This window comes from Streptomyces neyagawaensis (assembly GCF_023516595.1).
GTDB classification, from domain to species: Bacteria; Actinomycetota; Actinomycetes; order Streptomycetales; family Streptomycetaceae; genus Streptomyces; species Streptomyces neyagawaensis.
In genome coordinates this window covers 115344-171814 of the sequence record NZ_JAMGBG010000043.1, presented here as the reverse complement: position 1 = coordinate 171814, position 56471 = coordinate 115344, and the positions used below count along the sequence as shown (strand labels likewise).

General features: G+C 72.2%; 51 protein-coding genes (1 of these 51 only partly in view). 26 read left to right on the top strand and 25 right to left on the bottom strand.

Translation table 11 applies throughout. The features are described from left to right. Positions 1-33 carry the beginning of a pectate lyase gene (locus M8J73_RS20235; protein ID WP_055541652.1) on the bottom strand. The gene continues 750 nt to the left of window position 1, outside the view, so only the first 33 of its 783 coding nucleotides appear in the window; its start codon is at positions 31-33; its stop codon lies off the left edge, out of view. 36 nt (positions 34-69) lie between these two features. After that, positions 70-978: a pectate lyase family protein gene (locus M8J73_RS20230; RefSeq protein WP_055541653.1), complete on the bottom strand. Its 909-nt coding sequence runs from the start codon at positions 976-978 to the stop codon at positions 70-72. A 462-nt stretch (positions 979-1440) separates the two neighbouring features. Here M8J73_RS20230 and M8J73_RS20225 point away from each other — a divergent pair, with 462 nt between their 5' ends. From M8J73_RS20225 to M8J73_RS20210, 4 genes are all read left to right on the top strand, one after another. Beyond that, the gene (locus tag M8J73_RS20225; protein ID WP_372503982.1) at positions 1441-2484 is read left to right on the top strand and encodes an extracellular catalytic domain type 1 short-chain-length polyhydroxyalkanoate depolymerase; all 1044 of its coding nucleotides are present in this window, start codon (positions 1441-1443) and stop codon (positions 2482-2484) included. Positions 2485-2578: 94 nt separating this feature from the next. Further along, positions 2579-2791, top strand: coding sequence for a hypothetical protein (locus M8J73_RS20220; RefSeq protein WP_249828895.1), 213 nt, complete (start codon positions 2579-2581; stop codon positions 2789-2791). A 352-nt stretch (positions 2792-3143) separates the two neighbouring features. After that, the gene (locus M8J73_RS20215) at positions 3144-4463 is read left to right on the top strand and encodes an SGNH/GDSL hydrolase family protein (RefSeq protein ID WP_079055303.1); all 1320 of its coding nucleotides are present in this window, start codon (positions 3144-3146) and stop codon (positions 4461-4463) included. A 199-nt stretch (positions 4464-4662) separates the two neighbouring features. Further along, positions 4663-9291: a cation-translocating P-type ATPase gene (locus M8J73_RS20210; protein WP_249828894.1), complete on the top strand. Its 4629-nt coding sequence runs from the start codon at positions 4663-4665 to the stop codon at positions 9289-9291. 71 nt (positions 9292-9362) lie between these two features. Here the strand turns inward: M8J73_RS20210 and M8J73_RS20205 are convergent, their stop codons facing one another. After that, positions 9363-10442 carry an NADH:flavin oxidoreductase/NADH oxidase gene (locus M8J73_RS20205; protein WP_055540520.1) on the bottom strand — a complete coding sequence of 360 codons (1080 nt, stop codon included), beginning with the start codon at positions 10440-10442 and terminating at the stop codon, positions 9363-9365. 145 nt (positions 10443-10587) lie between these two features. Between M8J73_RS20205 and M8J73_RS20200 the strand changes: the two genes are divergently transcribed. Beyond that, positions 10588-10950, top strand: coding sequence for an ArsR/SmtB family transcription factor (locus M8J73_RS20200; RefSeq protein WP_249828893.1), 363 nt, complete (start codon positions 10588-10590; stop codon positions 10948-10950). Here the strand turns inward: M8J73_RS20200 and M8J73_RS20195 are convergent. After that, positions 10861-12258: a nucleobase:cation symporter-2 family protein gene (locus M8J73_RS20195; RefSeq protein ID WP_249828892.1), complete on the bottom strand. Its 1398-nt coding sequence runs from the start codon at positions 12256-12258 to the stop codon at positions 10861-10863. The genes M8J73_RS20200 and M8J73_RS20195 overlap by 90 nt on opposite strands. Positions 12259-12384: 126 nt before the next feature. After that, positions 12385-13731, bottom strand: a complete 1347-nt coding sequence (locus M8J73_RS20190) for an FAD-dependent oxidoreductase (protein ID WP_249828891.1) — start codon at positions 13729-13731, stop codon at positions 12385-12387. A gap of 124 nt (positions 13732-13855) precedes the next feature. Here M8J73_RS20190 and M8J73_RS20185 point away from each other — a divergent pair, with 124 nt between their 5' ends. Further along, entirely contained in the window at positions 13856-14389 is a 534-nt protein-coding gene (locus M8J73_RS20185) for a DUF6214 family protein (RefSeq protein ID WP_055541615.1), read from the top strand. A gap of 85 nt (positions 14390-14474) precedes the next feature. Here the strand turns inward: M8J73_RS20185 and M8J73_RS20180 are convergent, their stop codons facing one another. Continuing rightward, positions 14475-15140 carry a DUF305 domain-containing protein gene (locus M8J73_RS20180; protein WP_055541614.1) on the bottom strand — a complete coding sequence of 222 codons (666 nt, stop codon included), beginning with the start codon at positions 15138-15140 and terminating at the stop codon, positions 14475-14477. 193 nt (positions 15141-15333) lie between these two features. Here M8J73_RS20180 and M8J73_RS20175 point away from each other — a divergent pair, with 193 nt between their 5' ends. Next, positions 15334-16845, top strand: a complete 1512-nt coding sequence (locus M8J73_RS20175) for an LVIVD repeat-containing protein (protein ID WP_055541613.1) — start codon at positions 15334-15336, stop codon at positions 16843-16845. A gap of 18 nt (positions 16846-16863) precedes the next feature. Here the strand turns inward: M8J73_RS20175 and M8J73_RS20170 are convergent, their stop codons facing one another. From M8J73_RS20170 to M8J73_RS20150, 5 genes are all read right to left on the bottom strand, one after another. Beyond that, complete coding sequence (locus tag M8J73_RS20170) at positions 16864-17514, bottom strand: TetR/AcrR family transcriptional regulator (RefSeq protein ID WP_055541612.1); 651 nt, start codon at positions 17512-17514, stop codon at positions 16864-16866. 191 nt (positions 17515-17705) lie between these two features. After that, positions 17706-18404 carry an HAD family hydrolase gene (locus M8J73_RS20165; RefSeq protein WP_055541611.1) on the bottom strand — a complete coding sequence of 233 codons (699 nt, stop codon included), beginning with the start codon at positions 18402-18404 and terminating at the stop codon, positions 17706-17708. 32 nt (positions 18405-18436) lie between these two features. Then, the gene (locus tag M8J73_RS20160; RefSeq protein WP_055541610.1) at positions 18437-19120 is read right to left on the bottom strand and encodes a phosphatase PAP2 family protein; all 684 of its coding nucleotides are present in this window, start codon (positions 19118-19120) and stop codon (positions 18437-18439) included. A 140-nt stretch (positions 19121-19260) separates the two neighbouring features. After that, positions 19261-20196, bottom strand: a complete 936-nt coding sequence (locus tag M8J73_RS20155) for a M56 family metallopeptidase (protein ID WP_055541609.1) — start codon at positions 20194-20196, stop codon at positions 19261-19263. A 75-nt stretch (positions 20197-20271) separates the two neighbouring features. Continuing rightward, positions 20272-20820 carry a DUF5134 domain-containing protein gene (locus tag M8J73_RS20150; protein ID WP_055541608.1) on the bottom strand — a complete coding sequence of 183 codons (549 nt, stop codon included), beginning with the start codon at positions 20818-20820 and terminating at the stop codon, positions 20272-20274. Between the two features lie 319 nt (positions 20821-21139). Here M8J73_RS20150 and M8J73_RS20145 point away from each other — a divergent pair, with 319 nt between their 5' ends. Beyond that, entirely contained in the window at positions 21140-21688 is a 549-nt protein-coding gene (locus M8J73_RS20145; protein WP_055541607.1) for a MarR family winged helix-turn-helix transcriptional regulator, read from the top strand. A 36-nt stretch (positions 21689-21724) separates the two neighbouring features. Here M8J73_RS20145 and M8J73_RS20140 read toward each other — a convergent pair whose 3' ends face one another. Together M8J73_RS20140 and M8J73_RS20135 are read right to left on the bottom strand one after the other, a co-directional pair. After that, positions 21725-22489 (bottom strand): VOC family protein, encoded by a 765-nt coding sequence (locus tag M8J73_RS20140; protein WP_055541606.1) that lies wholly within the window; start codon positions 22487-22489, stop codon positions 21725-21727. Positions 22490-22642: 153 nt separating this feature from the next. Continuing rightward, the gene (locus M8J73_RS20135; RefSeq protein WP_055541605.1) at positions 22643-23035 is read right to left on the bottom strand and encodes a VOC family protein; all 393 of its coding nucleotides are present in this window, start codon (positions 23033-23035) and stop codon (positions 22643-22645) included. A gap of 74 nt (positions 23036-23109) precedes the next feature. On the opposite strand from M8J73_RS20135, the gene M8J73_RS20130 reads away from it, so the two are divergent. Beyond that, positions 23110-23661 carry a GNAT family N-acetyltransferase gene (locus tag M8J73_RS20130; protein ID WP_055541604.1) on the top strand — a complete coding sequence of 184 codons (552 nt, stop codon included), beginning with the start codon at positions 23110-23112 and terminating at the stop codon, positions 23659-23661. Here M8J73_RS20130 and M8J73_RS20125 read toward each other — a convergent pair. Beyond that, positions 23651-24334 carry a glycerophosphodiester phosphodiesterase gene (locus M8J73_RS20125; protein ID WP_079055131.1) on the bottom strand — a complete coding sequence of 228 codons (684 nt, stop codon included), beginning with the start codon at positions 24332-24334 and terminating at the stop codon, positions 23651-23653. The genes M8J73_RS20130 and M8J73_RS20125 overlap by 11 nt on opposite strands. A 409-nt stretch (positions 24335-24743) precedes the next feature. Between M8J73_RS20125 and M8J73_RS20120 the strand changes: the two genes are divergently transcribed. The 4 genes from M8J73_RS20120 (at position 24744) to M8J73_RS20105 (ending at position 28699) form a co-directional block, all read left to right on the top strand. Next, complete coding sequence (locus M8J73_RS20120) at positions 24744-26141, top strand: DUF6421 family protein (RefSeq protein WP_055541602.1); 1398 nt, start codon at positions 24744-24746, stop codon at positions 26139-26141. Between the two features lie 47 nt (positions 26142-26188). Next, positions 26189-26941 carry an SDR family NAD(P)-dependent oxidoreductase gene (locus M8J73_RS20115; RefSeq protein ID WP_249828890.1) on the top strand — a complete coding sequence of 251 codons (753 nt, stop codon included), beginning with the start codon at positions 26189-26191 and terminating at the stop codon, positions 26939-26941. Next, positions 26938-28008, top strand: coding sequence for a threonine aldolase family protein (locus M8J73_RS20110; RefSeq protein ID WP_055541349.1), 1071 nt, complete (start codon positions 26938-26940; stop codon positions 28006-28008). The genes M8J73_RS20115 and M8J73_RS20110 overlap by 4 nt, the downstream gene beginning before the upstream one ends. Before the next feature lie 97 nt (positions 28009-28105). Next, on the top strand, positions 28106-28699 hold the full coding sequence (locus M8J73_RS20105; RefSeq protein ID WP_055541348.1) for a transglutaminase-like domain-containing protein: 594 nt from the start codon (positions 28106-28108) through the stop codon (positions 28697-28699). A gap of 6 nt (positions 28700-28705) precedes the next feature. On the opposite strand, the gene M8J73_RS20100 is transcribed toward M8J73_RS20105, so the two are convergent. Both M8J73_RS20100 and M8J73_RS20095 read right to left on the bottom strand, forming a co-directional pair. Beyond that, the gene (locus M8J73_RS20100; protein WP_055541347.1) at positions 28706-29434 is read right to left on the bottom strand and encodes a lysophospholipid acyltransferase family protein; all 729 of its coding nucleotides are present in this window, start codon (positions 29432-29434) and stop codon (positions 28706-28708) included. A 187-nt stretch (positions 29435-29621) separates the two neighbouring features. Continuing rightward, on the bottom strand, positions 29622-30041 hold the full coding sequence (locus tag M8J73_RS20095) for a DUF4395 domain-containing protein (RefSeq protein ID WP_249828889.1): 420 nt from the start codon (positions 30039-30041) through the stop codon (positions 29622-29624). A gap of 75 nt (positions 30042-30116) precedes the next feature. On the opposite strand from M8J73_RS20095, the gene M8J73_RS20090 reads away from it, so the two are divergent. The 4 genes from M8J73_RS20090 (at position 30117) to M8J73_RS20075 (ending at position 33333) form a co-directional block, all read left to right on the top strand. Beyond that, on the top strand, positions 30117-30530 hold the full coding sequence (locus M8J73_RS20090; protein WP_079055275.1) for a TlpA family protein disulfide reductase: 414 nt from the start codon (positions 30117-30119) through the stop codon (positions 30528-30530). A gap of 205 nt (positions 30531-30735) precedes the next feature. Further along, positions 30736-31245: a flavin reductase family protein gene (locus M8J73_RS20085; protein WP_055543032.1), complete on the top strand. Its 510-nt coding sequence runs from the start codon at positions 30736-30738 to the stop codon at positions 31243-31245. 243 nt (positions 31246-31488) lie between these two features. Then, positions 31489-32274, top strand: coding sequence for an electron transfer flavoprotein subunit beta/FixA family protein (locus M8J73_RS20080; protein ID WP_055543033.1), 786 nt, complete (start codon positions 31489-31491; stop codon positions 32272-32274). Positions 32275-32370: 96 nt separating this feature from the next. Further along, positions 32371-33333, top strand: a complete 963-nt coding sequence (locus tag M8J73_RS20075; RefSeq protein WP_055543034.1) for an electron transfer flavoprotein subunit alpha/FixB family protein — start codon at positions 32371-32373, stop codon at positions 33331-33333. Between the two features lie 55 nt (positions 33334-33388). Here the strand turns inward: M8J73_RS20075 and M8J73_RS20070 are convergent, their stop codons facing one another. Next, positions 33389-34294, bottom strand: a complete 906-nt coding sequence (locus tag M8J73_RS20070; protein ID WP_055543035.1) for an endonuclease/exonuclease/phosphatase family protein — start codon at positions 34292-34294, stop codon at positions 33389-33391. A 188-nt stretch (positions 34295-34482) separates the two neighbouring features. Between M8J73_RS20070 and M8J73_RS20065 the strand changes: the two genes are divergently transcribed. Together M8J73_RS20065 and M8J73_RS20060 are read left to right on the top strand one after the other, a co-directional pair. Continuing rightward, positions 34483-35787: a DUF6986 family protein gene (locus M8J73_RS20065; RefSeq protein WP_055543036.1), complete on the top strand. Its 1305-nt coding sequence runs from the start codon at positions 34483-34485 to the stop codon at positions 35785-35787. Between the two features lie 114 nt (positions 35788-35901). Next, positions 35902-37773, top strand: coding sequence for a serine/threonine-protein kinase (locus M8J73_RS20060; RefSeq protein WP_249828888.1), 1872 nt, complete (start codon positions 35902-35904; stop codon positions 37771-37773). Here the strand turns inward: M8J73_RS20060 and M8J73_RS20055 are convergent. Both M8J73_RS20055 and M8J73_RS20050 read right to left on the bottom strand, forming a co-directional pair. Continuing rightward, positions 37719-38555, bottom strand: a complete 837-nt coding sequence (locus M8J73_RS20055) for a hypothetical protein (protein ID WP_055543287.1) — start codon at positions 38553-38555, stop codon at positions 37719-37721. The genes M8J73_RS20060 and M8J73_RS20055 overlap by 55 nt on opposite strands. A gap of 3 nt (positions 38556-38558) precedes the next feature. Next, positions 38559-39608 carry a LacI family DNA-binding transcriptional regulator gene (locus M8J73_RS20050; protein WP_055543286.1) on the bottom strand — a complete coding sequence of 350 codons (1050 nt, stop codon included), beginning with the start codon at positions 39606-39608 and terminating at the stop codon, positions 38559-38561. Positions 39609-40079: 471 nt separating this feature from the next. Between M8J73_RS20050 and M8J73_RS20045 the strand changes: the two genes are divergently transcribed. From M8J73_RS20045 to M8J73_RS20035, 3 genes are all read left to right on the top strand, one after another. Further along, the gene (locus M8J73_RS20045; RefSeq protein WP_249828887.1) at positions 40080-41012 is read left to right on the top strand and encodes an ROK family protein; all 933 of its coding nucleotides are present in this window, start codon (positions 40080-40082) and stop codon (positions 41010-41012) included. Positions 41013-41482: 470 nt separating this feature from the next. After that, positions 41483-41728 carry a hypothetical protein gene (locus M8J73_RS20040; protein WP_055542562.1) on the top strand — a complete coding sequence of 82 codons (246 nt, stop codon included), beginning with the start codon at positions 41483-41485 and terminating at the stop codon, positions 41726-41728. A 167-nt stretch (positions 41729-41895) separates the two neighbouring features. Beyond that, on the top strand, positions 41896-42933 hold the full coding sequence (locus M8J73_RS20035; RefSeq protein WP_055542563.1) for an NUDIX hydrolase: 1038 nt from the start codon (positions 41896-41898) through the stop codon (positions 42931-42933). A gap of 88 nt (positions 42934-43021) precedes the next feature. On the opposite strand, the gene M8J73_RS20030 is transcribed toward M8J73_RS20035, so the two are convergent. Beyond that, complete coding sequence (locus M8J73_RS20030) at positions 43022-44377, bottom strand: dipeptidase (RefSeq protein WP_055542564.1); 1356 nt, start codon at positions 44375-44377, stop codon at positions 43022-43024. Positions 44378-44560: 183 nt separating this feature from the next. On the opposite strand from M8J73_RS20030, the gene M8J73_RS20025 reads away from it, so the two are divergent. Next, positions 44561-45766, top strand: a complete 1206-nt coding sequence (locus M8J73_RS20025; RefSeq protein WP_249828886.1) for a geranylgeranyl reductase family protein — start codon at positions 44561-44563, stop codon at positions 45764-45766. A gap of 197 nt (positions 45767-45963) precedes the next feature. On the opposite strand, the gene M8J73_RS20020 is transcribed toward M8J73_RS20025, so the two are convergent. After that, complete coding sequence (locus tag M8J73_RS20020; protein ID WP_055522754.1) at positions 45964-46413, bottom strand: nitroreductase family deazaflavin-dependent oxidoreductase; 450 nt, start codon at positions 46411-46413, stop codon at positions 45964-45966. Between the two features lie 218 nt (positions 46414-46631). Between M8J73_RS20020 and M8J73_RS20015 the strand changes: the two genes are divergently transcribed. Then, positions 46632-47345: a TetR/AcrR family transcriptional regulator gene (locus M8J73_RS20015; protein WP_249828885.1), complete on the top strand. Its 714-nt coding sequence runs from the start codon at positions 46632-46634 to the stop codon at positions 47343-47345. Between the two features lie 189 nt (positions 47346-47534). Further along, positions 47535-48536: an ABC transporter permease gene (locus tag M8J73_RS20010; RefSeq protein WP_240501609.1), complete on the top strand. Its 1002-nt coding sequence runs from the start codon at positions 47535-47537 to the stop codon at positions 48534-48536. Positions 48537-48620: 84 nt separating this feature from the next. Here the strand turns inward: M8J73_RS20010 and M8J73_RS20005 are convergent, their stop codons facing one another. The 4 genes from M8J73_RS20005 to M8J73_RS19990 all read right to left on the bottom strand — a co-directional run bounded on the left by M8J73_RS20005 (position 48621) and on the right by M8J73_RS19990 (position 53566). Further along, positions 48621-49439 carry a maleylpyruvate isomerase family mycothiol-dependent enzyme gene (locus M8J73_RS20005; protein ID WP_055541486.1) on the bottom strand — a complete coding sequence of 273 codons (819 nt, stop codon included), beginning with the start codon at positions 49437-49439 and terminating at the stop codon, positions 48621-48623. A 76-nt stretch (positions 49440-49515) separates the two neighbouring features. After that, complete coding sequence (gene tgmB / locus M8J73_RS20000; protein WP_055541485.1) at positions 49516-50499, bottom strand: ATP-grasp ribosomal peptide maturase; 984 nt, start codon at positions 50497-50499, stop codon at positions 49516-49518. Between the two features lie 17 nt (positions 50500-50516). After that, positions 50517-50708, bottom strand: coding sequence for a putative ATP-grasp-modified RiPP (gene tgmA / locus M8J73_RS19995; RefSeq protein ID WP_055517641.1), 192 nt, complete (start codon positions 50706-50708; stop codon positions 50517-50519). Between the two features lie 587 nt (positions 50709-51295). Beyond that, positions 51296-53566 carry a heavy metal translocating P-type ATPase gene (locus M8J73_RS19990; RefSeq protein WP_249828884.1) on the bottom strand — a complete coding sequence of 757 codons (2271 nt, stop codon included), beginning with the start codon at positions 53564-53566 and terminating at the stop codon, positions 51296-51298. A 1636-nt stretch (positions 53567-55202) separates the two neighbouring features. Here M8J73_RS19990 and M8J73_RS19985 point away from each other — a divergent pair. Next, the gene (locus M8J73_RS19985) at positions 55203-56423 is read left to right on the top strand and encodes a DUF1015 family protein (RefSeq protein ID WP_055541167.1); all 1221 of its coding nucleotides are present in this window, start codon (positions 55203-55205) and stop codon (positions 56421-56423) included. The last annotated feature ends 48 nt before the right edge of the window (positions 56424-56471 follow it).

Here is a 56471-nt window from a genome sequence, read left to right as displayed (position 1 = left end):
CGTGCGGGCGCGCGTACGTGCCGCAGAAGTCATGTCCCGATTCCTTCTGTCTCCGAGTGGATGGGGGTTTCAGAGCTTTCCGGTGCCCGCGCCCGACGTCACCGAGGCGACGACGGACGAGGCGGGTTCCGCGGTGTAGTGGTACGGCGGGGAGGCGAACGTCCCCGTCCGGGAGATCTCGGTGGCGGCCCCACCGAGGTCGTTGTCGCGCAGATGGGCGTAGCCGTCCACGTCACTGCTGCGGTTCGTGGTGACGGCGGCCTTCGTGTCGCGGAAGACGTTGTTCTCCACGAGCATCTGGGCGCCCATGCGCGAGTGGCAGGCGGTCTCGGCGCCGTCCACGTAGTTGTTGTAGAAGTGCCCGGTGCCGAAGCGCAGGCTGGGGATGCGCGAGTGGACGTCGCCGAAGTGGTTGTGGTGGTACGTCACCTTCAAGTGGCCGGTGTCCTCGTAGGTGTTGTTGTCGCTGTGGCCGACGAGTGAGCCCTTGAAGTGGTTCTTGAAGGTGTTCCAGGACACCGTCACGTCGTCCGAGCCGTGGTTGATGTCCAGCAGGCCGTCGTAGTGGTCCTTGTCGTGATCGCGGTCGGCGGAGAAGGAGTTGTGGTCGATCCACGCCCTCCTCGACTCCTGGACCGTGATCCCGTCCGAGGGTGCGACGGGCTTGCTGATGTTCAGGTTGCGGACGACGACGTCGGTCTCCTCCTTGATCCGCAGGCCGCCCCCGGTGAAACCGGAGGGCGAACCCACACCCAGGACCGTCGTGTGGGAGCCGATGCCGGCCTGGCCGCTGAGCGGTGTCAGGCCGCTGACGCGGACGACCTTCGCCGTGTCACCGGCGACGGCGCTCTTGAAGGCCGCCAGGGTCGAGACGGTGACCGGCGACGCGCGGCCACCGCCGGTGGTCCCGGCGCCGTAGCCGATCGGCGGGCTCTCCGCGGCCCCCGCCGGCCGCGGCAGGGCGATCACCGCGGCCATCGAGAAGGATCTTCGCGCGTGTGTATGTGGGGGACGGTACGCATGCGGGTGCGTCCCTTCAGCCAGGAACTGATGGGCCATGTATATGAACGTCGTGCGTCATGTTGATCGCCAAGGGCGGCTTGGGTGGTCGAGCTGGGGGACTCGACGCTCCGGGAAATGCTTGGGTGCCGGCAGATGGGGTCCAGGCGCCCCTCGTCCGCTCCAGCCGGGTAATGGCGGCCGGTTCACACTGCTGAACGGAACGTAGGGGGCAAGCGCTTTCTAGTCAACGCTTCGCGCAAAAGACCATGGGGCGTCCCAGGTGAAGCGGGCGTCCTGGTCGGCGGGTCCGGCGCATGCGCTCCGATGGTGCGCAGGGAGCGAATTCTTTCGATGTGTGGGAGCGCTTCCAGGGCGGCCATGTGCATGTCACGATGCTCGGCGGACGCTTCCCTCCCGGCCCGTTGAAGGGACAACGACGTGCCCCGAACCCCCCACCGAACCGCGCGCCGACCGCTCCGCAAAGCCCTCGTCGCGCTGTTCGCCGCCCTGGCGCCGTTACTCGCGGCCACGTTCCTCACCGCCCCGGCGGCCTCGGCCGCGCCGCCCCCCGAGCCGCCGTCGCTCGCGCAGGCCGCTCCGGACGCGGGCGCCGCCCGGGACGCGAAGGCCGAGGCGGCGCCCCGCGCGGCGCTCACCCAGATCACCGGTTTCGGGCAGAACCCGAGCAACCTCCAGATGTACCTGTACGTGCCGAACAACGTCGCCAGGAAACCGGCGGTCGTCGTGGCCGTTCACTACTGCACCGGCTCCGGGCCCGCCATGTACAGCGGCACCGAGTACGCCTCGCTCGCCGACCGCTACGGCTTCATCGTGGTGTACCCGTCCGTCACCCGCAGCAGCAAGTGCTTCGACGTCGCCTCGCCGCAGGCGCTGCGCCGGGGCGGCGGCAGCGACCCCGTCGGCATCAAGTCGATGGTCGACTGGACGGTCCGCACCTACAACGCCGACACCAGCAGGATCTTCGCCACCGGCATCTCCTCCGGCGCGATGATGACCAACGTCCTGCTCGGCGTCTACCCGGACGTGTTCGCCGCGGGTGCCGCCTTCGCGGGTGTCCCGTTCGCCTGTTTCGCCACCACCAACGGCTCGGAGTGGAACAGCGAGTGCGCGGGCGGAAGGATCATCCGGTCCCCGCAGGCGTGGGGCGATCTGGTCCGCGGCGCCTACCCCGGCTACAACGGCCCCCGGCCGCGGATGCAGCTGTGGCACGGCACCCAGGACGACGTGCTGCGGTACCCGAACTTCGGGGAGGAGATCAAGCAGTGGACCAATGTGCGCGGCGTCGGCCAGACACCGAGCTCCACCGACTCACCCCAGAACGGCTGGACCCGCACCCGCTACGGCGGCACCGGTGACCGGGCCCCCGTCGAGGGCATCAGCATGCAGGGCGTCGGCCACAACGTGTACGCCTGGGGCATGGGCCAGCGCGTCCTGACCTTCTTCGGCATCACCGGCCAGTGAATCGTGCCCCCGGCCCTCGACCGGCCGCGGCGGGAGAGGGTTGACCGGCGGACCGTCACCGGCTGGGGCGCCCCGTAGAGCCCCGCGCGGGCGCGTGATCGCGACCGACGCCACCCGCGACCACGCGTCCGCGCGGGGTGCCGGTCACGTGATGGCGCCGGGCGCCGGGGCTGGGCGCGCGCTCGCGCGGGGCGCCGGGGCCGGTCGCGTGATCGAGCCGGGCGTCGACGCCGGCACGCGGGCCGACCGCTCCGGCAACAGTGCCGCACCCACCTGCCGGGCCCTCCACGGGACGAGCCGCGCCTGACCCGCCGACCTGTCTCCCGCCCACCCACCGCCGGGCGCGCACCCACCGCCGGGCGCGCACCCACTGCCGGGCGCGCACCGACCGGGTGCGCGCCCGGACCCCGCGCGCCTTGGCGTCGAGGCCCCTCACGTACGGCGCGGGGCGCAGCCCCGGCCGTTTCAGGGGCGCGGGGAACTGCGCGACAAGCCACAACGCACCCGCAGTCGCCGACGCACCCGCACCCGCCGACGAACCCGCACCCGCACCCTCAGCCGCCGACGATCCCGCACCCCCGAGCCCTTCCAGCAGAGCCCTGTCCCGGAGAAAGGCATCGCCCGTGCAGCCGTCCCAGTCGTCCAAACCGTCGAGCCGTGTGTCGCTCGCCCCTCTCGTCGCCGCCTGCGTCCTCGCGCTGGCCCTCGTCGTGACGTCCTCCGCCGTGGTGGCGCTCGTCAGGAGCCCGCAGGGCACCGCCGGTGCCGCCGCCGGTGACACGGCCACGGCCGCCCGGCACTGGGTCAACACCTGGTCGGCGATGCCGCAGCTCACCGAGGCGCACAACATGCCGCCGGCGCCGTTCACCGGCGACCGGGCGGTGCTCGTCGACACCACCCTCCGCCAGACCGTGCGCGTCACCACCGGCGGCGACCGCGTCCGGCTGCGCTTCTCCAACGCCTTCGGCGGCACCGCGCTGCCGCTGACGGCGGTCACCGTCGCCCTCCCCAAGGGCGGGCAGGCCGGGGTCGGCGCCATCGAGCCCGGCACCACCCGGACGGTGACGTTCGGCGGCCGGGACGCCACGACCGTGCCGATCGGCGCCCAGGTCGTCTCCGACCCGCTGGACTTCACGGTGCGGCCCGGCTCCAACCTCACCGTGACCACGTACCTGGTCGAGGGCCAGGCGTCCCTCGCCCTCACTTCGCACCCCGGCTCCCGCACCACCTCCTACCTCCAGCACGGCGACCGCACCCGCGACGAGGACCTCCCCGGCGCCACCCCCACCAACCACTGGTATCTGCTCAGCGACGTCGAGGTCCTCTCCCGGCCCGCCACCACCGCCGTCGCCGTCCTCGGCGACTCGCTCACCGACGGCCGCGGCTCCACCACCAACGGCAACAACCGCTGGCCCGACCAGCTCTTCGACCGACTTCAGCAGAAGCCCGCCACCCGGGGCATCGCCGTGGTGAACCAGGCCGCCGGCGGCAACCGCGTCCTCAACGACGGCCTCGGCCCCAACGCGCTGGCCCGACTGGACCGCGACATCCTGGCCCACAGCGCTGTCGAACAGCTGATCGTCTTCGAGGGCATCAACGACATCGGAACGGCCGAGGCCACCCCCGCCGCCCAACAGCGCGTCACCGCCGACCTCGTCGCCGCCTACGACCAGATCATCGTCCGCGCCCACGCCCAGGGCATCCGTGTGTACGGCGCGACCCTGCTCCCGTTCGACGGCAACACGCTCTACGACGACGCCGGCGGGCACCGCGAGGACGCACGGCAGGCGGTCAACACCTGGATCCGCACCAGCGGCCGCTTCGACGCCGTCCTCGACTTCGACCGTGTCGTCCGCGACCCGCAGAACCCGAGCCGGCTCCAGCCGACCCTCCACGACGGCGACTGGCTCCACCTGAACCCGGAGGGCTACCGCGTCCTCGCCGATGTGGTCCCGTCCCGGCTGCTCCGGCAGCGGTGAGGCGGACCGTACACGACTCCAGCGCCCCCAGACGCACCCCCGGACGCGCCCCCATACACGTCCGCACGCCATGACCGAGCGCCTCCGCGAGCCCACGCGCCGTACTGCGCCCCATCCACCCCGGAAGCATGGATGACGAGCCGATTCGCGGGAACCCGGCTCCCCCGGAAGGGCGTCACGCGTGAGGTGAGGGAGAGCCATGGCACCTGGTGGCCGGTGGGGTGATGCACAGGCTGAGCGGGGGCGCGCCGGAGGACTCGGACTGCTGACACGTCCGACGGCCGCCGCCACCGGGCTCGCGCTGGCCGGGCCCCGGCTCCTCGCCCGAGGAGCCGGACCCGCGGTCGGTCTGGCCGCGGGAGCGGTGGCCGGAACGGCACGGGCGGGCGTCCGGGGCGCGGACAGCGCCGCGCACGTCGCACGCGTCGCCCGCAGCGCGCTGCCGGGTGGTGCGCGCCCCTGGCGCTCCGGCGCGCGGGCCCATCTCGCGCTGCGGCCCGAGACACCCGAACGGGTTCACCGCGAGGGAGGGATGGAACACGCGGCCCGCAAGGTGGCCGCCGCACTGGCCGAGCGGCCGGACGTGGCGCTCGCCTACTGGGACCGGGGCCTGGCACGTCTCGTGGTGTCCGCCGCCGAGGAGGCCCTCGGCGACACGGTCGTGGACGAGGCGGTCGCACTCGCCGCCCGGCACGGGCTGTCCCTCGCCGACGAGGACGTCGAGGGATACGCCCACCCCGGCGACCCGGCCGGCACCCGGGCCGCCGCGACGGCCCTCGCCGCCGACACCCTCGGCACCGGTGTCGCCCTGGCCGGCTCCTTCCTGCGGCTGCCGCGCTCACCGCGCGTGGTCACGGCGGTGGCGACGCTGCTGCGCGAGAACCCCCGCTTCCGCGCCTTCCTGCGCGACCGGCTCGGCCCGTCCCGTATGGACGTGCTGCTGGCGACGGCCAACGCCGCCGTCCACGCCGCGGGCCAGAGCCCGATCGCCCTGCTGCTCGACGGAGCGCTGCGCACCTGCCAGCTGGGGGACACCCTGGCCCGCGCGACCGCCTTCGACACCGTCCACGACCAGGTCTGCACCCCGCGGCGGGTCGGCCTGCCCCCGCGCCCCTCCGTACGGCCGCCCCTGCGGTCCACCCCCGCCCAGGAGTACGCCTCCCACGCCTCCACCGGGAGTGTGCTGGGCGCCGCGGCGACCCTGCTCGTCAAGCACGACGGCAAGGAGGCCGCGGAGGCCGTCCTCGCGGGCTCGCCCAAGGCCGCCCGCTACGGCCCCGCCGCCTTCCACTACGTCCTCAGCGCGGCCCTCGCCCGCACCGGCGTGCTGGTCCGCGACCCCGAACGGCTGCGGCGGCTGGAAACCGTCGACACCGTCGTACTGCACCCCAGCGCGCTGAGGAGCCCCGGCGCGGGCGCGGACCCCTGGGCCGAGACCGTGCTCGACGCGGCCCGCCGGGCCGGACTCGCCGTCGTCATGGTGGACGACCCGGCGCTGCGCGACTTCACGAACCTCGCCGACCAGGTCGTGACCGGCGACCGCCCCCTGCGCGAGGTGGTGCGGGGCCTGCGCGACGAGGGCGCCACCGTCCTGACCGTCGCCCGCTTCCCCTCCACCGACCCCGAGACGGGCGTCGAGAACACCCACGTACGGGACGACTCCACGAACGCGCGGGACGACGACACCCCGAGCGCGCCCGGCGACGCCCATGTGCCGGACGAGGGCACGGGCGGGCGGGACGACGGGGTCCGCGCACGGGACGAGTACGGCGGCGCCCGGCACACCACGACCCCCGCGCCGGAAGGCATGGCCGTCCTGGACGGTCTGCTCAGTGGGGACGTGGCCGTCGCCCTCGCGGACGGGGACTCCGCCGTCGTCTGGAGCGCGGACGTTCTCGCCCTGGGCGGTCTCGCCGACGTGTGGCGACTGCTGACCGCCGTACCGGCGGCCCGTGCGGTGGGCCAGCGGTCGCAGACCCTCGCCCGGTCCGGCGCCGCCCTGTCCGGGCTGCTCGTGGCCGTCGGCGAGGCCGAGGGGGCGCGCCGACGCGCTCGCCTGCCCGGACTGCGCCACGTCCCCGTGGACGTCGCCGCCGCGACGGCCCTGCTCAGCGGCGTACGTGGCGCCCTCGGCGTGGCCCTGGCCCGGGCGCCGCACCCCCAGCCGCGCACGGCCTGGCACGCGCTGCCCCCGGACGACGTCCTCGACCGGCTCGACCACGCGGCCGACGAGGAGGCGGACACCACGGTGGTCGAGCAGGCCGCCGGGCGGCTGCACGAGGTGGCCGACACGGTGGGCCACACGCCCGCCGCCGCCCCCGTGCGCTGGACCCTGGACCTGGCCCGGGCGGTGCGGGGCGAGCTGGACGATCCGCTCACCCCGGTGCTGGCGGTCGGCTCGGCGGCCTCCGCGATCCTCGGCTCGGTCGTGGACGCCCTCCTCGTCTTCGGCGCGCTCGATCTGAACGCCCTGGTCGGCGGTCTGCAACGGCTGCGCGCCGAGCGGGCGCTGTCGGGACTGCTCGCCGACCAGCAGCGGAAGGCCCGCGTCACGCCCCGGGACCCGGAGGAGCCGACGGGCCCGCCGGCCGAGGACGCTTCGGCGGAGGCCGAGACCGTGGACGCCGCCGTGCTCGACCCCGGCGATGTGATCGAACTGAAGGCGGACGACGTCGTGCCCGCCGACGCCCGGCTGCTGTGGGAGGACGGTCTGGAGGTGGACGAGTCGGCGCTCACCGGGGAGTCCCTGCCGGTGGACAAGCAGACGGCCCCGACACCCCGCGCGCCTGTCGCCGACCGGAGCTGCATGGTCTTCGAGGGCACCACCGTGGTGGCGGGCCAGGCCAGGGCAGTCGTCGTGGGAACCGGTGACCGCACCGAGGCCGCGCGTGCCGTGGCCCTGGCCGCGCGCACACCCCCGTCCGCCGGTGTCCAGGCCAAGATCCATGAACTCACCCGCAAGGCGCTGCCGTTGACCCTCGCCGGCGGCGCCGCGGTGACGGGTCTGTCGCTGCTGCGCGGCACGCCCATCCGGGAGGCGGTGAGCGGCGGCGTCGCGGTGGCCGTGGCCGCCGTCCCCGAGGGGCTGCCACTGGTCGCCACGGTGGCACAGCTGTCGGCGGCCCGTAGGCTGAGCCGCCGCGGCGTCCTCGTGCGCACCCCGCGCACCCTGGAGGCGCTGGGCCGCATGGACACCGTCTGCTTCGACAAGACGGGCACCCTCACCGAGAACCGCCTCCACCTGGTCCGGGTCGGCGAGGCCGACGGCACGGTCCGCACCCTCAAGGACACCGCCGCCGACGGCACGGCCCGCACCCTGCGTGTCGCCGCCCGCGCCTGCCCCCGTCTGAACGGCGGCTCGACCCGCCCGGTGCACGCCACCGACGAGGCGGTGCTGGACGCGGCCGGCCCCGACCCGGAGTGGGAGCAGACCGAGGGCCGGCCCTTCGAGGCGGCCCGCGGCTACGCCGCGGCCGTCGGCACAGCGGCGGACGGCACCCCCGTCCTGGTGGTCAAGGGCGCCCCGGAGACGGTCCTGCCCGCCTGCCCCGGCCTCCCCGACCACGCGTCCGGAACCGCGCAGTCCCTCGCCCGCGACGGTCTGCGCGTCCTCGCGGTCGCCGAACGCCCGCTGCGCGCGGACGAGGAACCGTCCGCCGCCCTCGAAGAACCGCTGGACGACCTGGAGTTCACCGGCCTGCTCGCGCTTGCCGACGTCCCGCGCGAGACGTCCACCGACCTGGTGCGCGGGCTGCGCGAGGCGGGCGTACGACCGGTCATGCTGACCGGCGACCACCCGCAGACCGCCCGGGCGATCGCCGCCGAACTCGGCTGGCCCGAGGACACGACCGTCGTCACGGGCGACGAACTCGCCTCCGCCGACCGGTCCGTACGGTCGAGGATGCTGCGGGACGCGGGTGTCGTGGCGCGGGTCGCTCCCGAGCAGAAGCTCCAGGTCGTGGAGGCGCTGCGGGACGCGGGCCGGGTGGTCGGGATGGTCGGCGACGGCGCCAACGACGCCGCGGCCATCCGCGCCGCCGACATCGGCGTGGGCATCCAGGCCCGCGGCTCCGCCGCCGCCCGGAACGCGGCCGACCTGGTCCTGACCGACGAGGACCTGTCGGTGCTGATCGAGGCGGTCACCGAGGGCCGCTCCCTGTGGCACAGCGTCACCGACGCCATCGCCATCCTGATCGGCGGCAACGCGGGCGAGATCGGCTTCGGCATCCTCGGCACGGTGCTCGCCGGACGGGCCCCGCTCTCCACCCGCCAGATGCTGCTGGTGAACCTGTTCACGGACCTGTTCCCCGCGATGGCGGTGGCGGTCACCCCCAAGGAGGAGCCGGGCGCCACGAACGGCGGCGACACCGAGGGTGCCGCCCCGGGCCCGGAGCCGCTCGGCACCGACCTCCTCGGCGCGCCCCTCATGCGCCAGATCCGCCACCGCGCCCTGACCACCTGCCTGGGCGCCACCCTTGCCTGGCTGGCCGGCCGCTTCACGCCGGGCACCGCGCGCCGCTCCACGACGATGGCCCTGTGCGGAGTGGTCGGCACCCAGCTGGCCCAGACCCTCGCCGACCGCAGGCACAGCCCGCTGGTCCGCACCACGGCCCTCGGCTCCGCCGCGGCCCTCGTCGTCCTCGTCCAGATCCCGGGCGCCAGCCACTTCTTCGGCTGCACCCCGCTCGGCCCGCTCGCCTGGGCGGGCGTCGCCGCCGCGATCGCTCTCGCGGTGGCAGGCCAGCGGACCCTGCCCGACCTGGAGCGGACGGTCCAGCGGTTGTTGCGACCCGGGCTCCGAACCTCGGCCGAGCCGAGCCCCGCCTGATCCCCACCCCGCCGTCCGCCGGGGCGCGCCCCGCCTGACGAGACCATCCGGGGTCCGCCGGGGCGCGGAGGTCAGACCGACCGGTGGTACTGCTCGGGAACGTGCACCTCGCCCCCCAGCTCCCCGGCGGTCTGCCGGGCCCAGGAGGGGTTGCGCAGCAGCTCACGGCCCAGCAGCACGGCGTCGGCCTCCCCATTGGCGAGGATCTTCTCGGCCTGCTCGGCCTCGGTGATCAGACCCACCGCCGCGACGGGCAGCCCCGCCTCGTCCCGGACGCGGGCGGCGAACGGAACCTGGTAGCCGGGGCCGACGGGGATGCGGACACCGGAGGCGTTGCCGCCGGTGGAGACATCGAGGAGGTCCACGCCGTGGGCCTTCAGTTCGGCCGCGAGCCGGACGGTGTCGTCCGCCGTCCAGCCGCCCTCCTCCAACCACTCGGTCGCGGAGACCCGGAAGAACAGCGGCTTGTCCTGCGGCCACACCTCCCGGACGGCGTCCACCACCTCGAGTGCGAAACGGATCCGGTTCTCGTACGAGCCGCCGTAGGCGTCGGTACGGCGGTTGGAGTGCGGGGACAGGAACTCGTTGATCAGGTAGCCGTGGGCGCCGTGGATCTCGACGACCTCGAAACCGGCGGCGAGCGCACGGCGGGCCGCCTCCGCGAACTGCCCGACGACGGCCCGGATCTGCTCGACCGTCAGCTCGTCCGGCACCGGGTGCTTCTCGTCGAACGGCACCGCGCTGGGCGCGACCGGCTGCCAGCCGTGCGCGTCCGGGCCGACCGGGTCGCCGCCCCGCCAGGGCTGGTCGGTGGACGCCTTGCGCCCCGCGTGCGCCAGTTGCACCGCGGGCACCGTCCCCTGCGTCCGCAGGAACCCGGTGATCCGGCGGAACGCCTCCACCTGCGTGTCGTTCCAGAGGCCGAGGTCGTACGGGGAGATCCGGCCCTCGGAGGCCACGGCGGTCGCCTCGACGATGATCAGGCCCGTCCCGCCGGTGGCGCGTGCCGCGTAGTGCGCGAAGTGCCAGTCGCCCGGGGCGCCCGTCCCGGGCCCCTCCGGCGCGGCAGAGTACTGGCACATCGGGGGCATCCACACCCGGTTCGGGATGGTCAGTTCACGCAGGCGGTAGGGCTCGAACAGCGCGCTCACGGCGGACTCCGATCGTCAGGGGATGCCGACACGGGTCGGGTACGACTCGATGCCTTGTACGATAGCCATCGTAGTACGGCGGATGTCAAACTACGATGGTCCTCGTACAATGAACTCCCCGAAGGCCCGACGCAAGGGAGCCGCCGTGACCACGCCCGCCGTCAGCAGTCGCGATCTCCCGCATCCGGAGACCGCTCAGATCCGGCTGGAGTCCGTGCTGCACGCGCTCTCCGACCCCATGCGACTGCGTATCGTGCGAGAGCTCGCCGCCGACGGCGACGAGCTCTCCTGTTCGTACTTCGACCTGCCGGTCACCAAGTCCACGACCACCCACCACTTCCGGGTGCTGCGCGAGAGCGGGGTGATCCGGCAGGTCTACCGGGGCACCGCCAAGATGAACGGCCTGCGCCGGGACGACCTAGACGGCCTCTTCCCGGGGCTTCTCGACGCCCTCCTGGACGCCGCCGACCGGCAGGCCGCCCAGGTCCGGGACCTCGGCGACGGCTGAACCGGCCCTCGACGGTAGGTGGTTGAAGAGCAGGTTCAGCGCGATCGCCGTGAGGCAGCCCGCGCTGATGCCGCTGTTCATCACCGTCTGGAACCAGTCGGGGAACTTCGCGTAGACCGTCGGCACCCCGACCGGCAGCATGCCGACGGCCACCGACACGGCCACCACCGTCAGGTTGTGGTTGTCCTGGAAGCCGACCCGCGCCAGCGTGCGCAGCCCGCTCGCGGCGACCGTACCGAACATCACCAGGCCCGCACCGCCGAGCACCGGCGCCGGGATCGCGGCCACCACCGCACCCAGCTTCGGCAGCAGCCCCAGCAGCACGAGGATCCCGCCGGCGGCCGCGACGACCCAGCGGCTGCGCACCCGGGTCATGCCGACGAGACCCACGTTCTGCGCGTACGCCGTGTACGGGAAGGTGTTGAAGACCCCGCCGAGGACCGTGGAGAACCCGTCGGCCCGCAGCCCGTCGGCGAGGGAGCGCGACTCCACCTTCCGCCCGGTCATCTCGCCGACCGCGATCAGGTCACCGGTCGTCTCGGTCATCGTCACCAGGGCCACCACCAGCATCGACACGATCGCCGGCACCTCGAACGTGGGCGCCCCGAAGTGGAACGGCGTACTGACACCGAGCCAGTCGGCGTCCCCCACCCCGCCGAAGTCGGTGAACCCGAGGGGCACGGCGACGGCGAGGCCGACCATGATGCCGATCAGTACCGCGATCCGACTCAGGAACACCGGGGCGAACCGCTGCACCCCCAGGACCACGAGCAGCACGAACGCGGCGAGGGCCAGATTCCTCGGCGCGCCGAAGTCCTTCGCGCCGACGCCGCCGGCCGCCCAGTTGCCGGCCACCGGCAGCAGGGACAGACCGATGATCAGGATCACCGTTCCCGTGACGAGCGGCGGGAAGAAGCGGAGGAGCCGGCCGAACACCGGCGCCAGCAGCATGATCGCCAGGCCGGCCACGATCACCGAGCCGTAGATGGCGGGGAGCCCGCCCCCCTCCGTGCCGATCAGCACCATCGGGGACACGGCCGCGAACGTACAGCCCTGCATGATCGGCAGCCGTACGCCGAAACGCCAGACGCCCACGCACTGGATGAGCGTCGCGACACCGCACACCAGGAGGTCCGCGGTGATCAGATACGCCAGGTCCGCGGGCGGCAGCCGCATCGCGCCGCCGACGATCAGGGGGACGGCGACGGCGCCGGCGTACATCGCGAGGACATGCTGAAGGCCGAGTGCCGCGAGGTGACGTACGGGAGGGACCGCGTCGACGGGGTGGACGGGCGCGGCGTCGGTCATGGGCGCTCCAGGGTGGGGCCGGGCGGGGGGACGTCTTGAGACCGTAGGAGGTTTGAACAGTTTGTTGATGTCGGCGGTGTTGCCGATCCATGTCGAGGCGGCGGGCCACGGTCCGGCCGCGTGCGTCTAATCCCGGGCCTCACCTTGAGCGGCCGTCAACAGGGACTCCCAGTCCGGGAGTTTCACCACGCCGCGGCCCAGGGAAGCGCCCAGTTCCGCCTCCGCCCGTTCGATCGCCTGCCAGCCCGACCACTCCACGGGGCGGACGCCCTCCGCCCGCAGGGCCGCCAGCGGGTCCGCCGGGACCGCGCGGCGCAGGAGCGCGGGGGCGTCCTCCAGCAGGGAGGTCACCGTCTCCTTCGCACAGGGGCGGTTGGTGCCGATCACCCCGGTCGGGCCCCGCTTGATCCATCCGGCCACGTACTCGCCGGGTGTGGCCACGCCCTCCCGCACGACCCGGCCCGCGACATGGGGGACCGTGCCCCGCGCGGGATCGAAGGGGAGCCCGTCGAGCGCCACGCCGCGGTAGCCGACCGAGCGGAGCACGAGCTGGGCCTCGATCTCCTCGTACCGGCCGGTCCCGACGAGACCGCCCCGGCCGTCCGGCCGGGTGCGCTCCAGCCGGACGCCGCAGACCCGGTCACCGTCGGCGAGGAGCTCGACCGGGCGCAGGAAGAACCGCAGCCGGATACGGTGGCGGCCGCTCGGCGCCGGCGCGTTGGCCCAGCCGCGCAGGACCTCGATGTTCCGGCGCTGCGCGGCGGGCAGGGCCGACGGGTCGACGTAGTCCGGGTCCATCTCCAGCTCCACCGGGTTGACGGTGACCTGGGTGTCCGGGAGGGTGCCCAGCTCGCGCAGCTCCTTGGTGGTGAAGCGCGCCACGGAGGGACCGCGGCGGCCCACCATGTGGATGCGGGAGACCTGGCTGGAGGCGAGCGAGGCGAGGGCGGACTGCGGCATGTCGGTCGGGCTCAGTTCGGCCGCGCCGCGCGCCAGCATGCGGGTCACGTCCACGGCCACGTTCCCGACGCCGATGACCACCGCGGTACGGGCACCGAGGACGAAACCGTCGGCCACGGCGTCCGGGTGCGCGCTGTACCAGGACACGAACTCGGTCGCCGACCAGCTGCCCCGCAGTTCCTCGCCCGGGATGCCGAGCCGGCGGTCGGTGGCGGCGCCCACGCAGTACACCACCGCGTGGTACAGCTCCCGCAGCCGCGCCACCGGCACACCCCGGGGCCCCACCTGGACCCCGCCGAGGAAGCGCACCCGCTCGTCCTCCAGCACGGTGCGCAGGTTGTTCTGGAGCGACTTGATCTTCTCGTGGTCCGGCGCCACCCCGTACCGGACCAGTCCGTAGGGGCAGGGCAGCCGGTCGAGGACATCGACCAGGACGTCGGGATCCCGCTGGACGAGGCTCTGGGCGGTGTAGCACCCGCTCGGCCCCGAACCCACGACGGCGACATGGAGCACGGCGGAACTCCTTACGCGAGGAGATCGCTGATGCCTCCAGGATCGCACTGTGGGGGCCGCCGGGGGAGGGGGCGCTCGGCGTGGCTGTGCCGAACGATTGTGATCACTCCCTTACGTTGCGTGTGTGCTCGAAGCTTCCTTTCTCAACCTTTCTGATCGGCATTGGCAGGACGGTGCGGTCTCGGTGTGGCCCGCGTGGGAGGTGCAGGAAGGCGGGGGAGCCACCGTCTGGTTCAACGCCCGGCTGAGCTTCCCGGACGGGGCCCGGGTCGAGGTCCTCGCCGTGGTGGCCGGGGGGCGGCTGTCCCTGGAGGACGTCCGGGCCCAGCCGCCGCTGTCCCTGGACGACCTGGCGGAGCTGGCCGACTGGATCGAGGGCCCGCTCTTCGAGGCGTGCGGCACCATGCTGCCCGACCCGGTCGAGGACAGCGCGCCGGGCGCCCGGCACGCGGCCGCCCGCCGGGCCAGGCCCGCCTGGCCACGGGGCACGGAGGGGCGGCGGCTGGTGGCGGTGGAGTACCTCACCGCGCAACGGGAGGGCTTCGACCCGGTGCTCGCGGTGATGTGCGCGACCGGGCACAGCCGCCGCAGGTCGCTCCGGCTGATCGCCGGAGCCCGTGACGCCGGCCTCCTGACCCCCCGCCACGCCCGGCGCTGAGCCCTTCGCGACGAGGGCCCAGTGGCCGGGCAGGAGGTCGCGTGGCTGGGCCAGGAGGGCCCGTGTCGGCCAGGAGGGCCCGTGTCTAGGCCACGAGGTCGCGCATCCTGCTGATCTCAGTCGTCTGCTGGGCGATCACGTCGTCGGCCATCTCCTCGATCAGGATGTTGTTGCCCTGGGTCTTGACGTCCGTGGCCATCGTGATCGCCCCCTCGTGGTGAGTGATCATCAGTTTCAGGAAGAGGCGGTCGAACTCCGCCCCGTCCAGCGTGCCGAGTTTCTTGAGCTGCGCCTCGGTCGCCATGCCCGGCATCTCCCCGTGATCGTGCGACGTGCCCTTCTTGTCGCCGTCGTGGACCTTCAGCCAGCCCTCCATGGCCTCGATCTCCGGCTTCTGGGCTGCCGAGATGCGCTCGGCGATCCGCTTCACCTGTGTCGACTTCGCATGCTTCGGGGCGAGTTCGGTCATCTCCAGGGCCTGGCCGTGGTGCACGATCATCATGCGGGCGTAGGCGAAGTCCGCGGAATTCGGCGAGTCGTCCTCGGCGCGCCGCTTTTCCGCCTCCTCGGGCGACAGGGTATGGGCCGCCTCGCCGGGTTTTCCGGGAGCGATCACCGCGGGTCCGCTGGACCGGACGGAAGCGCCGTCGGGTTCGGCGTCCGACCCCGAGTCACAGGCCGCGAGCGCGAGGAGAGCGGCCGTCAACGAGGCCGTGACCAGCGACGCGCGGGATGTGCGGCGAACGAGCACAGTGACCTCCTGGGCAGAGCAACGGGTGTGCACCTGGCGAGTGTTGACGATCGTTCCTAACACGCATTCAGGTGCCCGTGATCAAATTTGTTCGTTACAAATACATGGCCACCTGTTGTTCTGTGCATGCTGAAGACGATACTTCGGAGGTGCCTGAACCGTTCGACTGCGAACGGCTACGAGGGAGGACACAGTGACCCTGTTAAACAACCTTCGGACGCGCCACAGACGGCTGGGGGTGGCCGCGACGGCGGCCGGACTCCTGGCCGCGCTGCTCACGGCCGGTCCGGCGGCCGCGACCCCCGACCCGGGGGACGGGCCCACCGTGCGTGAGAAGGTCTCCAAGAGCGACGCCGCCGAGGCGCGTGAGGCGATCGCCGCCGGTGAGATACCCGGCAAGGACGAGATCGTCCACTCCGCCAACATCGAGCACCTGACCAACATCCCGAAGGAGGCGCTGCCGGGCACCAACTCCGACCTCGCCTTCCAGGGGAAGTACGCGTTCGCGGGCAACTACGACGGCTTCCGCATCTTCGACATCAGCAACCCCAAGTCCCCGAAGACGGTCGCCCAGGTCCTCTGCCCGGGCTCCCAGAACGACATCTCCGTCTCCGGGAACCTGCTCTTCCTGTCCACGGACTCCTCGCGCAGCGACAGCTCCTGCAACAGCACCACGCAGCCCGCGAGCGAGAAGTCGTCGTGGGAGGGCATGAAGATCTTCGACATCAGCGACAAGGCGAACCCGAAGTACGTCGCCGCCGTCGAGACCGCCTGCGGCTCGCACACCCACACGCTGCTGCCGAAGCGGAAGAACATCTACATCTACGTCTCCTCGTACTCGCCGAACGCGGCGTTCCCCGACTGCCAGCCGCCGCACGACGGCATCTCGGTCATCAAGGTGCCGCGCTGGGCCCCCGAGAAGGCGGCCGTGGTGGGCTTCCCCGTCCTCTTCCCCGGTGAGGGCCCGGACGGCGGCGGCAACCCGGGTGGGCCCACGAACCCGGGCGTCTCCAAGACCACCGGCTGCCACGACATCACGGTGCTGCCGTCGAAGGACCTCGCGGCCGGCGCGTGCATGGGCGACGGCATCCTGTTCTCCATCGAGGACCCGGAGAACCCGAAGATCATCGACCAGGTCCAGGACAACGTGAACTTCGCGTTCTGGCACTCGGCGACCTTCAACCAGAAGGCCAACAAGGTCGTCTTCACCGATGAGTTGGGCGGCGGCGGCGCGGCCACCTGCAACGAGGTCATCGGCCCGAACCGCGGCGCCGACGGCATCTACGACATCGTCGGCAGGGGCGACCACCGCAAGCTCGTCTTCAAGAGCTACTACAAGATCCCCCGCTACCAGGCGAACACCGAGAACTGCGTCGCCCACAACGGCTCGCTGATCCCGGTCCTGGGCAAGGACATCATGGTCCAGGCCTGGTACCAGGGCGGTGTGTCCGTCTGGGACTTCACCGACTCCGCCAACCCCAAGGAGATCGCCTACTTCGAGCGCGGTCCCATCTCCACGGACACGTTCGTCGGCGGCGGTGCCTGGTCGGCGTACTACTACAACGGCTACATCTACTCGAACGACATGGTCAAGGGATTCGACGTCCTGAAGATCGACGACCGGCGCACGAACCCCGCCCGGTGGGTGCATCAGCGTGAGCTGAACGTGCAGACACAGCCGGACTACTTCGACTTCGGCTGGTAGGACGCAGGACCGACACCGTCAGGTGGCGAAGAAACGCGACAGATCCCTGTCGCGCGTCCCGCCGGTCCCCCCGGGGGCCGGCGGGACACCCGACTCCCAGTCGAGTCCGTAGCGCCGAAAGAGCTCCGCCCGCAGAGTGGTGAGCGGCAGCGGCGCGTTCGGCAGCACCATCGCGTACACGGCACCCATCAACAGGGCCCGCAGCAGCGGGTAGTCGGTGTCCGGGTCCGCGGAGCCGTGCCGGGTCACCGTGTCCCGCAGCAGTTCGCCCAGCCGCCGCTGCTCGGCGCACTGCACGAAGCCCTCCGGTGCCTGGAGCAGCCCCGCCATGTGCTGGCGCATCAACACGGGCCGGTCCAGGGCCAGTCGCAGGATCGCGTCGACCGCCCGCGCCATCCGCTCCCGCCCGTCGTCGCTGCGCGGCTCGCCCTCCAGCGCCTCCTCCAGCGTCCGGTGCATCAACCGGTGCACCGCCGACTGGACCAACTGGCGCTTGCCGGGGAAGTAGTACGACACCAGGCCCCGTGCCGATCCCGCGCGGTCCGCGATGTCCCCGAGCGTCGTGGCCTCGTAGCCCCGCTCGTCCACCAACTCGACGGCGGCCTGCAGCAGTCGCTCCCGGGAACGCCGACGCAACTCTTCATTGACCGAGGCGCTGCGCGGGGACATCCTGTAACTCCTGCGTTGACTGGCTGCCAGCCAACTATACTCAGTGCTTCCGGGCGGCGACCCTGTGTGTCCCTCCCGGCCGCTGTCCGTCCCGGGCCGCACGGGGGACGGTCCGGGACGGACGACGGGTCGCCGACGGCGGCGCCCCGGACGCCATGACCCGCCCGACGGATCCGCGACCGGGCGGTGTCTCAGCCCACCAGCCTCAGCACCGGGCGCAGTCCGTCCGGCCGGCTGTCCGCGGGCAGATGGTCCACGAAGTGCACCGCACAGCCCAGGGCCGCCGCACCGCCGTCGGCCCGCCGGTCGTCACCGACCATCAGGGTGTCCCGCGCGTCGACGCCGAGCGCCTCGCAGGCGAGCGTGAACAGCCGCGGATCCGGCTTCTGGATGCCGTGCTCGTACGACAGCACATAGGTGCCCACGTACGGGTCGAGACCGTGCGCGCGGAACACCGGACGCAGATCCCAGCCGATGTTGCTCACCACGCCGACGGCCACCCCCCGCTCCCGCAGACCGGCGAGCACCTCGACGGCGTCCGGGTACGGGCGCCACGCGGATGGCGTCATATGGCGGTCGTACAGCGCGTCGTGGAGCGCGGGGTCGGGCAGGGACACCCGCCGCGACAGCCCCGTGAAGGCCGCCCGATGCTGCTCGGCGCTCCGGTCCCGGACCGTCCACAGCTCACCCAGCTCACCGGTCGGCAGCTCCACGGGGGCCGGCCCGCCGGGCAGCGCGCCCGCCCGCTCCAGCGCCTCGGCTGCCCGCACCACCTCCTGCTCGGGCAGGTCGACACCGGTGTCCGCGAGCACCGCCCGCAGCCAGGACTCGCCGGACTCGATACGGAAGAGGGTCCCGGAGAAGTCGAACAGCACGCCTTTGATCGTCATGGCGGCGATCCTTCGCGGTGGTCCCGACGCGGTCAAGTACGCCTCGGCGCGCCCCACTTCTCGTACGTCAGTACGGCCAGTGCCACGGTCAGCGTGCCCAGCAGCCAGCCGCCCACCACGTCCGACGCCCAGTGCACGCCCAGCCAGATCCTGGTCAGACCCACACCGAGGACCGACACCGCGGACACCGCCAGCGCCACCCGTGTCACGACGCGTCCGGCGCCGTACAGATGGAGGAGCCACAGCAGCAGACCGCACACCACGGTCGCCGTCATGGCGTGACCCGACGGGAAGGCGGCGTAGTGCGCGGAGTCCACGGGGTCGGGCCACGCGGGCCGCTCCCGGCCGACGGCGGCCTTCAGCCCCTGCTGGACCGCCGTGCCCACCGCACAGGTGACGGCCAGCCAGATCGCGAGCCACCACTCCCGGTGCCGCCACACCAGCCAGACCACGGCGGCCGCGACGATGAGGCGCATCGTCACCGGATCCCACACCCAGTCCGTCAGGATGCGGAAAACATGGGTGACCCCGGACTCGGCGACGGCCCATCTGTGGGTGGTGTCCGCGATGCCCTCGTCCAGGGACATCAGCGGCGCCCAGGAGAGCGCGACCAGGAAGAGCAGCAGGACGGTGGGCGCCGCGAGGGCCGCGGCGACGCGGCCGGTGCGGGTGTGCGGCGGCCGGTGGGGCGGCGCGTCGACGGTGGGGGTGTGCATACAGCGATCCTCGCCGACCCGTGGGGCTCCGGGCCAACGCCGGGGCGTGAGATCACTGTCACGCGCCGCGACCGGAGCACGAGCCGTGCCTCGCGCGTTGTTCTTGGGGTTCCCTTTGTCGGTTCTTTGCCGGGTCACGGTTACCCGAGTGCCCGCAACCCCGGTACGAAAGCCACCAGAACCGGCAGCGCGGGCAGCAGGGCCGCGCACGCGGTCAGCCTCAGCCGACGTACGGGCGTGAGGCGGTCCGGGGGAGCGAGCAGCCGGTGGACGCGCCGCGGCACATGGTCCTCGGGGGCCGAGCACGGCCCGAACACGCCCCGGTCCTCGTTGAGGCCGACGAGCGCGAGGGCGGTCGTCAGGCGTCCGTGGCGGCGGGAAGCGGTGTCGTCGGCGGCGAGTTCGACCAGGCGGTGCATCTCGTCGCGGAACGCGGCGAACACCGGCACCCTCGGGAAACCGCCCGCCAGCGCCGCCGAGCAGTGCAGCAGCCAGTCGTGCCGGGCCCGCGCGTGCCCCTGCTCGTGGGCGACCACCGCGTCCACCTGCCGCCCCTTCAGCCGGCGCAACGCGGCGGTGGTGATGACCAGTCGGGGCGCCGAACCGGGCAGCCACCAGGCGTCCGGCCGTTCGCCCTCCACCACCACGAGCCGGTCCGCCCCCGGCTCCTCGCCGGGCAGCAGGGGCGCGCGGCGCAGAAGCTCGGTCTCCCGCCGCCGCCGGTGCCGCCGGGCCAGCGCGATCTCGCCGACCAGCATGGCCCCGGTCCACACCCCGCCGCACGCGAGGGCGACCGCGGTGACCGCCGCCCACGAACCGCCGGTGCCCAGCGCGTACGCCTCGACCACGCCGTGCGGCGCCGGCGCGAACAGCGGTCCGCGCACCGCCGTCCAGGCGGCGGCCGCGCTCAGCGCCATCGACAGCGCGCAGCACAGCAGGACGGCCGCCACGACGCACTGCCACACCCACAGCGCGACCACAGGTTCACGGTCCGGCCAGTCCGCCCGGGCCAGCAGTCGCGGAGCGACGACGGCGGTCAGGGCGCCGAGCAGCAACAACGCCGCGGGGACCATCATGGGTGAAGCCTATGAGCGGGACGGGGCGTGACGACATGGGCCGGGCGGCCCAAGTGACGCAGACCACGGTGTGGATCACACCGTGAGCAGCATGGCGAACATCCCGATGCCCATCGACAGCCGGCAGGCCCGCGCCACCTCGGGCCGGTCGCCCCAGCCGGTCCCGGCCCCTGCCGCGAGCCCGGTCCCGGCCCCTGCCACCGGCATCAGCCGTACGCCCGCCCACAGCACATAGCCGGCGAAGTACAGCAGGAGCGTCCCGGTGAGCAGCGGCGACCCGCTGCCGCCGTGGCCGCCGGGGGAGGCCGTCATCACCACCGCCATGTAGACCATGGCGACGGCACCCACCAGGTGGTGCAGGTGGTGCGGGCTCGTGCGGGCCGCCCACAGCGCCCGCAGCGCGGCGGCGCCGAACACGACGGCGTAGGCCAGCCAGGTCCAGCGCGGGGGCGCCGCCGCGGCGGCGGGTACGGCCATCGCGGCCATGCCGAACCCCATGAGTGCCTCACCGCCCGCGGCCCTGCGCTGCTCCTCGACGGAGCTGCGCATCCGCAGCAGGCAGTACCCACCGGTCAGCGCGCAGAGCGCGACCAGCAGCCAGCCGGGGGAAGCCGGTCCGTGCACGTGCACCTCCACGCTCGACGGCGTCGAACAGTGATGACCGTGAGGTCGACCAGTCGGTCAGGGCATGCCCCTGCCCGGTGGCGCGCAGACGAGCGCACGGGAGTACGCGGGGGAGCGCGCGGGGTGCATCGACGCGCGGGGTGCGTCGGGCAGGGGCTCGCCTCCCCCGAGCGGCGGGCGGGCTGAGCAGGGATGCGGCTGAGCAGGGGTGCGCGCGCCCCGCCGTCGGAGCGGGTGACCGCGTCCGGCGGGCCGGACGCCGTACGCTCACGGCGACGGCACGACAGCACGGATTCCACGCTTCGGAGGGCGCACCGGCATGACGGCAGGCAACGGGCGGACGGCGGCGGGGAGCGGCGCGGCTCTCGGGGACACGGTCGCCAAGGTGGTGCGTCAGTGGCAGACGGTGCACCCCGGTCTCGACACCGGACCCATGGAGATCATCGGCCGGGTGAACCGCTGCGCCGCCCTCCTCCAGCAGGCGGAGGACGCCCCGCTGCGCCGCGCCGGGCTCACCCGCCCCGAGTTCGACGTCCTCGGCACCCTGCGCCGCACCGGCCACGAGCTGACGCCCAGTGAGATCGCCCGCGAGACGTTCGCCTCCGGCGCGGCCGTCACCAAACGCGTCAAGCTGCTCAGCGAGCGCGGGCTGGTGGAGCGGCGCGGCGACGCCCGGGACCGGCGCGTCGCCCATGTCCGGCTCACGGACTCGGGCCGTGACCTCGTGGACAGCGTCCTGCCGGAGCAACTGGCCTACGAGATGAATGTGCTGTCCGGGGTCGGCACCGACGACCGCCGTGAACTGGCCGGACTGCTGGGCGAGTTGCTGATCCAGCTGGAGGGCCGGCTGGGCCTGCCGCGCACCTGAGGCCCCGGCGCGCGCACGGCCGACGGCGGCAGAGGCTCAGCGCTCCTCGTCCACCAGGTACACGCCGAACATGGCGCCCTGGGGGTCGCGCAGCACCGCGATGCGCGGACCGTCCGCCACCGTGGTCGGCTCCATGAGGACGGTGCCCCCGGCCTCGACGGCGATCCGGGCGCTGTCGTCCACGTCCTCGACGGCGAAGTAGGGCAGCCAGTGCGAGGGCACCTCGTGCGGGAACTTCTCGTCCATGGTGATCATGCCGCCGAAGTCGGCGCCGGCGATGCCCCACTGTGTGTAGTGCTCGGAGGCGTGCACGGTCCAGCCGAACACGGTGGTGTAGAAGGTCTCGTCCCCCTCCGGCGCGCGGGTCAGCAGCTCCACCCAGCCGAGGGCGCCGGGCGCGTTGAACAGACCGGCACCGGGGAAGGTACGGGCCTCCCAGAGCTGGAAGGCCGCGCCGCCCGGGTCGAACGCCACCGCGAACCGCCCGAGGTCGAAGACGTCCATGGGCTCCAGGACGATCGATCCGCCGGCCGCCCGCACCGACGCGACCGCGGCGTCCGCGTCGGCCACCGCGAACGACACGTTCCAGGCCACCGGCTGCGACTCCTGGTACAACGGCGCGAGGGCGGCGACGGCGGCGTCGCCCAGATGCGCCACCGTGTACCCGCCGGCCTCCTGGCGCGGGTCGGTCTCCGGACGCCATCCGAACAGGTCGGTGTAGAACCGCTTGGCCGCCTCCAGATCACTGGTCCCCAGCTCGGTCCAGCAGGGCCCGCCGGTCACCGGCCTGTCGAGCTTCATGGCGCTCCTCGTGGAAGGGACGGCCCCCACCAGCACGCTATGCCCGCACCCCGGCCCCCGGCCACCGGGGCTCCGGGGCGCCCCGGTGGAGCTGCCGACGGAGAACCGGGGCGGGCACGGGGCAGCCACCGAGCCGGTGTCAGGCGGGCCGGCTCAAATGCCCGGCCGGTACCGCAGCGGATGGTCCGCGGGGATCTCCACCAGCACGATCTCCGTACCGTCCGGGTCGGCGATCCACATCTCGATCAGCCCCCAGGGCTCCTTCACCGGCGGCCGCCGCACCTCCACCCCGGCCGCCACCAGCTCCTCGTGCGCCGCCGTCACGTCCGCGACCTGGAGCCACAGCTTCAGCGCGGGCGAGGGCGGGGTGTCGCAGCGCCCGGCGACCTCCAGGAAACCGCCGCCGAGGAAGTACACGACACCCCGGTGGTCACCCGTACCGAACTCGCGGTACACGGGGAGCCCCAGCTTCTCGCCGTAGAAGACACGGGAGCGCTCCGGGTCGGTGGGGCGCAAAAGGGTACGGCTGCTCAATACATGGACCATGCCGTCGGAGCCTAGTGGGCGCGGGGCTACGCTCTTGCGTGCCCGCGCCGCCGCCAGATCCGTCAGGAGCGCCCATGGACACCGCCCCCGGCCTGACCTTCCGTGATGCCACCGACGCCGACGTGGACGTGCTCGTCGCGTTGATCGAGTCGGCGTACCGGGGGGACTCCAGCCGGGTCGGCTGGACCACGGAGGCGGACATCCTCGACGGGCGGCGCACCGACCCGCAGGGCGTGCTGGACGTCATCAAGTCGCCCGACAGCCGGCTGCTCACCGTGGAGCGGGACGGCACGGTCGTCGCCTGCTGCCAGCTCGAACACCGCGGCGACCATGTGTACTTCGGGATGTTCGCGGTGAGCCCGGCGCTCCAGGGCGCCGGCCTCGGCAAGACGATCATCGCCGAGGCCGAGCGGATCGCGGTCGAGACCTGGGCCGCCGGGGAGATGCACATGACCGTGATCTCCGTACGGGACGACCTCATCGCCTGGTACGAGCGGCGCGGCTACCGCCGTACGGGACGCATGAGCCCGTTCCCGTACGGCGACGAGCGCTTCGGCATCCCGCTGCGGGACGACCTGCGCTTCGAACTGCTGGTGAAGGAGCTGGAGCGGCCGGTCACGCCGTGAAGCGGCCGGTGCGCTTGATGTCCGGATAGTCCGTGGTCGCGCCGTCCAGCTGCAGCGCGCGGACCAGACGCAGATGGTCCTGGGTGTTGACCACCCAGCCGATGATGCGCAGATTCGCCTTGCGGGCGTGCTCGACGACCTCCAGGGTGAGCCGCCGGATGTTCAGGACGAGGGTGGAGGCGCCGACCGCCACCGCCCGGTCCACGACGTCCAGGCCGTACCGGCTGGCGACCAGCGCGGTGCGCACGCCGGGGACGAGCCGGGCGATCTCGGCGACCGCCTCGTCGTGGAAGGACAGCACCTCGACCCGTCCCACCAGGTCGCGCCGGTGCATGACCTCGGCGAGGGCGCGGGCCGCCGCCGTGTCCTTGATCTCGGCCTGAAGGGGCGCCTGGACGGCGTCGAGCACCTCCTCGAAGGTGGGGATCCGCTCGCCGCGCCCCGCGTCGAGGGCGCGCAGCTCGGCGAGGGTCTTGTCGGCGATGGGGCCCGTGCCGTCGGTCGTCCGGTCCACATCCGCGTCGTGCATGACGACGAGGGCGCCGTCCTTGCTCAGATGCAGATCGAGTTCGATGACGTCGAGGCCCGCGCGATCGGCGGCGGTGAAGGAACGCAGGGTGTTCTCCGGTTCGACACCCATGACTCCACGGTGACCGATGGTGAGGAAGTTCAAGGTGGACTCGCTTCCGTCGACGGCGGCTCGGGCCGCGTGACCGGGAGGGGACGGCACGCGGCTGGGCCGCAGCGTAGTCGTCCGGCCCCGCGATGCATCCGTACGTGCACAAGCCCTTTCGAGCCATCTCAGGCCGTGTCACGTCGGAGAACCGGACCGTTTCCTCGCGTGTCCGCGCGAACCGGGTCATCCCTGAGTGGGCGAGTCCGGCGCGCGTTGACCCCGGCGACCCCTCTGGCCGATGGCCTCGCACAAACTGTGACCTGGAACGCGTGTGGCAGGAGATTCAGCGGTTAAGTACTGGGGGTGGCGGGAGAATTTCCGGCTTGGTCAAGTGGTCGACCTTGCGGGAGACGAGCTTCCCTACATACGGTGTCCGTACGAAAGGTTCTCCCGTGGAGGATGGGTCATGACGGAAATTCTTGTGCAGGTGGGTGCGGAGGGCGTTGTTCCTCCGGTCGGTAGGGTGGTGGAGCACCCGGCCTGGCCCGTGCTCAAGGATGCCGTGGAGCGGATCCGGCCATGGCAGTCCAAGGACGGCTCGATCGACTTCGACGCCGAGGGAGCCCCCGGCGCCGCCGACGCCGAGCAGGCCGTCCGTGATGTCATCGGCGCCGTGGAGGAGCTCTCCGCGCTGCTGCCGCACGACACGGCGTACCACCAGGCGCTCGTCAAGGATCTGCGCCGGTGGGCCGAGGGCGGCTTCGAGGTGCCGGACTTCCTCGACTCGCTGCTGGCCTTCCAGCCGGCCGCCGACCGCCGGGACGGCCTCCAGCACCTGGTCGTCTTCCCGATGTACACGCAGAACGGCAACCCCGACCGCAATCTCGAAGCGGTCGTGCTGCGCATGGTCTGGCCCGAGTGGCTGGCCGAACTGGAGTGCACCCGCTACGACAACCCGCTGTTCTGCGGCATCAAGTTCGAGGACTTCACGGCCGGCTACGACACCAACTCCGCCGTGCTCTTCCCCGAGACGATCGCGGTCCGCGAGGCGCCGGAACGTTTCTCCTGGGGTGGCATCTTCTGCGACCGCGAGGCCGCCCGCTTCCGCCGGGTGACCGACGCCGCCGTCGACATCCTCGGCCTGGAGCTCCCCGAGGACATCGCCGCGATGGTCCACGACCAGAAGCGCTGCGAGGAGGCCTTCGTCCTGTGGGACATGGTCCACGACCGCACCCACAGCCATGGCGACCTGCCCTTCGACCCCTTCATGATCAAGCAGCGCCAGCCGTTCTGGATGTACGGCCTGGAGGAGCTGCGCTGTGACCTCACCGCCTTCAAGGAGGCCGTGAAGCTGGAGTCCGACGGGGTGCCGCAGGCCCGCGACGTGCAGTACGCCGTGCTGTTCGACCGGATGTTCCGCTTCCCGGTCACCGGCGAGCGCGTGCGCAACTACGACGGCCTCGGCGGCCAGCTCCTCTTCGCCTACCTGCACAAGCACGACGTCGTCCGCTGGACCGACAACAAGCTGTTCATCGACTGGCAGCGCGCCCCGCAGGTCACCAACCAGCTCTGCGCCGACATCGAGCAGCTCTACCGCGACGGCATCGACCGCCCGAAGCTGGTCCACTGGTTCGCCGGCTACGAGCTGGTCTCCACCTACCTCGCACCCCACCCCGGCTCCCGCTGGGCCAAGGGCCCCGACGCCCTGGATCTGACGCAGCCGCCGCGCAAGCTCGTCGACGACGTGCTTCCGGACGAGTTTCCGCTCAGCATGTTCTATGAGGCGCTCGCCAAGAAGCTCAAGAACGTGATCGCCTCCACCAAGGGCATCACCGCGGCGAACGCCGAGCGGGCCGCCGCGTGAGCGCCCGATCCGCAGAGGTCCCAGTGGCTGCTCAGGAGGCGAAGACCATGGGGAACGGCAACGGAGCACTCAGCGGCGCGGTGATCGCGGTGGCGGGCGCGGGCGGGCCCGCGGGCCGGGCGACGCTGGCGCGGCTCGCCGAGGCCGGCGCGATCGTCGTCGGCTCCGACAACGACCCGGAGCGCCTCTCCGAGGCGGTGGACGCGGCCCGCTACGCGCACGGCGGCGCCACCGTCGTCGGCGACACGGTCGATCTGCTGGACCTCAAGTCGACCCGCGACTGGGCGCTGCGCGTCGAGAAGGACTTCGGCCGGGTCGACGGCCTCGTCCACCTCGTCGGCGGCTGGCGCGGCAGCGAGACCTTCACCCGGACCAGCCTCGACGACTGGGACTTCCTGGAGATGCTGCTCATCCGCACCGTGCAGCACACCTCCCTCGCCTTCCACGAGGCCCTCCAGCGCAGCGACCGCGGCCGGTACCTCCTGATCAGCGCGGCCGGCGCGAGCAAGCCCACCGCGGGCAACGCCGCCTACGCCTCCGCCAAGGCCGCCGCCGAGGCGTGGACGCTGGCCATGGCGGACTACTTCCGCAAGGCCGGGGGGCCGGAGGGACCGACGTCCGCGGCTGCCATCCTGGTGGTCAAGGCATTGGTGCACGACGCGATGCGCGCTGACCGCCCCAACGCGAAGTTCGCGGGGTTCACCGACGTCAAGGAGCTGGCCGAGGCCATCGTCGACGTCTGGGAGAAGCCCGCCGCCGAAGTGAACGGGAACCGTCTGTGGCTCACCGAGAAGCCGTGAATCCCCCCAGGACCGACGCACGACGCCATCACGACCCGGAGGTCCGCGGCTTCGCCAGCGACAACTACGCGGGGGTCCACCCCGAGGTGCTCGCCGCCCTGGCCCTGGCCAACGGCGGGCACCAGGTCGCGTACGGCGAGGACGACTACACCGAGAACCTCCAGCGGATCATCCGCAGCCACTTCGGCGCCACCGCCGAGGCGTTCCCGGTCTTCAACGGCACCGGCGCCAACGTCGTCGCGCTCCAGGCGGTCACCGACCGCTGGGGCGCGGTGATCTGCGCCGAGAGCGCCCACATCAACTGCGACGAGGGCGGCGCCCCCGAGCGCATGGGCGGCCTGAAGCTGCTCACCGTGCCCACCCCGGACGGCAAGCTCACCCCCGAGCTGATCGACCGGCAGGCGTACGGCTGGGAGGACGAGCACCGGGCGATGCCGCAGGTCGTCTCGATCACCCAGAGCACGGAACTGGGCACGCTGTACACGCCCGACGAGATCCGCGCGATCTGCGAGCACGCCCACGCACACGGCATGAAGGTGCACCTGGACGGTTCCCGGATAGCCAACGCGGCCGCCTCGCTGGACGTGCCGATGCGCACCTTCACCGACGCCGTCGGCGTCGACATCCTCTCCCTGGGCGGCACCAAGAACGGAGCGATGTTCGGCGAGGCCGTCGTCGTCATCAACCAGGACGCCGTCCGGCGGATGAAGCATCTGCGGAAGCTGTCCATGCAGCTCGCCTCCAAGATGCGTTTCGTCTCCGTGCAGTTGGAGGCGCTGCTCGCCCGGGACCTGTGGCTGCGCAACGCCCGCCACTCCAACGAGATGGCGCAGCGTCTCGCCGAGGGCGTCCGCGCGGTCCACGGCGTGGAGGTGCTGTATCCGGTCCAGGCCAACGGGGTCTTCGCCCGGCTGCCGCACGACGTGAGCGAGCGTCTGCAGAAGCGGTTCCGCTTCTACTTCTGGGACGAGGCCGCGGGCGTCGTCCGCTGGATGTGCTCCTTCGACACGACCGAGGACGACGTCGACCGGTTCGTGGCGGCACTGAAGGAGGAGATGGCCCGCTGAGCGGCGGCCCTCACCGACAAGACTGAGATTGCATAGATATACGGTCGCCTGAAAATGCATTGACCCTCGGGCGGCCGTATTTCTATGCTCTGCGGGCATGGAGCTGATCCAGGAAACCCCTGACCTGTCCGCCTACTTGACCGCCGACGATGTCATCGACCACCACCACCCGGTGGTGCGGGAGACCGCCGCGCGGCTGGCCCGTCAGTCAGCCGACTCGTATGACTATGCGCGACTGGCCTTCGAGTTCGTCCGCGACGCCATTCCGCACTCGGCGGACGCCGACGACCCGCGCGTCACCTGGCGCGCCTCCGACGTCCTGGAGCAGGGCACCGGGATCTGCTACGCCAAGGCGCATGCGCTGACCGCCCTGCTACGGGCCGAGGACATCCCGACGGCCCTGTGCTACCAGCGGCTGGCGCACGACGACGGCGGCGGACACGCCGTGCACGGTCTGGTCGCCGTGCGCCTCGACGGGGGCTGGCACCGGCAGGACCCCCGCGGCAACAAACCGGGCGTGGACGCCCGCTTCTCCCTCGCCGGGGAACGGCTGGCATGGGTCCCCGACCCTGCGGCAGGGGAGTGCGACTACCCGGTCCTCCACGCCACGCCCCACCCCGACGTCCTCGCAGCACTCAGAGCCGCGCCCGACCGGACACGGCTCTGGGAGACGCTCCCCGCGGCGCTGTAGGCCGGGTCAGCGGGCCTCGGCCTCGCGGACCTGCTCCGGGGTCGGGGCCGTGCCGCCGAGGTGGGCCGGCATCCACCAGGTGTCGTCCGGCCCCTTGGGGCGCACCGGGTAGGCGCGCTGCGCGGCTTCCAGCAACTCCTGGACGCGCTCGCGCAGTTGCCGGGTGATCGCACCGGCGTACTTGTCCTTGGATGCCTCTATCGCCTCGCCGACCCGGATGGTGATCGGGGTGTGGCTGCGCTTGAAGTTGCGCGGGTGGCCCTTGGTCCACAGTCGCTGCGTGCCCCACACCGCCATCGGGATCAGCGGGACACCGGCCTCCTGGGCCAGCCGGGCGGCACCCGACTTGAAGCTCTTGAGGGTGAACGACTGCGAGATCGTGGCCTCGGGGAACACCCCGACGATCTCCCCGGAACGCAGCGAGTCCAGCGCGTGCGCGTAGGCAGCCTCGCCCTGGGTGCGGTCCACGGGGATGTGCCGCATGTTGCGCATCAGCGGGCCGGAGATCTTGTGCCGGAACACCGATTCCTTGGCCATGAAGCGCACCAGCCGCTTCTGCGGCAGAGCGGCCAGCCCGTCGAAGATGAAGTCCAGATAGCTGATGTGATTGCTCACCAGTACGGCGCCGCCCGAGCGCGGGATGTTCTCCGACCCCTTGCAGTCGATCTTCAGGTCCCAGGCCTTGAACAGGGTGAGGGCGAGACCGATCGCGGGACGGTAGACAAGCTCTGCCATGGACGGAGTGGACCCTTCTCTCTGCCTGGGAAGGGGGCTCCCGGCGGAAAAGTTACGCAGCCGTAGGTTTACGGCTTGTCGCAGATCGTGCCCGAAGAACGCACGAGTAGCCAGCCCTGGTGCCGGTGAAGTGCGAGATTCTCGTCACGTCGGCCCACTCGGCCCCCTCCCGGGCCTTCTCATGTCCTCACCCGGCGCGTACCGTCACCCGGCGCACGAGCAGGTACATCTCGCAGCCCAGGCAGTACCCGAACACCGCGTTGAGGAAGGCCGCCGCGAGCGCCGCCCCCGTCGCCGTGAGCCCCAGCCACTCCGGGCCCAGCGTGAAACCGGCCAACCCCACCAGCGCGAACACCAGCCCGACGGACTGGGCGAACCGCGGCGGCCGGGGCGACTCGAACTCCGTCGGCGGCCCGAGCCGCGGCCGGACCACCCTGCGGAAGACCCAGCCGTACGGCGAACGACCCACCCCGCCCGCCGCGCCCAGCGCGAAGGCGAACGTCTGCCAGGCCAGCAGCCAGGCGCTGCCACTGATCAGCGCGGCGGCCAGCACGACCGCCGTCACGGCCGCACCGAAGCGCGGTCCTCTCACATCGATGTCGTCCATGCGTCAAGCATTCCGCAAGCCAATCTCTTCGAGGAGTCGGGAATCTTTGCAGTCTCATGAACGCTGAAGCACCCTGTGACCGGACTGGTGGTGTGCGTACTGGTGCTTGCCGCGGCGAGCGCCTTCGGAGTGCTGCAACGGCGGCGGAGCGGGAGAGTCGGAGTGCGCGTGCGGGACGGCGAGAAGCGGCTCGACGCCGCCGAGTTGGGGGAGGCGCTCGGCGAACGGGCCACGCTCCTCCAGTTCTCCAGCGCCTTCTGCGCCCCTTGCCGGGCCACCCGCAGGGTGCTCGCCGAGGTCACCGCGATGGTCCCGGGCGTCGCCCATGTGGAGATCGACGCCGAGCAACACCTCGACCTGGTCCGCCGGCTCGACATCCTCAAGACCCCGACCGTGCTCGTCCTCGACGCGGACGGCCGGATCGTACGGCGTGCCGCGGGTCAGCCGCGCAAGGCGGATGTGATCGCCGCGCTCGGCGAAGCCGTGTGAGGGGAGTGGCCCGTGACCTACCTCCCGGATGACGGGACGCGCTTGACTGTACGCGTCACGTATCGTCAATCTGACGGCATGCCCCGGGAACTCCTTCTCTTCGAGCGTGTCCATGTGGACCTGGTCCGCACGGCGAGTTCGCGCTGTCCAGGCTGTTGAGCAGCCACGGACCCCGCTCGTCGACCCCACCCGAAGGACATCACCCATGACGGCCACCTCCGGCCTCGGTTCCCCCCGGCTCGCCTCCCCCGACCTCCTGCGCTCCGTGTTCCGGCGGCACGCCGCCGGAGTCGCCGTGATCACCGCCCAGGGCCTCACGGGCCCGGTCGGCTTCACCGCCACCTCCCTCACCTCGGTCTCCGCCGAACCCCCGCTGCTCTCCTTCGGCATCGGCACCGGCGCCTCCAGCTGGCCCGCCATCGCCGAGGCGGAGTACGTGGGCGTGCACATACTCGGCGAGCACCAGCAGGAGCTGGCCGCCACCTTCGCCCGCAGCGGCGCCGACCGGTTCGGGGCGCCCACCGAATGGCGTAGCGGCCCGGAAGGGGTTCCCGTCCTCGACGACGTGCTCGCCTGGCTGGTGTGCCGGGTAGTGGCCCGGGTCCCGGCGGGCGACCACCGGATCGTCCTCGCCGAGGTCGTCCTCGGCGACCCTTGCGGTACCGGACGGCCGCTGCTCTACCACCAGGGACGCTTCAGCGGCCTGCGCGACTGATCCGCGCGGGCGAACGAGGCGCGAGGTTTCCCGCTCGATTCCCGACCGATTACGCAGGGTTGCCTACCTCACAGTTCAAAGCGCTTGCTTAGCGGGGATGAGATGCGGGACGGTAGGCGTCGTACTGGCGAGTAATATTCCGACCGGAGCGCAGGTCGCCCCGATCGGGATCGGCCGCTTCAGGCGCCTATGCTGCCTCCATAGCAGGCAGCCCAGAAATGACGATGCAGTAGGAGAGCCGGCGTGAGCTTGAGGATCGTTGTCACTGTGAAGTACGTGCCCGACGCCACTGGCGACCGGCACTTCGCCGATGACCTGACCGTCGACCGTGACGACGTGGACGGTCTGCTCTCCGAGCTGGACGAGTACGCCGTCGAGCAGGCGCTGCAGATCGCCGAGGACGCCGACGACGCCGAGATCACCGTGCTGACCGTCGGCCCCGAGGACGCCAAGGACGCGCTGCGCAAGGCGCTGTCGATGGGTGCGGACAAGGCGATCCACGTCGAGGACGACGACCTGCACGGCACCGACGCCATCGGCACCTCCCTGGTGCTCGCCAAGGCGATCGAGAAGGCCGGCTACGACCTGGTGATCTCCGGCATGGCCTCCACCGACGGCACCATGGGCGTCGTCCCGGCCCTGCTCGCCGAGCGCCTGGGCGTGCCGCAGGTGACCCTGCTGTCCGAGGTGTCCGTCGAGGACGGTGTGGTCAAGGGCCGCCGTGACGGCGACGCCGCCTCGGAGCAGCTGGAGGCTTCCCTGCCGGCCGTGGTCTCCGTGACCGACCAGTCGGGCGAGGCTCGTTACCCGTCGTTCAAGGGCATCATGGCGGCGAAGAAGAAGCCGGTTCAGTCCTGGGACCTGTCCGACCTCGACCTGGAGGCCGAGGAGGTCGGTCTGGAGGGCGCCTGGACGGCCGTCGACTCCGCTGCCGCGCGTCCCGCGCGCACCGCCGGCACGATCGTGAAGGACGAGGGCGAGGGCGGCAAGCAGCTCGCTGAGTTCCTCGCGGGCCAGAAGTTCATCTAAGGCCCCCGCGGCCCGGCCCGGCCCCCTGCGGCCCGGCCGAGCCCAACTCCCTTACGCCCCCTCAGACTTCGTAATTCCGCTAGGAGAACCATTCCCATGGCTGAAGTTCTCGTCTACGTCGACCACGTGGACGGTGCCGTCCGCAAGCCCACCCTGGAGCTGCTGACCCTGGCCCGCCGCGTCGGCGAGCCCGTCGCGGTCGCGCTGGGTGCCGGTGCCGCCGACACCGCCGCCGCGCTCGCCGAGCACGGCGCGGTCAAGGTCCTCACCCACGACGCCGCCGAGTACGCCGACTACCTGGTCGTCCCGAAGGTCGACGCCCTCCAGGCCGCCGTCGCCGCCGTCTCCCCGGCCGCCGTGCTGATCCCCTCCTCCGCCGAGGGCAAGGAGATCGCCGCCCGTCTCGCGCTGCGCATCGGCTCGGGCATCATCACCGACGCCGTCGACCTGGAGGCCTCCGACGAGGGTCCGGTCGCGACGCAGTCGGTGTTCGCCGCGTCCTTCACCACCAAGTCCCGTGTCTCCAAGGGCACCCCGGTCATCACGGTCAAGCCGAACTCGGCCGCCGTGGAGGCCGCCCCGGCCGCCGGCGCGGTCGAGGCGCTGGACGTCACCTTCTCCGCTCAGGCCACCGGCACCAAGGTCACCGGCCGCACCCCGCGTGAGTCGACCGGGCGTCCGGAGCTGACCGAGGCCGCGATCGTGGTCTCCGGCGGCCGTGGCGTCAACGGCGCGGAGAACTTCGCGCTGATCGAGTCCCTCGCCGACTCCCTCGGCGCGGCCGTCGGCGCCTCGCGTGCCGCGGTGGACGCCGGCTGGTACCCGCACACCAACCAGGTCGGCCAGACCGGCAAGTCGGTCTCGCCGCAGCTGTACATCGCCTCCGGCATCTCCGGCGCGATCCAGCACCGTGCCGGTATGCAGACCTCGAAGACCATCGTCGCGATCAACAAGGACGCCGAGGCCCCGATCTTCGACCTCGTCGACTACGGCGTCGTCGGCGACCTCTTCGACGTCGTCCCGCAGCTCACCGAGGAGATCAAGGTCCGCAAGGGCTGATCCTCCCTGCGCTGAAGGCCCCCGCGACCGTGCGAACGGTCGCGGGGGCCTTCGCTCATCCCAGGGTCAGTGAGGCCTGCACCGGCAGATGGTCGCTCGGGTACAGCCCGTCCACCGAGAAGGTGTTCATCGCCGCCCAGTTGGCGGTCACGCCGGGCGAGGTGAGGATCCAGTCGATCCGCCGGCCGCCCGGTCTCAGTCCCCGGTAGCCGTGGTAGGTGCCGTACGCCTCGCTGCGCGAGCCCGCCGCGTCCCAGGCGTCCACGAGTCCGATGTCCAGCATCTGCTCGTACACCCGGTTGTCGTGGGCGGCCGCGTTGAAGTCACCGGTGACGACGACCGGCAACGACCGGTCCCATCCGGCGATCGTCTTGCCGATGAGCCCGACGGACCGCTCGCGGGCGTACTGGCTGACGCTGTCCAGATGGGTGTTCAGGGCGTAGAACTCCCGCCCCCCGTCGGCGAGATCGGCGAAGCGGACCCATGTCACCATGCGCAGCCAGTCCGCGCCCCAGGTATTGGACGCGATCGTGTACGGGGTGTCCGACAGCCAGAAGTGGTCGAACTCGATCGGCTCCAGTCGGCGGGTGTCGTAGAAGATCGCCATGAACTCGTCCTTGCTGCCGCCCCCACGGCCGGTGCCGATCCAGTCGTAGTGCCCGCCGAGATCCTTCTCGATCATGCGCAGCTGCTGGTAGAGGCCCTCCTGGGTGCCGATGAGGTGGGGCCGCTCGCGGCGCAGCAACGCCCGCATCACCGGACGCCGGACCGTCCAGCGGGGCGTCTCGTCGACGACGGTCGCGAAGCGCACATTGAACGTCATGACGTTCAGTGCGCCCGCGTACTCGCCGGCGGCGGCGGGCTGTGTGGAGCCCGCCGTGGTGAGCAATGGTGCGGCGATGGCGGCCACCGCCGCGGACTTGAGTCCTTGGCGGCGTGTCACTCCGGCCTCGTTCGGCACGCGATCTCCTCCCCTTGGGAGTCAGGATGAAGCTTGCCGAATGAATACGGAAGAAGACGGTGGGATAGCGGTGACCAGGGGGAAGCATGGGGAATCCCACGCCGGGACGGTGTTGACCCGGGCCAAGATCCCCGATTAGCTTCGTCATGCGGATCGTAGATTCCGTAGAGCGGAAGATGGAGGTCGGAATGGGGCAGGGTCGGCAGGAGAACGTGGCGACGAGTCTCGCGGGCGCCGTCAGCGAGAAGATCAGCGCCTCCCTCGCCCCCGTCGACGCGGAACTGGAGCGCCGCTACCCCGGCGACCCCGGCACCCGCCAGCCGGTGCACACCGTCTACGTCCCCGGCGACGCGTTCGCCGCCGACACCCTCCGCACCTGGGGCGACCGGGCCCTCGCCGCCCTCGACGCGCACGCCCCCGACGCCGCGTCCTTCGCCACCGTCCTCGGACTCCCCGACCACCTCGCCGGCCCCGTCTACGACCGGGTCCGCGCCAAGCTGGAACGCGAACCGATCGAGGACCTCCGCGTCGACTTCGAGGACGGCTACGGGCCGCGCCCCGACACCGAGGAGGACGAGGCCGCCGCCCGCGCCGCCCGGCTGATCGCGCAGGCGTACGCGAACGGCACGGCCGCCCCGTACATGGGCATCCGCATGAAGTGCATGGAGGCGCCGGTACGCGACCGGGGCATCCGCACCCTCGACATCTTCCTCACCGGCCTGATGGAGGCCGGCGGCCTGCCCGACGGGCTCGTGCTGACCCTGCCCAAGGTGACGTACCCCGAGCAGGTCACCGCCATGGTCCGCCTGCTGGAGGCCTTCGAGAAGGCGCGCGGCCTCGCGCCCGGCCGGATCGGCTTCGAGATCCAGATCGAAACCAGCCAGGCCATCCTCGCCGCCGACGGCACCGCCACCGTCGCCCGCATGATCGGCGCCGCCGAGGGCCGCGCCACCGGACTGCACTACGGCACCTTCGACTACAGCGCCTGCCTCGGGGTCTCCGCCGCCCACCAGGCCAGCGACCACCCCGCCGCCGACCACGCCAAGGCGATCATGCAGGTCGCCGCGGCGGGCACCGGCGTCCGCGTCTCGGACGGTTCGACGAACGTCCTCCCGGTCGGTCCGACCGAACAGGTCCACGACGCCTGGCGCCTCCACTACGGCCTCACCCGCCGCGCCCTGGCCCGTGCCTACTACCAGGGCTGGGACATGCACCCCGGCCACATCCCGACCCGCTACGCGGCCGTCTTCGCCTTCTACCGCGAGGGCTACGAACAGGCCGCCGCCCGCCTGTCCCGCTACGCCAACCGCGCCGGCGGCGACGTCATGGACGAGCCCGCCACCGCCAAGGCCCTCAGCGGCTATCTGCTGCGCGGCCTCGACTGCGGCGCCCTCGACATCGACGAGGTGTCCGGGGCGACCGGACTGACCCGCGCGGACCTGGAGGGCTTCGCCACGCCCCGCAGGGCCGACCTGACTATTTCCGGCCAATGACGCGGCCGGTCGTGTAGCGGTCCTGTGACAGCCGTCGTCGCTGGTCCGAGCCGTCACCGCGGCACCGTAGTCTGTACGCCCACTCATTGACGTGTTCAGAGGAACGGGGCACTGGTGTCTTCGGGGGCGAACGAACAGGCGGACGGCGTCGGACGGCTCCTCGTCGGGCGGTACCGGATCGTGCGGCAGCTCGGACGCGGGGGGATGGGCGTCGTCTGGCGGGCCGTGGACGAGGTGCTCCACCGCGAGGTCGCCCTCAAGGAGCTACGCACCTACACGGACGCCGACGCTCCTGAACTCGCCGATCTGGGGCTGCGGATGCAGCGCGAGGCACGGGCCGCCGCCCGTATCCGGCACCCCGGGGTCGTCGCCGTGCACGACGTCGCCGAGGTCGACGGCCGCCCGCTGATCGTGATGGAGCTGGTCGACGGTCCCTCCCTGGACGACGTCCTGCGCGACCGGGGCCTGCTCGACCCGCGTGAGGCGGCCGCCATCGGCGCCAAGGTGATGGACGCGCTGGCCGCCGCCCATCAGGTCGGTGTGCTCCACCGCGACGTCAAGCCCGGCAACATCCTCCTCGACCGCTCCGGCCGGGTCGTCCTCACCGACTTCGGCATCGCCACCATGGAGGACCCGAACGACGGCTCCGCCACGCATCTGACGCGCAGCGGTGAACTCGTCGGCTCCCTCGACTACCTCGCCCCCGAGCGCGCCCAGGGCAACGACCCCGGCCCCGCCTCCGACGTCTGGGCGCTCGGCGCCACCCTGTACGCGGCCGTCGAGGGCACCTCCCCGTTCCGCCGTACGTCCACCTGGTCGACGCTGACCGCGATCGTGGCCGAACCGCTCCCGGACCCCCGGCGCTCCGGCCCCCTCGCGCCCGTTCTGCTCCAGCTGATGGACAAGCGCCCCGAGCACCGCCCCGACGCCTCCCGCGCACGGGAACTGCTGGAGGCGGTGGCCTCCGGCGCCGCGTCCGCCCCGTCGACATCGGGCGCCACGGGCCCGACGGCACCGCGCGGACAGGAGACCGAGCGCGGCGTCCCCTCGGTGCCCCCGGGCTTCGGCCCGCCCACGGCGGGCGCGGGCGGCGGCTTCGGTCCTGCGGGCGCGGGCGCGGGCGCGGGTGCGGGTGCGGGTGCGGTTGGCGGTCCCGGTGCAGGCGCCGGCTTCGGGCCGCCGCAGCCGATTCCGGGGTCCGGGACCGGGGCGTCCCCGTCGGTCGACGGCACCGGTTCCGGTGCGCAGCCCCAGGTCCCCGCCTCGGGTGCCGTCACCACCGTCTCCACTCCCGGCACCCCCCGGCGCCGCAAGGGGCGCGCCCTGCTCGCCGCCGTGGCCGTCTTCGTGGTTCTCGCCGCGACCGGGGTCACGGTCGCCCTGGTGAACGGCGACGACGACTCCGGGACGGGCGCACGGTCCGCACCCACCGACTCGACCGGCGCCACACCGTCCCAGCGCGCCGACCGGGACGCGGTCGACGTCTCGGACGACTCCGGGGACAAGAAGAAGGACGACGAGAAGGCGGACCCGAGCAAGAAGCCCAAGGAGGACGACGGCAAGAAGACCGAGCCGTCCCCCTCCCCGTCGAAGGACGGCACGGGCGGTACGACGGGCGGGGGTACGGGCGGTTCGGACACCTCGGGCGGCTCCACCGGCGGCGACACGACCGGCGGGACCACCGGAGGCGGTGCCACCGAGGAGCCGGTCTGCCACGCGATCGGCGGCGGCAAGTACAACTGCACCGTGTGGACCACCGCCAAGTCCTACGACGCCGCAGGCACCGAGGTCGGCGTCCTCAAGGCGGGCACCAACTACTTCTACTGCCAGCAGAACACCGGCCGCCGCGAGACCTCCGGCCGCTGGACCAACGTCTGGTGGGCCAAGACCGACGACGACAGCGGCAACCGCGACGTCTTCGTCAGCGTCGTCTACGTCAAGGGCGGCGACAACGACGCCCCGGTGCCCGGCCTCCCGGTCTGCTGAGGATCCGTCGGCCGCCGTGACCGGGGATGCGGCCGTACGTACGGCTCCAGGCCCGAGGTCGTCGTCCACCTCTTCTCCGCGAACAGCTGCCGCCCCCGGGCGCACAGGGCACGGTCGCCGCGCGCCCGCGCGCAGAAATCGTCGGGCGTCGTGCCGAACAGCTCACGCAACTCGGCCGACGACGCGAGGAGTTCGGTGAGCAGCGGGCGCTGCCGGCCGGGGTGCGGGCGCGGGCCGGGGCCGCTGTCGCGCAGGACGCCCCACCGGTTGACGTAGATCCAGGCGGTGTCCAGGACGTCGCCCGACTCCAGCTCGACACGGAAGTCGGCTGCGGGCAGGGCGGCCCGATGGAAGTTCCCCGTCGGTGAGTCGGCGCCCTCACTGGTGTCGATCACGGCGAGCTGCGCCTCGTCGAGCCAGGTGATGAACAGGTCGCGGGTCGTGCCGGGGGAGCGGAACGGCGACGCGGACAGATAGCCGAGCAGGCTGACATGGGCGGAGACACCGATGCCGATACCCGTCACCCTGGCCCTGACCATGGGGACGCGGCACTCCACACCGTGCTCCGCCATCTTGTGCACGAGCTGCGCGGGACAGGCGTTGGAGCCGACCGAGAGCACGGGGGCACGGTCCTCGAAGCGCAGCGTGTCCAGGGGCAGCATGCGGTTGCCGTCCAGGAGCGCGGACTCCTCGGGCCAGGCGCCCGGATAGCTCAGCGGGTCCTCGCGGGGCGCCACGTCGAGGCCGAGCGCTTCCAGCGTACGGGGGTCGGGGGGTGCCAAGGCTCAGTCCTCGGGCGGCAGTTCGCCCGAGCCGCGGGCGATGAGCCGTGTCGGGAGCTCGATGCGCTCCGGGGCGAGCAGGGAGCCGTCCAGCTGCTGGAACAGCCGCTCGGCGGCGGTCCGGCCCATCCGGGCGGGGTCCTGGGAGATCACCGTGATGCCCGGCTGGAGCAGATCGGCCAGCTCGAAGTCGTCGAACCCGACGAGGGCGACCCGCCGGGCGTGCTCGGCGAGGACCCGTACGACCGTCACCGTGACGCGGTTGTTGCCCGCGAAGACCGCCGTCACCGGGGCCGGACCGGAGAGCATCTCCTCGGCCGCCCTGCGCACCCGCACGGGGTCGGTGACGCCCAGGGACATCCAGGTGTCCTCGACCGGTATGCCCGCGTCCTCCATGGCCGCCCGGTAGCCGCGCAGGCGCTCGGCGGCCGTGTGGATGCGCGGCATGTCGCCGATGAACCCGATGCGGCGGTGCCCGTGCGCGATGAGGTGGGCGACACCGTCACGGGTGCCGCCGAAGCTGTCCGACAGCACGACGTCGGCGTCGATCCCCCCGGCGGGACGGTCCACGAACACCGTGGCGACGCCCGCCCTGATCTCGGGCTCCAGATAGCGGTGGTCGTCACCGGCCGGGATGATCACCAGCCCGTCGACGCGGCGCGCGCACAGCGCCAGCGCCAACTCCTGCTCGCGGTCCGGGTCCTCGGCGCTCGAACCGTTGATGAGGAGCGAGCCGTGGGCGCGGGACACCTCTTCCACCGCCCGGCTGAGCGGCCCGTAGAACGGGTCGGCGAGGTCCTCCAGGACGAGACCGATGCTCGCCGTACGGCCCTTGCGCAGCACCCGGGCGCTGTCGTTGCGCCGGAAGCCGAGCGCGTCGATCGCCTCCTGCACCCGGCGCTCGGTGTCCGGGGTGACGCCCGGCTCGCCGTTCACCACCCGTGAGACGGTTTTCAGGCCCACGCCGGCCCGGGCGGCGACGTCCTTCATCGTCGGACGGTTTCCGTACCGGCTCTCCGGTCTGCGGGCGATGCTGCGGGCGGTCTCGGGCACTCTGCGCTGTCCTGTCCTGTCGTCCCCGTGCGTGGCCGGTGGTGCCGTGTCCCGCGGTCCACGCCGTCGTCGTGGCCACGGGTCCCGCGGTGCTCAGGTCCGGTCGGTGGTCACCGGTCGGTGGTCACCGTTCTCGCGGTCCTGGTCGTCGGCGTCGGGCACCGGCTGCGCTGTCCTGAGGTGGTGTCGGTGGTCATGAGTCCGCGGCCCTCGGCTCTCGTCGGTGGTCGCCCGAGGCGCGGTCCGCGGTGTCATGGTGGTGCGTGTCGGATTTGTGCGGCTGTTGAGGATGTGCCGTCGAGCATAGAGCCTGGACAACGTTGTCACGGCCGGGAGAGACTGTCTATCGCATTCTCTGGCCGGCGCCCCCCACCAGGCGAGCGTCGTGCTGCCCGTTTTTCCGGCCGGAGATCCGGGCGCCGCAGGATCCGGGTGCCCGGGAGGAGACTCGGAGCGGGAGAACCGACACTGATGCAGACCGACCTCGTGGCCGCGCTCGACATAGGCGGCACCAAGATCGCCGGGGCCCTGGTGGACGGCCACGGCCGGATCCTGGTGCGCGCGCAGCGCCCGACGCCCGCGCGGGAGGACGGCGACACCGTGATGCGAGCCGTCGAGGAGGTCCTCGGTGAGCTGACCGCCGCCCCGCAGTGGGGCGCCGCCACGGTCGTGGGAATCGGCAGCGCGGGCCCGGTGGACGCCTCCGCCGGCACGGTCAGCCCCGTCAACGTCCCCGGCTGGCGCGGGTTCCCGCTGGTCGACCGGGTACGGGTCGCCACCGGCGGACTGCCCGTCGAGCTGATCGGCGACGGCGTGGCCATCACCGCCGCCGAGCACTGGCAGGGCGCCGCCCGCGGCCATGACAACGCGCTGTGCATGGTGGTGTCGACGGGCGTCGGCGGCGGCCTCGTCCTCGGCGGCCGCCTCCACACCGGGCCCACCGGCAACGCCGGCCACATCGGCCACATCAGCGTCGACCTCGACGGCGACCCGTGCCCGTGCGGTGCCCGCGGCTGCGTCGAGCGGATCGCGAGCGGCCCCAACATCGCCCGCCGCGCCCTGGACAACGGCTGGCGGCCGGGCCCCGACGGCGACACCTCCGCCGCCGCGATCGCCGCCGCGGCCCGCGCGGGCGACCCCGTCGCCGTGGCCTCCTTCGAACGGGCCGCGCAGGCCCTGGCGGCCGGTATCGCCGCCACCGCCACCCTCGTCGAGATCGACATCGCCGTCATCGGCGGCGGCGTCGCGGGCGCCGGCGACGTCCTGTTCGCGCCGCTCCGCGCCGCCCTCAAGGACTACGCGACCCTGTCCTTCGTCCAGCACCTCACCGTCGCCCCGGCCGAGATGGGCACGGACGCGGGCCTGGTGGGGGCGGCCGCGGCGGCGCTGGCACGGGGGCGCTGAGGCGGGCGCCGCCACGCCGGCGAACCGGCTGGGGAGGGCGGGGGACTGCCTGGGGCGTGGCGAAGCGGGGCGGCGTGCCGGCGGGCCGGCCCGGGCGCCGACGACCGGCGGCAGTGTGGCCGCCTTCGACGGTGCGGCGGTCGCCGACGTCCGCTGCTGCGGCTGGTGGAGTCCCGTGCCGGGGTTGTCGTCGGTCGGTGTCGTGGCTGGTGAAGTCCCGTGCTGTGGCTGCCGTCGGTCGGTGCTGTGGCTCGTGGAGCCCCCTCCGTGCTGTGACTGTCGTCGGCCGGTGTCATGGCTGGTGTAAGTCCTGGCTGGGGTTGTCGTCGGTCGTGCTGTGGCTGTCGATGCCCGTTCCCGGTGGGGCAGCCGGGCCTGTTGTGGCTGGGGTGGCCGGGCTGGTGGGCGCTGGGTGGGGGAAACGGTGGGGTGGCCGTGACCCGGTGGTGGGGTGGCGCGTTGAGCGGGGCATGAAGAAGCGCAGCATGCTCGCCATCGCCTCCCTCGCCACCGGTTTCGTCGTCGCGGCCATCACGCCGTCGCACGGTCTGGACGCCGCGGACACCCTCGGCAAGGCCGACGGGCTGAGCAAACTGGACGTCGGGGGAACCCTCGACACGGTCGGCCGAACGGTCGCCGACGACAGCCTGGCGCTCGGCGACGACGCCCTGGGGAGCGCCTCGGGGCAGCAGGGCAAGGCCGGTAAGAAGGGCTGACGCCCTCCGTCGGGATCGGCGGCTTCTCCCATCCGCCTCGAACGACGCGGTGGCGGGTTCCCACTCGGTGGGAACCCGCCACCGCGTATTTCACCTCCTCATCAGCGGCTGGTTTCCGCGTCGTAGTGGAGGGCAAGCCTCAGGGGGTCAACAGAAGAGGGGGAACCGTGATCGTCTGGATCAACGGTGCGTTCGGTGCGGGGAAGACCACCACCGCACGGGAACTGATCGACCTGATCCCGAACAGCACGCTCTTCGACCCCGAGGTCATCGGCAGCGCACTGACACACATGTTGCCGGCCAAGCGCCTCGCCGAGGTCGGCGACTTCCAGGACCTGCCGAGCTGGCGTCGGCTGGTGGTCGACACCGCCGCCGCGCTGCTCGCCGAGCTGGGCGGCACCCTCGTGGTCCCGATGACCCTGCTCCGCCAGGAGTACCGCGACGAGATCTTCGGTGGCCTCGCCGCCCGCCGCATCCCCGTACGGCATCTGCTCCTCGCACCGGCCGAAACGATCCTGCGGGAGCGAATAGCGGGGCGCGACATACCGCCGGACCTCCCCGACGGCGAGATGCGGATGCGCCAATGGGCGTACGACCACATCACGCCCTACCGCGCCGCCCTCGGCGGCTGGCTCACCGCCGACGCCCACCTCGTCGACACGAGCGCCCTCACCCCGTACGAGACGGCGCGGCGCATCGCCGACGCCGTACGCGACGGGAACGTACCCGTGTGCGACATCGTGCAGACCCCCGAGCCGACCGCGGAGACCGTGGCCGCCGGGGTGCTGATGTTCGACGACGACGACCGGGTCCTGCTCGTCGACCCCACCTACAAGCCCGGCTGGGAATTCCCTGGCGGTGTCGTGGAGCCCGGCGAGGCACCGGCCCGCGCGGGCATGCGCGAGGTCGTCGAGGAGACCGGGATACGCCTCGACCACGTCCCCCGGCTGCTCGTCGTCGACTGGGAGTCCCCCTCGCCGCCCGGATACGGCGGACTGCGCCTCCTCTTCGACGGCGGCCGCCTCGACGTGGCCGGGTCCCAGCGGCCCGTGCTGCCCGGCCCCGAGCTGCGCGGCTGGCGCTTCGTCACGGAGGAGGAGGCTGCGGACCTGCTGCCGCCGGTCCGCTACGAACGGCTGCGGTGGGCCCTGCGCGCCCGGGAGCGGGGCGCCGCGTTCTATCTGGAGGCAGGAGCGCCCGTGTGACGGCAGCCCCTGCCCCACCACCCTGTGCGGGAGGCGCGTCCGGCGCCCCCGGTGGGCTGCGGTGCCGCACCGGGGACGCCTCCTCCGCTCAGCTCGCCGCGTAGTTCGTCAGGAACAGCGCCTCCGTGACCGCCATGCGCTCCAGCTCGTCCGGTGACACGCTCTCGTTCACCGCGTGGATCTGCGCCTCCGGCTCGCTGAGGCCGATGAGGAGGATCTCGGCCCGGGGATAGAGGGCGGCGAGGGTGTTGCACAGCGGGATGGAGCCGCCGTGGCCCGCGTACTGCATCTCCTGGCCCGGGTAGGCGACGGCCATGGCCGCGGCCATCGCCTCGTACGCCGGGCTGGAGGTGTCGGCGCGGAACGCCTGGCCGTGGCCGATCGGCTCGCAGCTCACCCGGGCACCCCACGGGGTGTGCGCCACGAGATGGGCCTCCAGCAGCTTCATCGCCTCCTGGACGTCCACGCCCGGCGGGACACGCAGCCCGATCAGCGCGCGGGCGCTCGCCTGGATCGACGGGGTCGCCCCGACCACCGGCGGGGCGTCGATGCCGAGCACGGTGGCGGCGGGGCGCGCCCAGATCCGGTCGGCGACCGTGCCGGACCCGACCAGTTCGACACCGTCGAGCACCTTGGCGTCCTCACGGAACCGCTCGTCGTCGTACTGCAGACCGTCCCAGGTGCCGTCGCCCGCGAGCCCGTCGACGGTTGTCGTGCCGTCGGCGGCGCGCAGTGAGTCGAGGACGCGGATCAGCGCGGCCAGCGCGTCGGGCGCCGCGCCACCGAACTGCCCGGAGTGCAGGTTGCCCTCCAGGGCGTCGATCCGCACCCGCATGAGGATCATGCCCCGCAGAGACGCGGTGACCGTCGGCAGCCCGGCACGGAAGTTGCCGGCGTCGCCGATGACCACGGTGTCCGCCGCGAGCAGTTCGGGGTGCTGCTCCGCGTACTGCTGGAGCCCGCCCGTGCCCATCTCCTCAGAGCCCTCGGCGATCAGCTTGACGGTGACGGGGACGCCACCGTTCGCCTTGAGCGCGCGCAGCGCCAGCAGATGCATGATCACGCCGCCCTTGCAGTCGGCGGCACCGCGCCCGTACCAGCGCCCGTCCCGCTCGGTCAGCTCGAACGGCGGCGAGACCCAGGCGGCCTCGTCCAGCGGCGGCTGCACGTCGTAGTGCGCGTACAGCAGCACGGTCTTCGCGCCCTCGGGCCCCGGCAGGCAGCCGTACACGGACTGGGTGCCGTCGGGGGTATCGAGCAGGGCCACGTCCTGGAAGCCCTCGGCGCGCAGCGCGTCGGCGACCCAGTTCGCGGCGCCCTCGCTCTCGCTCCTCGGGAACTGGTCGAAGTCCGCCACCGACTTGAAGGCCACCAGTTCGGTGAGCTCCTCCTTCGCCCTGGGCATCAGTGAGGCGACGGTCTCGGCGACCGGGTTCGACGACATGGGCACGCTCCTCGTGGGTGCGACGTTGGTGCTTCTGTGGGTGTGCGTGCGTACGCGCGTACCCGGTGTGTCGGTGTAGGGCGCACGCGCTGCCGATCCTCCCACAGCGACTCTCGGTGACGACCGCCGTAGGATGCGTGGGAAAGGTGCGGCAGGCGGCTGGATCGGGAGCAGTAGACCATCGTGAGCAGCGAGAACTCTTCGGCGGACGACGTACAGCGGGTGTGGGACGTCGTCGTGGTGGGCGCGGGGCCCGCGGGGGCTTCGGCCGCCTACGCGGCGGCGGTCGCGGGACGCAGCGTCCTGTTGCTGGAGAAGGCCGAACTGCCCCGGTACAAGACCTGCGGCGGCGGCATCATCGGCCCCTCTCGGGACGCGCTGCCGCCGGGCTTCGAACTGCCCTTCAAGGACCGCGTGCACGCCGTCACCTTCTCCCTCGACGGCCGCTACTCCCGTACGCGCAAGTCCAAGCAGATGCTCTTCGGGCTGATCAACCGGCCCGAGTTCGACCAGCAGCTCGTCGAGCACGCGCAGAAGGCCGGCGCCGAACTGCGCACGGGCGTCACGGTCACCCGCGTCGAGCAGCACGGCTCTGCCGTACCGGACCGCCGCACGGTCGCCGTCGTCCTCCAGGGCGGCGAGACCCTGCTGGCGCGGGCCGTGGTCGGCGCGGACGGCAGCGCCAGCCGCATAGGGGCGCACGTCGGCGTGAAGCTGGACCAGGTCGACCTCGGCCTGGAGGCGGAGATCCCCGTCCCGGAGACCGTCGCCGAGGACTGGAAGGGCCGCGTCCTCATCGACTGGGGCCCGATGCCGGGCAGTTACGGATGGGTCTTCCCCAAGGGGGACACGCTGACGGTGGGTGTGATCTCCGCGCGCGGCGAAGGCGCCGCCACCAAGCGGTACTTGGAGGACTTCATCGGACGGCTCGGTCTCGCCGGTTTCGAACCGAGCATCTCCTCCGGGCACTTGACGCGCTGCCGCGCCGACGACTCGCCGCTCTCCCGGGGGCGGGTGCTGGTGTGCGGGGACGCGGCGGGGCTGCTGGAGCCGTGGACGCGCGAGGGCATCTCGTTCGCGCTGCGCTCGGGGCGGCTCGCGGGGGAGTGGGCGGTCCGCATCGCCGAGGCGCACGACGCGGTGGACACCCGGCGGCAGGCGTTGAACTACGCGTTCGCCGTGAAGGCCGGCCTCGGCGTCGAGATGAGCGTCGGCAAGCGGCTGCTGATCGCCTTCGAGCGGCGACCCGGCCTGTTCCACGCGGCACTCACCGGTTTCCGGCCCGCGTGGCGCGCGTTCGTCGACATCACGCGCGGCTCGACGTCGTTGGGCGAGATCGTGCGCACCCACCCGATCGCCCAGCGCGCACTGACGGCGTTCGACCGTTAGGCGGGCTGGGGCTGGGGGTTAGGTCTGGCGCTGGGCTGGGCTGGACGAGCTGGGGTTCCGGAGCTCCGGGGCGGGTGTGGGGCGAGGAGCGGTTGGAGGCGGGCGGGGCAGGTCCCGGTCGTGCTGGGTTGCTTCGCCTCGCCATGCGTTGCGTTGCGTTGCGCTGCGTTTCGTTCCGGCCCGTGCCTCGCGGCCGGTCACTTCTTGATGGTGATCCGGAAGACGGGGTGCTTCGGGGCGGCGGCGAGCAGTTCCTCGTCCGTGGAGTCGGCGTTGACGTCACCGAAGAAGCGGCCCACCTCCCAGCCCCACTTCTTGAGGTAGGTCCGCAGGACCACCGGCTTCTCCTCGTCGGGCAGCTCGACCGCCGTGAACTCCTGTACCCGGCGCCCCACCTGGAGCCGGCCCCCGCCCGCCGCCCGCATGTTCCGGACCCACTCGGAGTGGCCGCGCGCCGAGACGAGGTAGGGGCCGCCCTCGTACGGCAGCGGGTTCACCGGCAGGCGCCGCCACTCGCCGCTCTTGCGGCCGCGTACGGACAGTTCCGCCGTGCCGAGGAAGCTGACGCCTCGCCGGGCGAGCCAGCCGATGGCGTTGTTGACGGCGCGGTCGACGGCGCTGACCTTGATGTAGTGGGTCGACGACATGGTCCCCTCCTGGGGCGCTCGATGAGCCATGGAGAGAGCGGTGCTCTCGCTTGAGAGCAGTGTGCACGAGACGGATGCTCCAAAGCAAGAGCAGTGCTCTTGTTTGTGGGTGTCGCTCTTGATTGTGTGCGGCGTTCTGATTTGAGAGTGCCGCTCTAATTTGTGTTCAGTGCTCTCGAATGTGTGCAGTGCTCTGCCTCTGTGGCACACTGCTGCGCATGAGCACCCCACAAGGAGCCCGTGCCCGCGCCCGGACGGAAGTCACCGCAGCGATCAAGGACGAGGCGCGCAGACAGCTCGCCGCCGAGGGCGCCGCCAAGCTGTCGCTGCGCGCCGTCGCCCGCGAGCTGGGCATGGTCTCCTCGGCGCTCTACCGCTACTTCCCCAGCCGTGACGAGCTGCTCACCGCGTTGATCATCGACGCGTACGACTCCCTCGGTGAGGCCGCCGAAGCGGCGTACGCGAAGGTGAGCGGGGAGAGTCCGGCGCGGCAGTGGGTCGCCGTGTGCGAGGCGGTGCGGGAGTGGGCGTTGGCGCGGCCGCACGAGTACGCGTTGATCTACGGCTCGCCGGTCCCCGGCTACTCCGCGCCGTCGACGACGGTGCCGGCCGCCGCGCGGGTCGGGCTGCTGCTGATCGGGATCGTGCGTGACGCCTACCAGGACAAGGGCGTCGCCCAGTGGAAGCTGCCCGCCGAGTTGCGGCCCGAGGCGCGGCGCATGGCCGAGGACCTCGCCCCCGATCTGCCGCCGGAGGTGGTCGTCGTGCTGATCGGGGCGTGGGCGCAGCTGTTCGGGCTGGTCAACTTCGAGGTGTTCGGGCAGTTCAACCGGGTGGTCGAGGACCGGGGGGCGTTCTTCCGCCACGCGGCGGGCCAGCTCGCCCACCATGTGGGCCTCGTGTACCCGCGGTCCGGCGCGAAGGAGCGCTGAGGCGCCCCGGGCCACTCGACGAGGCCAGGGCCACTCAACGAAACCAAGCCAGTCGACGAGGCGAGGCAGGCCGAGGCGGTCGGGCGGGGCGGGCCGGGTCGGGCCGGGGCGCGTACGTCCCGGGGAGTATGTGTGATCACCTCGCTCGGGTGACGCCGGGGGCGGGGCCCGGCGTCTAGCGTGGCCGTCATGGCAGAGCAGGGTGCGGGAGCGGGTGGTTCGCCGGGATGGGGCGGTGGTGGGCTTCGGCACCGTTGGCACGGGGCGCCGCCGTGGTGGAACCGCCCGGACGGCGACGTGTCGCGCCCCAGCTGGCCGTGGCGCTCGACCCTGGCGCTCACCGTTTTCGTGCTCCTCGGCTCGAACGCCGCCGCCGACATGCAGGAGGGCGAGCGCGCCCTCCTGGACCCGTTCGCCCGCGTCCTGTTGCTCCTGGGCACCCTCATGCTGCTGTGGCGCTGGCGGCGGCCGGTGGTCGTCGTCTTCGGCACGGCCGCGACCGCCATGGTCTATCTGGGCGCCGGCTACCCGTACGGGCCGGTGTTCCTCACCGTCGCCGTCGGCTGCTTCAGCGCGGTCGTCACCGGGCACCGCAAGGCCGCCTGGACGGCGATGGGCGCGCTGTGGGCGGGGCACGTCCTGGTGGCGCACTGGCTGTACGTGTGGCTGCCGCCCGGCGGGGACGACGCGGCGAGCTGGGTGGCATTGCCCTTCGCCACGGGCGTGTTCCTGGTGGACGGCGTCGCCCGGCAGGGCGGCGGGGCCTTGCTCACTCTGGTGTGGGTGCTGCCGCTCGGTCTCCTGGCGACCCTGCCGCTGGGCGCCGTCATCGGCTCACTGGTCGACAGCCCGCGCGCCGTCGGGCTGCTGATGTTTCCCGTGCTCGGCCTCGTCGTGATCTCGGGGGTCTACTTCCCCCTGTCGAAGCTGCCCGAGTGGCTGCAGACCGTCGGGCAGATCTTCCCCGTGTACTGGCTCGGCCTCGGACTCCGCTCCGCGTTGCTGCCCGGCGAGGCCGTCGCCGCCGAGATCGACGCGTCCTGGCGGCACTGGGAGACGGCGGCCGTCCTGGGCGCATGGACGGTCGCGGGGCTGCTCCTCGCGCCGTCCGTCCTGCGCCGCATGGCCCGCCGCGAGTCCGGGGCCGCGATGGCCGAACGGCAACGGAAGGCCATGCAGCGGGTCGGATAGGGGACTGCCCCCGGCCGGCGGCGCAGTGGCCACGACGGTGGGTGGGCGCTGGTGTCGTCGTGGCGCGCCGGTGAGGGCAGGGGGTCAGCCCATGACGATGCCGGAGTTGTCGCGCCACAGTGCGGCGAGCGAGGGGTCGCCCGCGACGGACGGGAAGGGCACGCGATTCCAGAGGGACAGGTAGAGCTGTGACGCGGGGCCGGCGATCTCGCAGTCCACGTCCGGGTCCGCATCCACAGCGAGGTTCGCGTTCACGTCCACGCCCGCGTTCGACCCCCGCTCAGCGCCCCCGGGCGGGCCGGCGGCAGTGTCCGTGCGGGTGGTGACGGGCGGCTCCGGGCTCAGGCGCATGGTCCAGACGACGCCCGTGTCCGTGGCCCGCACCCGTAGGACGCGGGGCTTGTCGGTGCGTACCCGGCTCTTCGGGCGGGCGTGGAAGGCCAGGAGCAGTTCGTCGATGCCGTCGACGGCGAGGGCTGCCGCGGGCCCGGCGGGTGTGCCGCCGAGCGCGGACTGCGCGTCGGCGCGGTGCACGGTCGTCTCGTGCGCCTGACGGCGGGCCCAGAAGGCCAGCGGGGACGGCGCGGGCAGGAAGCTCCAGCACGCGATGTCGGCCGGGGCGGTGCGCAGGGTGTCGACCAGCCGGCGGTGCCCCTCCTCGTACCAGGCCACCAGCGGCTCACCGTCCAGTTCGGGCTCCGCCCCCGGTGCGCGCGGCACGGGGTGCCCGTCGGCGACGAAGCCCGTCGCCCAGCGGTGCACGGTTCCGGTGTGCCGCAGCAGGTCCCGTACCCGCCAGCCCGGGCAGGTCGGGACCTCGGCGTCGGTGCCGGCCTCACGCGCGGCCGCCGCCAGCAGACGGCCCTCCTCGTCCAGGGTTCTCATGTGCTCGGCAGTGTCCATGGCGAGAGTCTGCCGGATGGAGTGCGGTCCAGGCCGCCGACCGCCAGCGGCCTGCCGCTCCCCCCTGTCCGGGCCGTCAGGGTGTTGCCCGGAGTCGGTCGTCCCGTCGGGTCTGCCGTTCCGGTTCGCGGTGGGTCAGCCAGTCGGCGACGGTCTGGGCGATCGGCTGGTCCGTGTCCATCTCCACGAAGCCGAACTGGCCCGACTGGTTGCACTCCAGGAACCACCAGATCCCGTCGGCGTCCTCCGCGAAGTCGAAGGCCCCGTAGGCGAGTCCCGCGTCACGGAGGTAGGCGTGGACGGCGGTGGCCGTGCGCGCCGGGACGTCGACCGGTTGCCAGGGCGCGTCCGAGACGGCGTAGCGGACATCGATCTCGTCGGGGTGGGCGTCCGGGTGGACCGGCTTGCGGGCGGCCAGCAGACGGTCGCCGACGGCGGTGAGGCGGATGTCGGCGGTCTTGGCGATCCGGCGTTGCAGCAGTGTGGGCCCGAAGGCGACCGCGGCGAAGTCCGTGCCGGGCGCGACACGGCTGGTGGGGACCGTCCTGGCCGGTTCCTGCGGATGGGTGCCGGAGACCGGCTTCACCACCAGGTCGGGGAAGCGCTCGGCGAAGTCCCGGGCGGCCTGCGGGAACGTGGTGATGAGCGTGGCCGGCACGGGCAGCCCGACCTGTTGGGCGTGCCGCAGCTGCCACGGCTTGTGGCGGGCGCGCCGGGCCGCGTCCGGGTCGTTCATCCAGCGGGCGCCCGTGGCGCGCAGCATGCCGTACAGGGCCTGCGAGGACTCCTCGGTGAGCCAGCCGGACGGCTCGGCCACCCGGCTGGCGGGAATCCCCGGCCTGCGCAGCCAGATGGACCGCAGCCCGCTCATGCCGACCAGGCGCCCCCCGGCGGACAGATGCCCGCGGAAGGCGCCGTGGACGTACTCACCGGAGAGCGCCACCCCGCCGGGCAGGTCGGCGGGGTCGAGGCGGACCACCGGTACGCCGGTCCGGTTCAGTCGGGCCACCACCAGGTCTGCCGTCACATCCTGTTCGCACGTCAGGATCAGCACCGTCATCTGTCGTATATCCGCGTTCAGTCGTCGAAGTGGGTCTTCGAGCCCGCCGTCGATGTGGTGGCCCCCAATTCCCGCATCAAAGCCAGGTCGTGGGCGGCGATCCGCCCGTCGGGGAGCACGTTCAACTGCAGCCCGGAGTCGTAGGTGTACGGAGCGCTGAACTCCAACTGCTCAGTGGTGCGAGCGTAGTTGAGTACGAACAGTCGCATCGTTTCTCCTTGGTTCGGGACCATCCGGAAAAACGGATGGTGACGCTCCGGCCGCGCTCTGTGGGGCCGGGTCGCTGTGCCTCCAGGGAGTTATACGAATCGAACGACTGAATGGTTGCCTCATCTTGTCGGCAGTTTCGACTTGCACCGCGAGGCGTCAAATGGCAACGGTACGTGGTCATTTCAGGGCTGCGTGCCGAGTGGCGAAAGCGAGGGCCGGGGAGCGGTGCGGGCGCCGCGGCCCTGGTGAGCGGGGTGGGAGCGGGAGCGGCGCTGGATGGGCGGGGGTGCTCCCGATGCTCCCTGTGTGCTCTGCGTGCTCTGTGTGCTCTGTATCTCTGAGTGGCGAAGGCGTTGCTGTGCGGAAGGCCCGTATTCCTATTCCCGGTTCGGCGCGTGGATCCCGTCCTATCGCCCTTTGCGCGGAACCGTGGCTGCCGGAAGCGCACCCCGGAGACGAAACGGAACTATGCGCTTGCCATTGCGATTCCGCTTTCGTCCCGTGGGTGCGGGAAGAGGCTTGTTCCGTGCCGCATCGGCGAGAAATCGCTTGTCGACCTCCGGCAGCCAGGGCCCGGACGGTTGTTTCAGCGGCCCGTGGGCTGGAATCCGCGCAGTCGCAGGCTGTTGCCGACCACGAAGACCGACGAGAAGGCCATGGCCGCGCCCGCGATCATCGGGTTCAGCAGGCCGGCGGCTGCGAGGGGCAGGGCGGCCACGTTGTAGGCGAAGGCCCAGAAGAGGTTGGACCGGATGGTGCCCAGCGTCCTGCGCGAGAGGCGGATGGCGTCCGCCGCGACCCTCAGGTCGCCGCGCACCAGCGTGAGGTCACCCGCCTCGATCGCGGCGTCCGTACCCGTACCCATGGCCAGGCCCAGGTCCGCCTGGGCCAGCGCGGCGGCGTCGTTGACTCCGTCGCCGACCATGGCGACCGAACGCCCCTCGCCCTGCAGGCGCTTGACCACATCGACCTTGTCCTGCGGCATCACCTCGGCGAACACGTGCTCGGGAGCGATGCCCACCTCGGTGGCGACCGCGTCGGCGACCGCCTCGTTGTCCCCGGTCAGCAGGATGGGCGTCAGGCCCAGGGCCCGCAGCCGCTCGATGGCCTCCGGGCTGCTCCCCTTGACGGCGTCGGCGACCTCCAGGACCGCGCGCGCCTCGCCGTCCCAGGCGACCGCGATCGCGGTACGTCCGGCTGCCTCGGCCTCGGCCCTGGCGCGCCGCAGGTCCTCCGGCAGGGACATGGCCCATTCGGCGAGCAGCTTCTCGCGGCCGACGAGGACCGCGTGGCCCTCGACGACGCCCTGGACGCCCAGTCCGGCGATGTTCGCGAAGTCCTCCGGGGTCGGCAGGGCGCCGACGCGGTCGGCGGCGCCGGAGGCGACCGCCTGCGCGATGGGGTGCTCGGAGGCACGCTCCAGGGCGCCCGCGAGACGCAGCACCTCGTCCTCGTCGGTGCCGTCGGCGGTGTGCACGGCGAGCAGGGTCATCCTGCCGGTGGTGACGGTGCCGGTCTTGTCCAGGACGATGGTGTCGACCTTGCGTGTCGTCTCCAGGACCTCGGGCCCCTTGATGAGGATGCCGAGCTGGGCGCCGCGCCCGGTGCCGACCATGAGGGCGGTCGGCGTGGCCAGGCCCAGGGCGCAGGGGCAGGCGATGATCAGGACGGCGACCGAGGCCGTGAAGGCGGCGGTCAGCCCGGCGCCGTTGCCGAGCCAGAACCCCAGGGTGCCGAGTGCGAGGGCGATGACGACCGGCACGAAGACCGCGGAGATCCGGTCGGCCAGCCGCTGGGCCGCGGCCTTGCCGTTCTGCGCGTCCTCCACCAGCCTGGCCATGCGGGCGAGCTGGGTGTCGGCGCCGACCCGGGTGGTCTCGACCACCAGGCGGCCACCGGCGTTGAGCGTGGCTCCGGTGACCGTGTCTCCGGAGCCGACCTCGACCGGCACCGATTCGCCGGTGAGCATGGAGGCGTCCACGGCGGAGGCCCCCTCGACGACCACACCGTCGGTGGCGATCTTCTCGCCGGGCCGTACGAGGAACCGGTCGCCGACCTTCAACTCGCCGATGGGGACCAGTTCCTCGCGGTCGCCGCGCAGCACGGTGACTTCCTTGGCGCCCAGTTCCAGCAGCGCCTTGAGCGCCGCGCCCGCCTTCCGCTTGGAGCGGGCCTCGAAGTACCGGCCGGCCAGGATGAAGGCGGTGACACCCGCCGCGGCCTCCAGGTAGATGTTCCCGGCCCCGTCGGTGCGGGCGACGGTCAGCTCGAAGGGGTGCGTCATACCGGGTTCGCCGGCCGTGCCGAAGAACAGCGCCCACAGCGACCACAGGAACGCCGCGGAGGTGCCGACCGATATCAGGGTGTCCATGGTGGCCGCACCGTGTCGGGCATTGGTCCAGGCAGCCCTGTGGAACGGCCAGGCGGCGTACGTCACCACGGGCGCCGCCAGCGTCAGCGAGAGCCACTGCCAGTACTCGAACTGAAACGCCGGGACCATGGCCATCGCGATCACCGGCACGGCCAGGACGACGGCGGCCGTCAGGCGCTGCCGCAGCGGCCGCAGTTCGTCGTCCCGCCGGCGTGCCGTGCCGTCGCCGGCCTCCGGCTCGGTGGGTACGGGCTGGGGTTCGGGTTCGTGCGCCGTGTAGCCGGTGGCCTCGACCGTCGCTATCAGGTCGGGGACGGTGACGTCCTCCCGATAGGTGACCTTGGCCTTCTCGGTGGCGTAGTTGACGGTGGCCTCGACCCCGTCCATGCGGTTGAGCTTCTTTTCGATGCGGGCGGCGCACGAGGCGCAGGTCATGCCGCCGATGGCCAGTTCGACCTCGGCGGCACCGGGTGTGGTGGTGGTCATGTCTGCTCCTCGGAAGTCCCGGACATGATGGTCGGCGGATCTTCCGCATCTTGGGGGAGTGATGGAGGATACCCCCTGGGGGTATCGGCTGGTTGGGTACAGGTATACCCCCGACCCGTATTGGACGCAAGGGTGGTCGGGCCTTGGTTTATACCCTGTAGGGGTATTGTGAGGTGCGGGGTCGGCTCCTGTAACGCCTCCGGGTGCGCGCTCACCGCAGTGAACAAGCCATTTGTCCGGCGAGTTGGCCGGCTGCCACAAGGCTCAGGGCAGACCGCCGTCGGCAGGCCGTTAGGATCACGACATGGTTACGGCTCGGTCGCCCTGGCGCATCGTCAGGACCCGCTTCGGCGCGGGTCCGCTGCTGCGCGTGCCGGCCTTGGTCGTGCTCCTGTTCGGCATCCTCGTGACGCACGGCCTCGACTCGGAGAGTGCCCAGGGGCATTTCTCCATCGGGGCGGCCACCCCCGCCGCAGTGCCAGTCACGGGCGTCCACCACGCCGCCCACGAGCCTGCGCGGTTGCTGATCACGATCGAAGCCGACGATCAGCCCGGTGGACGGGGGACCTCACACCCTGGCGAGCACTGTGCACCGGGACAGCCGCAGCAGGGCTCTGCCCTGTTTTCCGCCTGCTTCGCGGCGTCGGCGCGCGAAACGACTGGGTCACGGGATCCCTCGACTGTGCCCGGACCGGCCGTCGGTCCGCCTGCGGATCGCCCGTCTCCCGTCGCTCTGCGGGCGGCCTCCACGGTGCGGCAGGTCTAGGGCCCTTGGCGGACCGCCGACCGTAGCCGGTTCGGCTGTACCGCACGACGAGCGTCGTCCCCCGTGTTCATGAGGGGCCGTCACGTTCGTCGAAACCGTCCTGCCCCCCACCTTTGACCGCGCCTCACCCCGTCCCTGCCGGAGACGGGGCGGCGAGGATCGACGACCGAGGACCTGTGCCGACACTCTCCCGTACGCCCGAGCACGCCTTATGGGCCCCGTGGGGCCCGCCGCCGTGGCGCCGACTCGCCTCGGTGATCCGGGGCGCCTTCGTGATGGTGCTCCTGCTGTGCGCCGTCCCGCACGGTGTGCCGAAGGACACGCACGCGTCGGTGCCGGCGCTTGCCGGGCTTTCGACGTCTGGCGGGCCTTGGGCGCCGCGAGCGGGCGACGAACCCCATGGGCCCCACGCCCCTGACGGGGTCGAGGGCTGTCCGGCGGGCGTGGTCGTGCGCACCGCGGCCCAGGCGAGTGCGGATCTCCCGCTCGAAGGGCCGGCCGTCGCAGGGTTCCTCGGAGTTTCCCTGCCGCCGGGATACCAACGCGTGCTGCGTCGTGGCCCCAGGACCCGGAGCTCACGCACCGGCCGCAGTGCGCTCGTCCGAACCTCACGGTGGCGCATCTAGACCGAGTGCCCGCGGCCGACCGCCACGGTGGCCCGCAGCCGCCCGCCGTCGTGACTCGCTGCCCAGCGCCGTCATGGCCCGCGGTCGACCGCGGTCGCGTGCCGCTGCCGAGCCACCCGCCGGCGGGGCCCGCTGCCGTCCCTCCGGCCGTGACCGTCCGACCTGACCATCCCTCCAGCCCGGGGGCGGGGCACCACACAGTGCCCCGCCCTCGCTGGGCCCTGCCTCTTCACAGGAGCTTTCGATGCACGCCCCTGTCGTTCCCCTTCCCCAACCGACCTCGTTGCGGCTCCGGCCCTTCCGGGCGGTGCGCTACGACGCGGACCGCGTCGGCGACCCGTCCGAACTCCTCGCCCCGCCTTACGACGGCCTCGACCCGTCCCGGATCCGTGAGCTCCGACGCCACCCCCACCACGTGGCCCGCCTGCTGTACGCCGACGCGCCCCAGGTCGCCGCCCGTGAACTGGGGCGCTGGCTGCGGCGCGGCGTACTGCGCCGGGACGAGCGGCCCGCCCTGTACGTCCACCAGCAGCAGCGCGGCGCCCGGATCCTCCAACGCGGCCTGATCGGCGACTTGTTGCTGCCTCGGCAAGCAGGGCGACTGCTCCCGCACGAAGACGTGTCGGCCCCTGTCGTCCGGCAGCGCGCCGCCCATATGTCAGCACTGCGCGCCCAACTGGAACCACTGCTGCTGGCCCACCGGGGCACCGAGTCGACGACCTCCCAGCTCATGGACCGCGTCACCCGCCGCAGGCCGGTCACCGTGGCCCGGATCGGACAGATCACGCACATACTCTGGGCCTGCGACGACCGGGCGGAACTCGAAGACCTCGTCAGCGCTCTGTCCGTCACGAAGGCGCTCATCGCCGACGGCCACCACCGCCACGCCGCCTGCCTCCAGTTGAGCGGCGACGGGACGGGCCCGTGGACCGGCAGCCTCGCCCTGCTGGTCGACACCGCGATGTACCCCCCGCGGCTCTCCGCGATCCACCGGACAGTGCCGGCACTGGAACCCGCGAAGGCCGCGCGCAACGCGGCCGAAGTGGCCCGGGTCCGCCCGCTCCCCGGAGGGCCCCGTCCGCCGGAGCCCGGCGAACTCGTCCTGACCGGCGCGGGGCAGGCATGGAGCATCACCGAGCCCGACCCCGGGGCCCTGCGCGAAGCACTGGTGGACCGTCCCGGCCTGTGGGCGCGGCTCCCCGCCGCTGTCAGCGACCACCTGCTGATCCGCCACGCCTGGTCCGTACCCGACCTGCCCGGTGCCGTGACCTACGTGCACGACATCCGTCAGGCCACGGCGGCCGTCGCCGCTCCGGGTGGCGGCTGCGCGCTCCTGCTGCCCGCGATCGGTCAGGACACGGTATGGGAACTGGCCGGTGCCGGAGTCCTGTTGCCCCGCAAGTCCACCTCGTTCGGCCCCAAGCCGGCGGCCGGGCTGGCGATGCGCGTATGGGGCCTGTCGTAGAGCCGGTCCGGCACCTTCGACACGGGTGCGCCGCCCAGCCGGCGTGAC

What these genes read in the sequence shown, in the direction of transcription:
- M8J73_RS20120 (WP_055541602.1), top strand. Translation starts at nt 24,744, where the DNA reads ATGACGGAAATTCTTGTGCAGGTGGGTGCGGAGGGCGTTGTTCCTCCG.
- M8J73_RS20210 (WP_249828894.1), top strand. Translation starts at nt 4,663, where the DNA reads ATGGCACCTGGTGGCCGGTGGGGTGATGCACAGGCTGAGCGGGGGCGC.
- M8J73_RS20040 (WP_055542562.1), top strand. Translation starts at nt 41,483, where the DNA reads ATGAAGAAGCGCAGCATGCTCGCCATCGCCTCCCTCGCCACCGGTTTC.
- M8J73_RS20170 (WP_055541612.1), bottom strand. Translation starts at nt 17,514, where the DNA reads ATGTCCCCGCGCAGCGCCTCGGTCAATGAAGAGTTGCGTCGGCGTTCC.
- tgmA (WP_055517641.1), bottom strand. Translation starts at nt 50,708, where the DNA reads ATGCGACTGTTCGTACTCAACTACGCTCGCACCACTGAGCAGTTGGAG.
- M8J73_RS20140 (WP_055541606.1), bottom strand. Translation starts at nt 22,489, where the DNA reads ATGAAGCTCGACAGGCCGGTGACCGGCGGGCCCTGCTGGACCGAGCTG.
- M8J73_RS20135 (WP_055541605.1), bottom strand. Translation starts at nt 23,035, where the DNA reads ATGGTCCATGTATTGAGCAGCCGTACCCTTTTGCGCCCCACCGACCCG.
- M8J73_RS20160 (WP_055541610.1), bottom strand. Translation starts at nt 19,120, where the DNA reads ATGCACACCCCCACCGTCGACGCGCCGCCCCACCGGCCGCCGCACACC.
- M8J73_RS20045 (WP_249828887.1), top strand. Translation starts at nt 40,080, where the DNA reads ATGCAGACCGACCTCGTGGCCGCGCTCGACATAGGCGGCACCAAGATC.
- M8J73_RS20005 (WP_055541486.1), bottom strand. Translation starts at nt 49,439, where the DNA reads ATGGACACTGCCGAGCACATGAGAACCCTGGACGAGGAGGGCCGTCTG.
- M8J73_RS20100 (WP_055541347.1), bottom strand. Translation starts at nt 29,434, where the DNA reads ATGGCAGAGCTTGTCTACCGTCCCGCGATCGGTCTCGCCCTCACCCTG.
- M8J73_RS20010 (WP_240501609.1), top strand. Translation starts at nt 47,535, where the DNA reads ATGGCAGAGCAGGGTGCGGGAGCGGGTGGTTCGCCGGGATGGGGCGGT.
- M8J73_RS19990 (WP_249828884.1), bottom strand. Translation starts at nt 53,566, where the DNA reads ATGACCACCACCACACCCGGTGCCGCCGAGGTCGAACTGGCCATCGGC.
- M8J73_RS20015 (WP_249828885.1), top strand. Translation starts at nt 46,632, where the DNA reads ATGAGCACCCCACAAGGAGCCCGTGCCCGCGCCCGGACGGAAGTCACC.
- M8J73_RS20230 (WP_055541653.1), bottom strand. Translation starts at nt 978, where the DNA reads ATGGCCGCGGTGATCGCCCTGCCGCGGCCGGCGGGGGCCGCGGAGAGC.
- M8J73_RS20105 (WP_055541348.1), top strand. Translation starts at nt 28,106, where the DNA reads ATGGAGCTGATCCAGGAAACCCCTGACCTGTCCGCCTACTTGACCGCC.
- M8J73_RS20145 (WP_055541607.1), top strand. Translation starts at nt 21,140, where the DNA reads ATGACGGCAGGCAACGGGCGGACGGCGGCGGGGAGCGGCGCGGCTCTC.
- M8J73_RS20155 (WP_055541609.1), bottom strand. Translation starts at nt 20,196, where the DNA reads ATGATGGTCCCCGCGGCGTTGTTGCTGCTCGGCGCCCTGACCGCCGTC.
- tgmB (WP_055541485.1), bottom strand. Translation starts at nt 50,499, where the DNA reads ATGACGGTGCTGATCCTGACGTGCGAACAGGATGTGACGGCAGACCTG.
- M8J73_RS20030 (WP_055542564.1), bottom strand. Translation starts at nt 44,377, where the DNA reads ATGTCGTCGAACCCGGTCGCCGAGACCGTCGCCTCACTGATGCCCAGG.
- M8J73_RS19985 (WP_055541167.1), top strand. Translation starts at nt 55,203, where the DNA reads ATGCACGCCCCTGTCGTTCCCCTTCCCCAACCGACCTCGTTGCGGCTC.
- M8J73_RS20085 (WP_055543032.1), top strand. Translation starts at nt 30,736, where the DNA reads ATGACGGCCACCTCCGGCCTCGGTTCCCCCCGGCTCGCCTCCCCCGAC.
- M8J73_RS20195 (WP_249828892.1), bottom strand. Translation starts at nt 12,258, where the DNA reads ATGACCGACGCCGCGCCCGTCCACCCCGTCGACGCGGTCCCTCCCGTA.
- M8J73_RS20165 (WP_055541611.1), bottom strand. Translation starts at nt 18,404, where the DNA reads ATGACGATCAAAGGCGTGCTGTTCGACTTCTCCGGGACCCTCTTCCGT.
- M8J73_RS20115 (WP_249828890.1), top strand. Translation starts at nt 26,189, where the DNA reads ATGGGGAACGGCAACGGAGCACTCAGCGGCGCGGTGATCGCGGTGGCG.
- M8J73_RS20020 (WP_055522754.1), bottom strand. Translation starts at nt 46,413, where the DNA reads ATGTCGTCGACCCACTACATCAAGGTCAGCGCCGTCGACCGCGCCGTC.
- M8J73_RS20075 (WP_055543034.1), top strand. Translation starts at nt 32,371, where the DNA reads ATGGCTGAAGTTCTCGTCTACGTCGACCACGTGGACGGTGCCGTCCGC.
- M8J73_RS20065 (WP_055543036.1), top strand. Translation starts at nt 34,483, where the DNA reads ATGGGGCAGGGTCGGCAGGAGAACGTGGCGACGAGTCTCGCGGGCGCC.
- M8J73_RS20095 (WP_249828889.1), bottom strand. Translation starts at nt 30,041, where the DNA reads ATGGACGACATCGATGTGAGAGGACCGCGCTTCGGTGCGGCCGTGACG.
- M8J73_RS20130 (WP_055541604.1), top strand. Translation starts at nt 23,110, where the DNA reads ATGGACACCGCCCCCGGCCTGACCTTCCGTGATGCCACCGACGCCGAC.